Source organism: Micromonospora sp. NPDC049139 (genome assembly GCF_055586845.1).
In genome coordinates this window covers 12,329-56,441 of record NZ_JBVJHK010000029.1, presented here as the reverse complement: position 1 = coordinate 56,441, position 44,113 = coordinate 12,329, and the positions used below count along the sequence as shown (strand labels likewise).

The window sequence follows — 44,113 nt, the reverse complement described above, 5'->3', positions numbered from 1 at the left end:
GCCGACCCCGCCCAGGCCTCCTACTGGATCACCACCGAGGCCCTCGCCGACTGGATCGCCACCCGCGGCTACGCCGCCTGATCCCACCACCACCACCAACGACAAGGGCCGGCCCCGAACGGGGCCGGCCCTCTCGTCGTACGCCCGGTCAGGCCGCGTAGCGGGCGGCCAGGTCGACCGTGCGACGGGCGGCGGCCACCATCGCCCGGTCGGCGAACCGGCCGTCCGGCAGCACCACGGTCCCGGAGTCCCGGGTCTGCGCCTCGGCCACCGCGGCGAGCAGTTCCTCGGCCCGCGCGACCTCCCGCTCCGCCGGCCGGAACGCCTCGGCGATCACCGGTAGCTGGCGCGGGTGGATGGCCGCCCGGCCGAGGAAGCCGAGCCGCCGGCCCACCGCGCAGGAGGCGGCCAGGCCGTCGGCGTCGGCCACGTTCGGGTACACCGACATGGCGGGCGGGGGCAGGGCGGCGGCGCGGGCCGCCACCACGATCCGGCCGCGCGCCCACGCCAGACCGGCCTCGTCGTCGACGCCGAGGTCGGAGCGCAGGTCGGCCTCGCCGAGGCCGATCGAGGCCACGGCGGGAGCGGCGGTGGCGATGGCGTACGCGGCCTCCAGACCGAGGGCCGACTCGACCAACGGGTGCAGCGGGGTGTCCACCCGGGCGGCAAGGGCGGCGACGGCGGTCGCCGACTCCACCTTCGGCAGCCGCAGGCCCGCCAGCCCGGGGCGGCCGACCACCGCGGCCAGGTCGGCGTCGACGTCCGGGCCGGTCAGCTCGTTGACCCGGACCTGGACCGCCACGGGGTGCGACTGCCCGAGGAACTCGGCGACGGCCTGCCGCGCGTACGCCTTGCGGTCGGCGAGCACCGCGTCCTCGAGGTCGAGGATCACCGCGTCGGCGCCGGAGGCGACCGCCTTGGCGAACCGGTCCGGCCGGTCACCCGGCACGTAGAGCCAGGTCAGCAGCATTCAGATCACCCCCTTCTCGCGCAGTGCCGCCAACTCGCCGTCGGTCAGGCCCAGCGACCGGAACACCGCGTCGGTGTCCTGGCCGTGCCGGCGCCCGGCGTGCCGGATGTCCCCCGGCGTCTCCGAGAGCCGGAACGGCACGTTCTGCATCCGTACCTCACCGAGTTCCTCGTCGGGGACCGTGCGGACGGTGCCGAGCGCGGCGTACTGCGGGTCGGCGAGGATGTCGCGTACGTCGTAGACCGGGGCGACGGCCGCCTCGGCGGCCTCGAACGCGGCCACCACCTCGTCCCGGTCGCGCCGCGCGACCCAGGCGCCCACGGCGGCGTCCAGTTCGTCGGCGTGCGCGGCCCGGCCGCTGCCGGTGGCGAACCACGGCTCGTCCACCAGTTCCGGGCGGCCGACCAGCCGCAGCACCCGCTCGGCGATGCTCTGCGCGCTGGTCGACACCGCCACCCAGCGCCCGTCGGCGCAGCGGTACGTGTTGCGCGGCGCGTTGTTGTTGGACCGGTTGCCCAGCCGGGGCTGGACGTAGCCGAGCTGGTCGTACCAGGTGATCTGGGGGCCCAGCATCGCCATGATCGGTTCGATGATGGCGAGGTCCACCACCTGGCCGGCGCCGGTGAGGTCGCGGGCCCGCAGGGCCAGCATGACCGCGTACGCGGCGGCGAGCGCGGTGACCGAGTCGGCCAGCCCGAACGGGGGCAGCGTCGGCGGGCCGTCCGGCTCGCCGGTGGCGGCGGCGAAGCCGCTCATCGCCTCGGCGAGGGTGCCGAAGCCCGGCCGCCGCGCGTACGGGCCGACCTGACCGAAACCGCTGATCCGGGCGATCACCAGCCGGGGGTTGACCTCGTGCAGCTCGGCCGGGCCGAGCCCCCACCGTTCCAGGGTGCCGGGGCGGAAGTTCTCCACCAGCACGTCCGCGTCGGCGAGCAGGCGGCGCAGCAGTTCGGCGCCCCGCGGGTCGGACAGGTTCAGGGTCATCGTGCGCTTGTTGCGTCCGAGCACCTTCCACCACAGCCCGACGCCGTCCTTCGCCGGGCCGTGCCCCCGCGACGGGTCCGGCTTGGCCGGATGCTCCACCTTGACCACGTCGGCGCCGAAGTCGCCGAGGAACGCCGCCGCGAGCGGCCCGGCGAAGAGGGTGGCCAGGTCGACCACCTTCACCCCGTCGAGCGGGCGGGTCCGGTCGGCACCGGCGTCAGCTGGGCTGTTCAAGGCGTCCCTTTCGTCGGATCGACGGCGGCGAGGAAGACGTCGCCGTTGCCGAGCGCCGCCCCGCCCGACGTGGTCCCGGCGGTGAGCCCGGTGACCAGTAGCCGCCCGTCGGCACCGAGGGTCGCGTAGACGTTCTCCTCGCCGAAGGCGTCGGCGGCGTCGTCGCGGGCGGTGCCGTACTGGGCCACCCCGGCCTGGCGGCCCCGCGCGTCCAGCCGCAGGGTCAGCACGTCCGCGCCGCCGACCGGCAGGCCGAGCGCGCTGCCGGTGAAGCCGACCACGGCGACCGCACCGTCGGGCAGCGCCACCACGTCCGCACCCGCGTCCGCGCCCCGCCCGCCGGTCACCGTCCGCCAGCGCTGCCGGCCGGCACCGGTGTACGCCACGGTGAGCACGTCGCTGCCGCCGGCGGTGGCCTCGCCGCCGGTGGAGCCGGTGGCGACCACGAGGCCGTCGGCGCTGATCGCGACGCCGCCGAGCAGGTCGTCGCCGGCGCCGCCCACCGAGGTCACCCACGTGCGGGTGCCGCTGGCGTCGAACCGGGCGAGCCACCCGTCGCTGCCGCCCAGCGCGGTGGTGTCGGGCAGGCCGGCGGAGGTGCCGCCGGCCACGTACACGCCCTCGGCGTCGGCCGTCACCGCGTACGCCTTGTCCTCGCCGGAACCGCCGAACTGCCGGCTCCAGGCGATCCGCCCGTCCGGGGCGATGCGGGCCAGGATCGCGTCCTTGTCCCCGGCGCCGCTCTGCCCGGCGAACGAGCCGCTGGTGTAGCCGGCGACGTAGGCGCCGCCGTCGGGGGCCGCCGCGACGGCGTAGAACCGGTCGGCCTTGGCCGGGTCGCCGGCCTGGGTGAGCCAGGCCCGCTGCCCCGTCCCGGTCAACCTGACGACGAAGCCGTCGTCGGCGGGGCTGCCCGGGTGCGTCCCGCCCAGGTCGCCGCGGGTGTAGCCGGCGGCGACCACCCCGCCGTCGGCGAGCGGCACCACGCCGTGGAGGCGGTCGTTGGCGGCCGTGCCGAACTGCCTCGTCCAGGCCGGGGCCCCGCCGGCCGTGACGCGGCTGACCACGGCGTCCAGCCCGCCGGCGTACGGCTGGCCGGCGACCGGGCCGGAGGCGGCGTACCCGAGGGTGGTGCTGCCGTCGGGGTGGGCGGCCACGCCGCCGGCCCAGTCGGTGCCCGCGCTGCCGTGCGGCGGCCCGGGCAGCCCGGCCGGCGGGGTGACGCTCAGCGTCGCCGCCAGGTGCCTCAGCCCGTCCGCGAAGGCGGGTCGCCAGACGTCCCAGTCGTGCCCCCCGTCGAGCACCCGGAACTCCGCGGGGATCGCGTCGGAGCGGCGCACGGTGTTGTAGAGGGTGGCGGCCTCGTAGTCCAAGTCGTGGGCGGCGTCGGCCGGGTCGGGGTTCGCCCACTCGTCGTCGCCGACCGCGACGTACATCCGCACCGGGGACTCCGCGTCCAGGCCCGGCAGCAGGGCCGGGTAGTTCAGTCGCCGGTAGACCTCGTCGGAGAAGCGCTGCCCGCCGGAGCCGAAGCCGCCGAACTCGCGCGCCGACGAGTCGGCCGGCGGCAGCGGCCGGTACACCGCCGGGCTGAGCACCAGCGCGTGGCCGAACAGGTCCTGGTGGGCCAGGGCGTAGCGCAGCGCACCGGCGCCGCCCATCGAGTAGCCACCGACCAGGCGCGCCCCCCGGTGGGCCGCGGTGCGGTAGGTGGCGTCGACGTGCCGCACCAGATCCCCGGTGAGGGCGGTCTCCACCGGCCGGCCGGGATCGTCCGCGCCGGTGTACCCGGAGTCGACGTACCAGCTGCCGCGGCTGCTCCACGGCGCGTCGGGCAGCACCGCGATCACCGGCGGCACGTCGCCGTCGGCGATCAGCCGGTCCAGGTCGGCCTTGACCCGGGTCCACGCCTGCATGGTGTCGCCCCGCCCGTGCAACAGGTACAGCACCGGGTAGCGGCTCGCCGTCGCCTCGCCGTAGCCGTGCGGCAGGTAGACCGTGTAGTCGATCGGAGCGCCCAGCGCCGCGGACGGCGCCGCGGCGGTGGTCAGCGTGCCCGCCCGGAGACGCTCCGCGCCGGCCGCGCCGGGCACCGCGCCGGCCAGGCCGAACACGAGGAGCACGGCGGCCACGCCGCCGCCGATCCGCCAACGTCTTCTCATCGGGTCACTCCTCGGCGGGAAGGTCGGCGGCGCAGCGGAAGCCGACCTGGTCGGATCGGGTCAGGCCGGCGCCGAGCAGCAGCAGCTTCACCGACACGTCCGGCGGTTGCGGGCCGCCGTCGAGATACCAGTCGGAGCCCTCCGCCCGGTACGCGGCGCCACCCTTGAGGATCACGAAGCGGGTCCGCCCGTCGGAGTGCTCGCTCTCGGTCAGGTTCCACACCAGCGGTTCCCGGCGGTGCAGCAGCCCCGCCTCGGCGGCCACCTGCCACTCGTCCTCGGTGGGCAGCCGCAGCCCGGCCCAGGCCGCGTAGGCCCGGGCGTCGGCGAGGTCGACGCCGGTGACCGGGGCGTCGGCCGGGCCCTGTCCGGCGGTGAACCGCTCGGGGCGCGCCGGCCGGTGGCCGGTGGCGCGCAGGAACTCGGCGTACCGGCCGTGGGTGACCTCGTGGGTGTCGATGGCGAACCGGCCGAGCCGGACGGCGCGGCGCAGCGTGCCGGTGTGGTGCAGCCGGGGCGGCAGCGGCTTCCACTCGTCGACGTACGGGGTCTCGCCGTAGAGTCCGGTCTCCCGCACCCGGTGGCGCACGAGCAACTCCCGTCGTCCGCCGTCGACCGCCACCATGCCGTCGGGCACGTCGCGCCGGGGCGCCCACGGCACGCGCAGCCGCTGCGCCGTCCGGGCCGGGAAGGACGGGTCGCCGACCGCCGCCGGGTGCGACGGCACCGACGCGTCGGCGGTGGCGACGACCGCGGCGACCGCCCCGGCCGGCAGCGGACCACCGACGGCGACCGTGCCGTCCGGCTCGGCGGTGACGGCCAGCTCGGCGCCGGTGACCAGGTCGACGAAGCGCCGGCCGGGACGCGGCGCGGTACGCAGCCACGGCCCGTCGTGGTCGTCGGCCCGGTTCACCACCGTCCACAGCGGCTCGCCGTCGTGCGTCCAGCGGGACGCGTACACCTGACCGGTGCCGGGGTGGTCGGCGAGCGGGACCCAGTCCTCGGCGCGCAGCCACGCGGCGTGGCTGGCCTGCACCCGGCGCATTGCCCGCAGCACGGCCCGGTCCCGGTCGTTCCAGCCCACCCAGACGCCGAACACGCTCTCCCAGACCAGCACGCCGCAGCCGTTGAGCCAGGCGGAGTGCAGCTCGTCGAGGTGGCTGCGGTGCCAGCGGCGGGTGTGGTGCAGCACGTGCCGGCGCTCGAACCACTTGGCGCGCAGCACGCCGGGGACCTCGGAGTCGGCGAACCACTGCGCCCACGACATCGCGTGGTCGGCGATGCGGGCCAGCGGCACGCGGCTCTCGCCTTCGAGGACGATGCCGGGGCGGACGGCGTCCAACTCCCGGCGCAGCTCGTCGGCGCCCTCCTTGAGGGTGTCGAGGAAGACCCCGTCGACGCCGAGCTTGCCGGCCAGCGCGGCGACCTCCTGCGCGTCGGTGCCGGCCTCGCGCCGGGTGCCGGTGTCCCACGGGTTGTAGTCGACGAACACCCGCACCCCGCGCCGCTGGAAGGCGCGCACCACCTCGGGCAGCTCGGGGACGTCGCGGTAGTAGTCGAACTGGTTGCGTTCGTCCAGCCCGATCACCGGGTACGCGTGCCACAGGACGATCCCGTCGAAGCCCCCGAAGTCCCGCTCGGCGGCGTCGAGGAACGCGTCGACGGTGAAGACGCCCCGCTCGTGGTCGTAGAGCGTCTCGTCCCACAGCCAGGCGAGGCAGACGCTGAAGCAGTCGCCGGGGATCTCGTCGTAGTGCGCGCCGGTGTAGCCGAGGCGGGCACGGGCGTCGGCGCGCCAGCGGGTGAGCTGCTCCCGCCAGGCCGGCCAGTCGGCCGGGTCGCCCGGGGCGGCGAAGACCTTCGCCTCGTCCAACGTGGCCAGGTCGGCGTGCCCGCCCAGCGGGACCTCCGTCGGCCGGTCGATGGGGCGCGGCACGTAGGGGTTGAAGCTCACGGGGCACCTCGGTAGGTCGCGGCGTACAGGTCCTCGATGGCGGCCCGGTCGGGCAGCGCGGTGGACGCGCCGGGGCGTTGCGCGCACGCCGCGCCGGCCGCGCAGGCCCAGCGCAGGACGGCGGCGACGGCGTCGGCGTCGCGCGCGGCGCCGCGTTCGGCCCAGCCGACGGCGAGGGCGCCGGTGAAGGCGTCCCCGGCGGCGGTGGTGTCCACCGCCGCGATGCGCGGCGCCGGGATCTCCAGTCGCGAACCGCGCCGGTCGGCGTACGCGGCACCCCGCGCGCCGAGCGTCAGCACCACCCGGGGCACCAGCTCCAGCAGGGCGTCGAGCAGGACGCCCGGCTCGTCGGGGGCCGTCGTGGCGACGACGGCCGCCTCGTGCTCGTTGACGACCAGCACGTCGACCAGCCCGAGCAGGTCCGCCGGCAACGGCGCCGCCGGCGCGGCGTTGAGCACCACCGTGGTGCCCGCAGCGCGGGCCCGGCCGGCGGCCGCCACCACGGTCGGCAGCGGCACCTCCAGCTGGAGCAGCAGCACGTCGGCCGCGCCGATCGCCGCCTCGTCGGCGGCATCCAGGCCGGTCAGCGCGGCGTTCGCGCCGGGGGCGACCACGATGAAGTTCTCCGCCGCCCGGTCGACCCCGATCAGGGCGACCCCCGAGGGGCCGGGGACCGTACGCAGGCCACGCACGTCCACCCCGGCGGCGACCAGGTTGTCCCGCAACTGCTGCCCGAACTCGTCGGCGCCGACCGCGCCCACGAACGCGCAGTGCGCGCCCGCCCGGGCGGCGGCGACGGCCTGGTTGGCGCCCTTGCCGCCGGGCACGGTCCGAAAGTCCTCCCCGAGCACCGTCTCGCCGGGGCGGGGCAGGTGCGGCGCGGTGACCACCAGGTCCAGGTTGGCGCTGCCCACCACGACCACCCGCGCGCTCACGCCGGCCCGCCCTCGGTCGTGGCGACGCCGACGGGCGCCCCGGCGGCACCCGGCGTCGCGAGGGCGACGGTGCGGGCGGCCAGTTCGTCGAAGCCGATGCCGTCGAATCCGGCGATGCTGCTGGCGAGCCGGCCGCGCAGCGGGCCGACCCACCGCTCGGGCAGCCCGGACGCGCCGGTCAGCGCCCCGGTCACCGCGCCGACGGTCGCCCCGGTCGAGTCGGTGTCCCAGCCGCCGCTGACGACCGCGCAGATCGACCGCTCCAGCTCGCCCCGCCCGTACGCGAGGGCGGCGGCGACCAGCGCGGCGTTGTTGCGCACGTGCACCCAGTGCAGGTGGCCGTGCCGGGCGTACAGCTCGTCCACCACCGCCTCCCAGTCGTCCGTGCGCGAGCCGAGGGCGCGCGCCTCCCGGACCGTGGCGGCGAACCGGCTGCGCGGCGGCAGCACCGCCTCGCCGGCGTCGAGCACCTCGTCGACGTCGCCCGCCACCGTGGCGGCGGCGGCCAGGGCCGCGACCCACATCGCCCCGTACACGCCGGCGCGGACGTGGCTGACCGTGGCGTCGCGCCAGGCCAGCTCGGCGGCCAGGTCGGGGCGCCCGGGGTTGACCCAGCCGTACACGTCGGTGCGGATCTGGGCGCCGATCCACTCCCGGAACGGGTTGTGCCGCCGCGCGGTCGCCGGCGGGGCCAGCCCCAGCAGCAGGTTGCGGTAGGCCACCCGTTCGGCGGTGAAGACCCGCCCGCCGGGCAGCCAGTCCAGCCACGCCTGCGCCACGTCGGCGCTGGTGAAGTCCCGCCCGTACGTCTCCAGCACGCGCAGCGCCAGCAGCGCGAAGTTCAGGTCGTCGTCCTCGGGCATCCCGTGGATGTTCTCGGCCAGGCTGGTCGGGGCGCTGCGCCGGTTCCACGGCCAGCGGGCCGCCACGTCGGCGGGCAGCCCCCGGGCGGTGAACCAGTCGCGCAGCGGCCAGCGGCCGGTGGCGACGAGGATCTCCCGGATCCCGTGGCGGGGGATCTTCTCGACCGGCTTGCCGAGCAGGCAGCCGGCCGCCCGGCCGAGCCACGCGCCGTGCACCCGGTCGTACGCGGCCGGGCCGGCGGGCAGCGACCACTCCGCCGGCCAGCTGGCGCGGACGGCGGCCAGCTCCTCGGGCTCGTCGGGGCTGCCGGCTCCCGGCAGCGCGTCGGCCTCGTCGAGCAGCCGCGTGGCGAGGGCCCGCAGCCGGGGTGCCGCGGGCGTGGGCGACGCCCCGCTGACCGGCGGGGTGAGGTCCCCGCCGGCCGCGCGCCACCGCTCGGCGATCGCGCCGACGTCGCGCCCCTCGTCCCGGCTGGCCGCGATCTCGTGCGGCAGCAGGTCCTCGGGCTGCACCCAGGTGATCCTCACCGGCCCGACTCCCCGGGTGCCTGCTCCGGCCCGGCGGGGTCGGCGCCCCGCGCCGGACCGTCGGCGAGGCCGGCGAAGCGCTCGGCCCGGCGGGCGAAGCGCTCCCGGTCGCGCTCGAAGACCTCCGTGGCCACCGCGGCGAGCACCCGGGCGGGCGCGACCAGGTCGGTGCGGGAGGCGGTGGCGACCGCCTCCGACCACTCCGCCGGCACCGCCGCCGCGCCGCCGAGCGCGCCGGCGATCGCCGCCGCCATGGTGGCGGTCGAGTCGGCGTCCCGGCCGTAGTTGACCGCGCCGAGCACCGCGTCGCGGAACTCGCCACCGGCCACCACCAGCATGCCGATCGCCACCGGCAGTTCCTCGATGGCGTGCAGCCGGCTCGGCCGCCGGGCGCCCAGCCCCGGGCTGCGGTACTCCTCCCCCACCGTGTCGAAGGGGGCGACCGCACCGCGCAGCGGGCCGATGGCGGCCCGCCAGTCATTGTGGCCCCGGGCCTCCTTGACCACCGCGTCGATGGCCGCCCGGGTGCCGTCGCGGGCCAGGTCCAGCGCGGCGGCGACCACGTCGTCGACGCCCGCGCCGGGGGTCGCGGCGGCGGCGACCGCGGCGGCGAAGACCGCCGCGGCCTCCCGCCCGTAGCTGTGCTGGTGCGCTCCGGCGATCTCCACCGCCTCGGCGTACGCCCCGGCCGGGTCGCCCGCGTTGACGATGCCGACCGGGGCCATGTACATGGCGGCGCCGCAGTTGACGATGTTGCCCACCCCGCCCTCGCGGGGGTCGGCGTGCGCGTGGTGCAGTCGGGTGACCAACCACCGCTCGGCGGCGGCGAGCCGGTGGAAGGTCACCCCCTCGCGCTCCAGGTCCGGGATGTACACCACCCGCTCGATCAGGTCGGGGACGAGCAGTTCCACCACGTCGTAGGCGTCCAGGTGGTCGCGCTTGGCCGCGTACGCCCGCACCAGCGCGTGGGTCATCAACGTGTCGTCGGTGATGTGCCCGTCGCCCTTGTGGTACGGCGCGAGTGGCCGCGCGGTCGCCCAGTCGGCGTGGTACGGGGGCACAATGCCCTCCACCCAGCCGCCGAAGCGGGCGCGGATCTGCTCCGGAAGTGCCGTCTCGGTCGCCCCGCCGAGGGCGTCACCCACGGCGGCGCCGACGAGACATCCGACCGACTTGTCGAGAAGGAGAGACATGGTTACCTCAGAACCTGCTTGCCACCGTCGACCAGCTGCGTGCCGAGCTGATCCAGGGTGATCTTGTTGGCGAAGTACTGCTGGAGGGCCGGGGTGGCGTACTTGGTCTTCCACTCCGGGTAGCCGTCGGCCTTCTGGAACGGCGCGACGGTCAGGTCGGCGGCGCTGTCGGCGGCCACGTCCCAGCCCTGCTTGCCGCCGGTCAGCTTGACCAGCTCCGCGTTGGCCTGCTTGCCGGTCGGGATCAGCCAGTCGCCCTTGGCGAGAGTGGCCATGTTGGTCGGGTTGAGGAAGAACTCCAGGAACTGCGCGGCCTGCTTCTTGTGCGTGGAGTCCTCACTGACGGACAGCGTCTGCGGGTTCGCCGCGTGGGTGGCGGACAACCCCTTCAGCGGCGGCAGGGTGACCCACTCGAAGCCGGCCGGCGCCTGCTCGACCATCTGCTGACGCAGCGACACCGAGCCGGGCAGCATCGCGTACTTGCCGCCGAAGAAGCCGGGCAGGGTGTCCGCGCCGCTCATCCCGAGCGCCTCCGGCGAGGCCGACTTCGCGGTGTAGATCATGTCGTGGATACGCTTCGGGACCTCCTTCTCGGCGTCGCCCACCTTGACCTCGGTGCGGCCGCCGTCGGTGTGGAAGAACTTCCCGTCGAAGTTGAGTGCCAGGTTCAGCACCCGGTTGGTGGGCGACTTCAGGGCCCAGGCCGCGCCGTACTGACCCGGCTTGGTGAGCTTCTGCGCGTTGGCCTGGAACTCGTCCCAGGTCCAGCCGCCGTCGGCCGGCGGCACCGCGATGCCGGCGGCGTCGAGCAGCTTCTTGTTGGCGATGACGACCTGCGACTCCAGCAGGAACGGCACGCCGGTGATCTTGCCGTCGTAGGTGACGGTGTCCCAGATGCCCTGGTCGATCTGGCCCTTGAGGTCGTCGGAGACGAGCTTGGACAGGTCGGCCAGGTAGCCCTGCTTGCTGAACTCGCCGATCGCGGACGCCTCGTAGTGCACGATGTCGGCCGCGTCGCCGCCCTCGAAGGAGGTGAGCAGCTGGTCGTGGACGGAGTTCCAGTCGCCCTGGACGTACTCGACCTGGATGTCGGGGTGCTCGGCGTTCCACTTGGCGACCAGGTCCTTGTTGGCCTGGAGCGACTCCTTCTGCCAGGCCAGGCTGAGGAAGCGCAGCTTGACCGGGCCGGACGTGGACTCGTCGTCGCCGCCGTCGCCGCACGCGCTGAGCGCGCCGAGGCCGACGACCGCGACCGCGGCGGCCGCGGCGAGTCGACGGAATCTGGTACGGAGCATGGGGGGTTACCTCCTGGGTGGTGGGTGGGGGACGGTGTCAGCCCTTGACCGCGCCGGCGAGCGACCCGGACGAGAGCCGGCGTTGCATGAACGCGAAGAAGATCAGGCTGGGCAGGGTGGCCAGCAGCGAACCGGCCGCGAGGGGGCCCAGGCGGGCGGTGCCCTCGATGCCCACGAAGCGGGCGAGCGCCACCGGCAGGGTGGCCAGCTCCGGGGTCTTGATCAGCACGAGGGCGAAGAAGAACTCGTTCCAGGCCGAGATGAACGAGAACAGCGCGGTGGCGACCAGGCCGGGGGCGAGCAGCGGGAAGACCACCCGCCGCAGGATCTGCACGCGGCTGGCGCCGTCGACGGAGGCGGCCTCCTCCAGTTCCCGGGGGATGTTGCGGACGAAGCCCTGCAGCATCCACAGCGCGAACGGCAGCGCCCAGACCACGTAGATGAGCACCAGCCCGGCGTGTGTGTTGGCCAGCCCGACCTGCCGCAGCACCAGGAAGATCGGGATGATCAGCAGCACGAACGGGAAGAGCTGGGACAGCAGCACCCAGCCGAGGGCCGCGGTGCCGAGCTTCGAGCGGAACCGGGCCAGGGCGTACGACGCGGGCAGCGCGACCAGCACGGTGAGCAGGGCCGAGGCGAGCGAGACCTGGAGGCTGTTCAGCGCGGCCCGGCCCAACTCCTGCTCGGTGAACGCCTGGACGAAGTTCTGCACCGTCGGGTTGGCGGGGATCAGGGTCGGGTGCAGCTGGACCAGCTCCCGGGGCGGCTTGAAGGCCGTCGAGACCAGCCAGACCAGCGGGAACCCGAGGAAGACCAGGTAGCCGGCCAGGGCGACGTACTGCAACGCCCGCCCGGTGCGGCTCGGCTTTCCGAACATCACTGCCCTCCGATCCGGACTGCGGGGCTCGCAAGCTCACTCCTCGCACTGATCACGACTAGTTCGCCTCCCTCAACCGGCGACGGAGATACACGGCGAGCAGCGCCACGATGATCACGACCATCACGTTGCCGAGCGCGGCGGCGTAGCCGTAGTTGCCGTAGCGGAACGCCTCCTCGTAGGCGAAGAGCATCGGCAGCATGGTCTTGCCGCCCGGCCCGCCGGCGGTCAGCACGTAGACCAGGCCGAACGAGTTGAAGTTCCAGATGAAGTCCAGCGAGGTGATGGCCACGATCACCGGGGCCAGCGCGGGCAGCGTGACGTGCCGGAACCTGTGCCAGGTGCTGGCGCCGTCCACCGCGGCGGCCTCGTGCAGCTCGCGGCCGACCCCCTGCAGGCCGGCGAGGAGCACGACGGTGGTCTGCGGCATGCCCGCCCACACCCCGACGATGATCACCGCCGGCAGGGCGGTGCCGAAGTCGCCGAGCCAGTTGGCCCGCAGGCCGTCGGCGCCGACGCGGTGGAAGAACTCGTTCAGCAGGCCCGCGTCCGGGTGGTAGACCAGCTTCCACAGGATGCCGACCACCACCGGTGGCATCGCCCACGGCACCACGGCCAGCACCCGCGCCACGCCCCGGAAGCGCAACCGCTGGTTCAGCAGCAGCGCGAGCCCGAGGGCCAGCAGGAACTGCAGGACGGTCACCCCGAACGCCCAGAGCAGGCCGACCTGGAAGGAGTTCCAGAACAGCTCGTCGCCGAGCAGCTCGCGGTAGTTCGCCAACCCGGTGAAGCTGACCTCCACGTTGCGCCCGGCCCGGGCGTCGGTGAACCCGAGGTAGATGCCGCGTACCAGGGGGAAGACCGACAGCACCAGGATCGGCAGCAGCGACGGGAGCAACAGCAGGTAGATCATGGTCCGGTCGGAGCGGGACCGGCTGTGCCGACGGGCCGCTCCGGCCCGGTCGACGTCCGGCCGCTCGGCCACAGTCGTCAAGACGGCACCTCTTCCGTGGACGGACGGGGGGTGGTCACGGCGGGCCGGCTGGAGGCGCGGACGACGAGGCTGGGCGACACCTGCTCGCGGCGGGGCGGCAGGGCGGGGTCGGCGATCCGCTGGAGCAGCAGTTCGGCCGCCCGTCGACCGCGCTCGGCCGAGCCGAGCGAGACGCTGGACAGTTGGGGGAACATCATCTGGGCCAGCTCGGTGTCGTCCATGCCGATCACCGCCACGTCCTCGGGCACCCGGTGCCCGGCGGCCAGCAGCGCGTGCAGCGCGCCGACCGCGATCAGGTCGTTGGCGCAGACCAGGGCGTCCGGGCGGGTCCGGGCGAGCAGCCGTTCGGTCGCCGCGCGGCCGGCCGCGTACTGGAAGTCGCCGACCTCGACCAGGCGTTCGTCGAGGGGAACGGCGTGCGCGGCGATGGCGGCGCGGAAGCCGGCGTCGCGGGCGGCGCCGGGGACGGTGTCCAGCGGGCCGTTGACGAAGCCGATCCGGCGCCGCCCGCTGGCCACCAGGTGGTCCACGGCCAGCGCGACGCCGCGCCGGGAGTCGGTACGCACGTTGTCGACGGGCGCGTCGGCGCCGAGCTGGCCGATCACCACCACCGGCACCGGGCTCTGCACGAGCGCGGCGAGGTGGTCGTCGGTGACTCGGATCGGCGACAGGATCATGCCGTCGACGTAGCGGTTGGCCAGCCGGCGCAGCAGTGCGGTCTCGTTGGCGATCTGCCCGCCGGTGGCGTGGACCAGCAGCTGCCGCCCGGACGCGGCCACCACCGCCTCGATGGCCCGCATCATCGACACGTAGACCGGGTTGCCGATGTCCTCGACCGCGAGCGCGACCAGTCCGGTGCGCTGGGACTGCAACGACCGGGCGATGGCGTTGGGCACGTACCCGACCTCCGCCGCCGCGGCGCGGACCTTGCGGATGGTCTCCTCGCTGCCGCCGACGCCGTTGAGCACCCGGGAGGCGGAGGCGATGGAGACACCGGCGCGGGCCGCGACGGTGTGGACGGTGGGCCGGCTGTCGGCCGACTCCGGTAAACGTTTACGACCCACGCCCCGGCACCTCCACCTGTTTCCTGTAAACGTTTCCGGGAGTCTGCGCCGCGCGTGGCGAGGAGGTCAAGGGCCCGTTACGAAAACGTTTCCAACAGGAGCGACGCGCTGGTCAGCGCGTCATCGCCGGACTACCCGGGGTGTCCACGGAGCGGGACGAGCTGCGTACGGGTCCACGCGTGGCCGGCGCGTCCGTCAGGACCGGCGTTGGCGCTCCTGGCTCAGCCGCTCGTCGAGTCGGCCCAGCTCGTAGATGGCGTTCAGGTTCGTCGGCAACCGGGTCACGTTGTCGACCAGGGGTTCCCCGGCGGGATCGGGCGTGGGCGCGGGCGCGCCGGCCGGGCCCACCTGCGCGACGGCGGGCCGACGCCGGCGCAGGACGAGCAGCACCGGCACGGCCACGGCGGTCGCCGCCAGGCCGTAGAGAAGCCAACGCACCGCCGGATCCCCGTCGCCGTCCAGCGGCGGGGCAGTGACTGTGGACGCATCGCCCGAGGTGCCGGTCCGCCCGTTCGGGGCGGGCACCGCCGCCTTGCGCTCGCCCGGACCCTCGGCCGTCCGAGCCGAATCGGCGCGGGGGGACGTGGTGGTCGACGTGGACGGGCGCGGCGCGCCCGGCGCCGCCGACGGGCGGGGCGACGCCGGGGCGGTCGAGCCGGACGGGACCGGCGTCGGGGAGGCGCCCGGGGTGATCCCACCCCCTCCGGTGAGCAGGTCGTCCACGATCTGCCCGATACCGCCGAGGAGGTCGCCGACGGGCCCGCCCGAGGCCGACGGCGTGGGCGCGGGAGCGAGCGCCAGGGTCAGGGCGAGTGCGGCCACGCCGGACATGGTTCACCTCGGAAGGGGTCGATGTGTCACGCACGGTACCGCACAGCGGGTGGTCGCCGCGTGACACCCGGCGCGGCGGCCCGGCCGACGACGGGCGGGGGGACGCCGCGCACGGCGTCCCCCCGGGTCGGGGTCGTCAGACCGGCAGACCGCCGACCTGGGTGTTGATCCAGGATCGGATGGACGGCAGGTCGACGTAGATGGACGGGCCGGTGGCGCAGGTGGAGTTGTTGTTGCCGGACCGGCTGGTGGCGCCGATCAGGTTCCACACCCCGTTGATCCGGCGCACCTGCGGGCCGCCCGAGTCGCCGTAGCAGGCGCCCGAGTTGCCGTTGGTGTTGTTGGTGCAGATCTCGTACGGGCCGTTGATGCCGATGCAGCGGCTGTCCGACACGATCGAGGTGTCCAGTTCGTACGCGACGGTCGGGGCGCCGCCGCAGCCGGGGGTCGGGCAGGTCTGACCCCAGCCGATGATCCGGGTGGCGGTGCCGACCGCGCCCGAGGTGCCGGGGATCGGCGCCGGGGCGTAGCCGACCGAGCCGGACAGTTGCAGCAGCTTCACGTCGACGCTCGGGTGGTTGACCGCCCGGGTCACCCCGACCACGGTGCCGCCGCTGTTGCGGTAGATGCTGCCCACCCGCACCGAGGACGGCGTCGAGCAGTGCCGGGCGGTGACCGCCCAGTTGGCCTTGATCAGCGTGCCGGTGCAGCCGGAGACGTACACCATCCACGGGTAGTTCTCGGTGGCCGGCCGGCCGCCGACGACGTACGGCTCGATGTCGTCGCCGTCGTTCCACGAGTACGTGCCGGTGGGCACCGCGGACGCGGCCAGGCCGCCGGCGAACAGCGAGTTCACCCGGGACGCCTCGGTGGCGCTCGGGTACGCGTTGCGGCAGGAGACCGGGGCGCTGCTGCCGGACATCAGGTCGGAACACAGCCCGGTGCGCCGGTCCGGCAGGCCGAGGATGTGGCCCAGCTCGTGGCTGGCGATGCGGGTGCGGTCGTACCCCTGGTTGACGGCGGTCCAGCCCATCCAGATCCGGCCGGAGCCGAGCCCGGTGACCTGCGCCCGCGGCCAGCCGCTGTCGACGTAGATGGTGACGTTGCCCGGTGTGCGGGCCACCAGTTGGACGTTGCTGACCTGGCTGTTCCAAATGGCTGCGGCCTGGTCGAAGTTGGTGCGGAACTCGCCGGCCCGGCTCGCGTCGTAGTAGACGGTCCGGGCGGCGGCGGACGCGCTGGCGTCGGTGGCGACCTGCATTCCGGTTGCGGCCAGGACCGCCGCCAGCACGGCGCCCGCCGTGCGCAGCAGTTGTCGTCGGAACATACACGCACTCCCTGCGGTTGTCCGGCGGCGTGCCACCGCCGGTCATCGATGTACGTGGATGTTAGAACGAGGGTCGTCGATATGGGGCATAACGGAATCGTCATACCGGCGCCCCCGCCCGTGCACCGCAGGCCAGGTCGAGGGGCACCTCCGTCCACCGCCGGCCCGCCGCCCCGGGGACGACGGCGAGCGACACACGGGTGAGCGCCGACGGCGGCGGGCGGGCGGACGCGCCGGTCAGGGCAGCGGGTCGGGAAGCATCGCCAGGGTGGCCGGCAGCTGCGAGTGCAGCGGCGCGGGCAGGGCATCGCGGGTGAACCAGCCGATCCGGTCGAACTTGTGCGGCTCACCGATGGCCACCTCCGCCGGGTCCACCCGGACCGCGAAGAGCACCGCCACCCAGTGCGAGGGCGGGTCGTCGCGCAGCACGTTGCGCACGCCGAGCAGGGAGACCGACCGTGGCGTGGCCGCGTACTCCTCGGTGACCTCGCGGACGACCGCCGCCTCGAAGCTCTCGCCGAACTCCAGTGCCCCGGCGCCGGTGTCCCAGGCCCCCGGCTCGTCCCGGGCACCGGCCGCGCGCCGGGCCAGCAGCAGCCGGCCCGCGCCGTCGTGGCAGACGAAGACGCAGGAGACCTTCGGCGTACGGCCGGTCATCGGTGGTCCCTTCCGAAGAGTCGGGGTGGCAGTCAGCACCTCGGCGGCGGTGGTCCGCGCGTGCCGCACGAAGCGGCCGGCGCGGTGGGCGCCCACCAGCCCCGCGTCGCGCAGCGCCCCCGAGGTGCGCCGACACCGTACCCGGGCTCAGCCCGCACCGGTCGGCCGGTCCCGTGGTCGAGGTCGGCACCGCCCGATCGCGCGGCAGCGCCGCGGACACGAGCTGTTACGCGGGCGTTACCGCACGGCGAAGCTGCTGCCGTGGGGGCGTTCCACCGTGGACCCGACGACCCCGGCGACGAGGCCGGGCACCGACCGGAAACGGAAGAACGGGAGAGGACGATGCGGATCAGGAATGGACTGACGGCCCTGGTCGTGGTGCTCGCCGCACTGTTGGCCGGCGCCGGCACCGGCACGGCGGCGACCACGACGGCGGCGGCGACCGGATCGCCGTACTGCGGGATCACCTGGGGCAGCGCGGAGAAATCGGCCGGCACGCCGAGCAGCGCCCCGCTGGTCGACGTGCGCACCGGGCGGCACGACTGCTTCGACCGGGTGGTGTTCGAGTTCGCCGGCCCGGTCACCGGCTACACGGTCGGCTACGGCGAGACGTGGACCGAGGGCGAGGGCCTGCCGCTGTCGCCGTACACCGCCGGCGACGAGCTGCTGCGGATCTCGCTGCGGGCCCCGGCGCACGACGACGCGCACGTCGGCACCGTGCCCTACCAGGTCGGTGAGCACGCCGCGAACGTGCTGCGCCACCGGACGCTGCGGGATGTGGTCTTCGGCGGCAGCTTCGAGGGCTACACCACCTTCGCGGTCGGCGTGCGGGCCCGCCTGCCGTTCCGGGTGTTCGTGCTGACCGGCCCGGGCACACACAGCCGGATCGTGCTCGACGTGGCACACCAGTGGCAGCAGTGACCGCCGCGGAACCGGGGGTCCGGCGCCGGCCGGGCCCCCGACACCGTCCGTTCCGCCAGGTCGGCGCGGGCCGTCGCGGGGCTACCCTCGGCTCGTGGAGGGCCGCGTGCTGGTCGTCGAGGACGATGCCTCCATCCGGGAGGTCACCGCACTCGGGCTGCGCCGCGCCGGTTTCCGGGTCGACACCGCAGTCGACGGGCGGGAGGCGCTGGCGGCGTGGCGTGCCCGGCCGCCCGACCTGATCGTGCTCGACGTCATGCTGCCCGGCCTGGATGGCATCGAGGTCTGCCGGGAGATCCGGCGCACCAGCGGCGTACCCATCCTGATGCTGACCGCGCGCACCGACACCGTGGACGTCGTCGTCGGCCTCGAGTGCGGCGCCGACGACTACCTGCGCAAGCCGTTCGACCTGCCCGAGCTGGTGGCCCGGGTCCGGTCGGCGCTGCGCCGGGCGGGCGGCCCCGTCGTCGCCGCCGTCATCGAGGTCGCCGGGTTGGAGATCGACCCGGGCGGCTTCGTCGTCCGCAAGGCCGGCCGGGAGGTGGCGCTGACCGCCACCGAGTTCCGCCTGCTGCGCGAACTCGCCCGCCGCCCCGGCCAGGTCTTCACCCGGGAGGTGCTGCTGGAGCGGGTGTGGCAGCACGGCTACCTCGGCGACTCCCGGCTGGTCGACGTGGCGGTGCAGCGGCTGCGCGCCAAGATCGAGGACGATCCCGCGCACCCCCGGCTCCTGCGGACGGTGCGCGGGGCCGGCTACAAGCTGTCGCCGGGCTGAGGGAGGGTGCGCGATGGCCGGACGCGCCGTACCGCCCGGACGCCTGCGCCGCAGGCTGACCATCGCGTTCGTGCTCGTCGCCGGGGTCTCCGCCGGGCTGCTGGCCGGCGGCTCCTGGCTGCTGCTGCGGCAGGCCCGGTTTGACGCGTCGCTGCACCAGGCGGCGGCCGACGCCCGCTACCGGCTCGTCCTGGCCGGGCAGTTCCTGCCGTTGACCGAGGACCGTCGCGGCGAGCTGTTGACCAGCTTCGAGGGCAGCGGCCGGCACGTGGTGCTGGTCGACGACGGGCAGCACCCCTCCCACCCGGCGTACGCGCCGCCGCTGGGGGCGCGGCTGCGGGCCGCCGTCGCGGAGGGGCAGCTCGGGTACGAGCGGTCGTCGCCGCAGGAGCGGCCCCGGCTGCTCGTGGTCGGTGGCCGCATCCCCGGTTCGACGGCCGAGCTGTACGTCGTCACCGTCGAGGACGACATCGCCGCCGACCTGGACCAGCTGCGCACGGCCCTGCTGGCCGGCTGGGTGCTGGTGGTGCTGCTCGCCGCCGGGGTGGGGCACACCCTCGCCCGGCGCACGCTGGAGCCGGTCGGCCGGGCCAGCCGGGCCGCGCGGGCCCTCACCGAGGGGCTGCTCGACACCCGCCTGCCGGTACGCGGGCGCGACGAGTTCAGCGACTGGGCCGCCTCGTTCAACGAGATGGCCGAGGCGCTGGCGGCGAAGATCGAGGCGCTCTCCGCCGCCCAGGCGCGGGAGCGGCGGTTCACCGCCGACGTGGCGCACGAGCTGCGTACCCCCGTGACCGCCCTGGTGGCGGCGGCGTCGCTGCTGCGCGACCACCTGGACCAACTGCCGGGCGACGCGCGGCGCGCGGCGGAGCTGCTGGTCGCCGACGTGGTCCGGCTGCGCCGTCTGGTGGAGGACCTGATGGAGATCTCCCGGCTGGACGCCGGGCGGGAACGGCTCGCCGTCGCCGCCGTCGACCCGGTCGCCCTGCTGCGGGCGATCGTCGCGGCCCGCGGCTGGTCCGACCGGGTGCGGATCGACGGCGCGCCGGTGCCGCTGCGCACCGACCCGCGCCGGCTGGAGCGGGTGCTGGCGAACCTCGTCGCCAACGCGGTCGAGCACGGCGGCGGCGAGCTCCGGGCCGCGGTCGCCGGCGACGGGTCGCGGGTCGTCTTCGAGGTCAGCGACCAGGGCCCGGGCATCCCGACGGAGCACCTGCCGCGCCTGTTCGACCGCTTCCACAAGGTCGACCCGGCCCGCTCCGGCCGGGGCAGCGGGCTGGGCCTGGCCATCGCCCGGGAGAACGCCCACCTGCTCGGCGGGCGGCTGAGCGTGCGCAGCGAGCCGTGGGTGGCCACCCGGTTCCGGCTGGACCTGCCCGCCGAGCCGGCGTCGGACGGTGCGCGGTGAGCCGGCACGCCGCGGTCGCCACCGCCCTCCCGCCCGCCCGCCGAGCCGGCGTCGCGGACGGGCGGTGCGCGGTGACCCGGCGCGCCACGGTCGCCGCGCTGCTCGCCGCCGCGCTGTTGCCCGCCGGCTGCGCCGCGCCCCGGTCCGGCTCGCTCGGCCCCGCGCCCACCGCGCCGCCGCCGGTCGCCACCCCGTCCACGCCGGCGCCGCCGCCCGGCTCGACCGCGGCGCCGCCGACGGCCGGACCGGGCCGCTCCCCCACGCCCGCCGCGACCACCGCCGCCCCGACCCGGCCGCAGACCGTCACCGTCGAGCTGTGGTATGTCCGGGACGGGCGGCTCGCGCCGACCCGGCGCACCCGGCCGGCCACGGTGGCGACGTCCCGGCTGGCGCTGGCCGAACTGGCCGCCGGGCCCACCCCGGCGGAGGCCGCCACCGGGCTGACCACCCTGCTGCCCGCCGGCGGCGAGGTCACCCGCATCGCCGACGGCGTGGCGACGGTCGCGCCCGCCCCGGCGGGCGGCGACGCGCCGAGCCGGCGGCTGCGCGAGGCGCAGGTGGTCTACACGCTCACCCAGTTCCCCACCGTCAAGCGGGTCCGCCTCGCCGCCGGTCCCCCGGTCGGCCGGGCCGACTACGCGGACCTGCTGCCACCCGTCGTGGTCACCGGTCCGACCATCGGCGCTCGGGTCGGCAGCCCGGTCACCGTCACCGGCACCGCCGACGTGTTCGAGGCCACCGTCACGGTCCGGGTGCTCGACGCGGCGGGCCGGACGGTGGCGACCACCTTCACCACGGCCACCTGCGGCACGGGCTGCCGGGGCGACTTCCGGGTCGCCGTCGCCTACCGGGTGCGGCGGGAGCAGCCCGGCACGATCGAGGCGTACGAGGTCTCGGCGGCGGACGGGACGCGCCGGCACGTCGTCGCGGTGCCCGTCACCCTCACGCCCGTCCGATCCTGAGCACCGGGCCGGCGCGTCGGCGCGGGTGACCCCGCCGGTCACGTCCTCCCCCCGGTGCCGGCCACGTCACCGGGTCCCGGCGTCGGCGCCCCGGGCCGTGGCCGTCGCGCCGCTGGCCGCCGTCACGCCGTCGCGGCGCTCACCCGCGCTGCCAGCGGATCTCGCCGCCCACGACGGTGGTCATGACCCGGGTGCGCAGCACCGCGTCCGGCGACTCCAGCCAGGGGTCGGTGTCCACCGCGATGAAGTCGGCCAGCATGCCGGGCGCGAGGACGCCCTTGCGGTCCTCCTCGCCCGCGGCGTGGGCCGCGCCGAGGGTGTGGGCGGCGAGCGCCTCGGCCATGGTGAGCCGCTGCTCGGGCTGCCAGCCGCCCACGGGCGTCCCGTCGGGACGGGTACGGGTCACCGCGGCGTACAGGGCGGCGAAGGGGTTGGGGTGCTCGACCGGGGCGTCCGAGCCGAAGGCCAGGCCGACGCCGGCGTCGAGCATCCCGCGCCAGGCGTAGGAGGCCAGGTCGTGCCCGGCCAGCAGGGTGTCGACGAGGTCGATGTCGCTGGTGCAGTGCACGGGCTGCATCGAGGCGACGACGCCCAGCCGGGCCATCCGGGCCAGGTCGCCGGCCCGCAGGTGCTGGGCGTGCTCGATGCGGTGCCGCAGCCCCGGCGTGCGGCCGACGGCCTCGTAGGCGTCGATGACGAGGTGGTTGGCCTGGTCGCCGATGGCGTGCGTGGCCACGGCGATGCCGTTCTCCGCCGCCCTGGCGAAGAGCTTGACCAGGTCCTCGTACGGCGTGACGGCGATGCCGACGTTGGGGTGCTCGCCGGCGAAGGGCTCGCTCATGTGGCAGGTGTGCGAGCCCAGCGCCCCGTCGCTGAAGATCTTCACGGGCCCGGTGCGGAACCAGTCGTCGCCCTGCCCGGTGCGGCGACCCTCGGCGATCGCCTCCTCCAGGTGGACCGACGGAATGGCCTTGTGTACGCGCAGCTTCAGCTCGCCGGCCTCCCGCAACTCCAGGTAGGCCGCCCGGCAGTCCTCGCCGTCGATGTCGTGCACGCTGGTCAGACCGAGGGCGAGCAGTTCGTCCTGCGCGACGCGGAGTTGCTCGCGCAGATCGCGGGAGACCATGAGGCCCTCCAGCGGACGACAGGCCGTCTCGCGCAGGATGCCGGTGGGTTCCCCGCGCTCGTCCCTGACGATCTCACCGCCCACCGGGTCGGGGGTGTCGGCGTCGATGCCGGCCAGGCGCAGGGCCGCCGAGTTGGCCCACACCGTGTGGCCGTCCGCGTTCGGCAGCACGACCGGCAACTCCGGACAGACCGAGTCCAGGGCGTACCTGTCCGGCTGCCTCGGCGGATCCCATGTGTTGCTGTTCCACCTGCCGCCGAACAGCCAGGCGCCCGGTCGCAGCCGCGCCGCGTGCGCGGCCACCATGGCCAGCGCGTCGTCCAGGGAACGCACGTCGCGCAGGTCCACCGCGTCCAGGCTGTGGGCGTACTGCGCGGTGTGGATGTGCGCGTCGTAGAGACCGGGGAGCACGGCGGCGCCCGCCAGGTCGACCAGCTCCGCGCCGGGTCCCGCGGCGGCGCGCACCTCCGCCTCCGTGCCGACGGCCAGCAGCCGCTCGCCGACCACGGCCATGGCCCGGGCCGTCGGGTTGCCGGCGTCCCCGGTGCGGATGGCGGCGTTGCGGTACACGCGGATGCTCATGTCACCTTCAGGGCTCGAGTGATGGGTGACCACCCACTGTAGGAGCGGCGGAGAGAAGTCGGAAGTCACCGCCCCGGTTGCCCGTGGCCGCCCCCTACGGCGGTGGGCGCGACCTGCGGCCGCGCCCACCGGTGCGTCCGGACAGCGACGGGTCAGCGACGCGGGAGGAAGGCAAACTGCCGCTCACCGTTGGTCGCGGCGGGCAGCGAGAATCCTCCGATTCCCGGCAGCGACAGGAACGGGATCTGGGTCTCCTGGGGAAGCTCCTCGATCTTCCCGGTGCCGACCGCGACGGTGACGGGCACGTCCGCGTCTCCCCCCTGCCCGTAGCCGTAGGCGGTGCCGTCGTCGTCGACCGACAAAAGGCGGACGCTCTCCTGCTCGCCGTCTCCGCCGAAGCAGTAGCTCTTGCCCTTCCCGAAGTCCACGGCGATGGTCCCCGCGACCGCGTAGCGGCCGTTCGGCGACAGCACGGGCTGGTAGGAGGCTCCGTCCAACCCGCCCCCCGGGTCGCATACCACGGACGTCCGCAGCTTTCCGGACTTCAGGTCGTGCACGGCTGCCACCGGGATGCCGCCCTGCTTCGTCAGACCCTTCTCGGCGTTCCAGAGGGAGAAGACGTGCTCGCCGACGACAGCGAACACCCGGCCGTTCTCGTACTTGCTGACGAACTTCAGATCGGCGCCCGGCGGCACGGCGTCGCTGGCCTGCCAGACGCCGGGGACGCCGAAACCGGCCGGACTGAGCGTGACGACCGGGCCGTCCGGGGAGAGCCCGGCCACCGAACCGCTGATGCAGCCCGTCTGCTCGCAGTAGGGCAGTCGCACGCTCTCGTCGTACGTCTTGACGCGGTCCTTCGACAGGTCGATCGCCGCGGCGTGGTCGATGCCTTTCTCCTCCCAGCTGACCAGGAGCCCGTTCCCGCCGTCGACGACCTTCGCCGGGCCGTAGGCATCCATCGGCACGGTGCGGGTGTGGGCGGCCGCGACCTCCGTTCCGGAGGAGTCGGCCGGGTAGGCGACGAGGGAGACCGTGTCCTCGTCCGTGGACCGAGGGGTGTACGCCCAGACGACGACGTACTCACGGCCCTCCTCGTTCGCGACGAGGAGTTGAGGGAGGTACGACGGATCGGGCTTCACGTTCTCGGGAAGGGCCTGCGGCTGCCACTGCTGGCTGCTCCAGCGGGGTGCGCCGGTGGCGGCGTCCCGAGCCTCGACGACGTAACCCTCACCCTTCTTCTGGAGGAAGGCGACCACGCCCGCCTTCGCCGCGGCTCCCACCGTCAGGTTCTCCGCGTTCTCCGGCAGCCAGCCGACGGTCTCCTGCCAGCCCTTGGCGGTGTCGAACCCCTTCGGCGCCTTCACCACGGGCTGCGGAGACGCCCCGGCGCTCGGCGACGAGCCGCCCGGATCTCCGCTGCGCGCCCCGCCGTCGGCACCGTCGCCACAGGCCGTCAGCATCGCGGCCGCCACCATGATGGTGACGGCCCTTCCCATACCCCTCATGTACACCTCCGCAGCGCAGGGAGGCGTTCCTGGTACCGCGCCTCCCGCAAGATCATCCAAATCGCCGGGAGGGGAGCCTGTCAAAACGGACGGGCTCCGACATGAGCATGGTGGCCGTGATCGGCGACCGGTACGAGCAGGTGGAATCCGGCCTCGTCGCCGCGGACAGAGTCCATCATGGCCATGATCACATCCGGGCCGTCGACGTGGTCGCCGCACGCGCCGGGCGCTTCGGCCGGCGGCAGCACGGGCCGGGGCAGGGTCGCGGCCGTCACAGGCCGGCGCAGGGGTTTCCGCCCACCGCGCAGCCCTCTGGCGCCCTCGCCCTCGGGTCGCTGTCGCGGACCTCGAACGTGAACGTCCGCGACTGTCCGGCCTTCACGGGCGGCCCGGTGAAGGTGACGGACCGCCCGTCCTGCCGCCAGTCGGCGCCGCTGGCGTCGGAGACCGTGCCGCCCTCGGCCAGCGTCACGACCACCGTCCAGTCCTTCGCGGCCGCGCCGCCCGAGTTGTCGACCACCACCTCGCCGGTGTAGCCGAAGAGCCGAGTCGACACCGTCTCGTAGCGGGCGGTCACGGCGGGCCCCGATGGTGCGGCGGAGGTGGGCGTACGCGAGGGCCTCGCCGTGGGGGTGCGGCTCGGGCGGGTGGCGTCCGGGGTGGCGGTCCGGGTGGGGCGGGCGGAGGCGGTCGACCGGGGCGAGCCGCTCGGGGTGGTCGTGGCGGTGGGCACCGGCGCGGGCGCCGGTGCGGCGGCGCGGTCCGGCTCGGTCGGCAGCACCGCCCACACCGCCACCCCGGCGGCCAACGCGGCGCCGGCCAGCCCGGCGACCAGCAGCGGTCGGCTACGGCGGCCGGCCGGCGCCGGCTCGTCGTCGAACGCCTCCGTGACCGGCATCTCGGCCGTCATCCCGGCCTCGCCGCGGCGCAGGTCCACCTGCTGGAAGGCCAGCCAGTCGAGGATCGCGGGCAGTCGATTGGTCAGGGCCTGCCGATAGCACTCCTCGCGGCGCTCGCGCTGCTCGTCGGCCCAGACGCCGTGCTCCAGCACCTCGCGGACCGACAGCCGACAGCCCTCGGCGGTGGCGGTGACGGCACAGGTCAGCCGGCTGCGCCGGCCGCCCTCGAGGCACCGCAGCGCGATCAGCTCCGGCTCCTGCCGTTCGGTGACCTCCGCGTCGACGGCGGCGTCGAAGCCGGGCAGCCCCGCCGTGCGCAGCAGCAGCCGGTTCCGCGTCCCCGTCTTCGTCTCGACCTCGGCGAACCACCGGGCGAGTACCTCGCGATCCGTCAGTGCGTGCCACACCCGCTCGGCGGGGTGGAACAGGTCGACCTCCGTGCCGATCTCGCTCACGGCGAGACTCTACGATCCCGGGAGCGGGACCGCCGGGCGGGGCGGCACCGACGGGCGGATCCGACGTCCATCTCGGACGCCCACATCCGCCGATGCGCGGGCCGCGTCGGCGCGGCCCCGGCCTCGCTGCGAGCGGAGGACTCGAACCTCCATCGCCCGTTCCAGAGACGGGTGTGCTGCCGATTGCACCAGCTCGCAAGGGGTTCCGTCCCGCGTCGCGGACCCGGACCGCGCCCGACCAGGATTCGAACCCGGGGCTCTCCGGTTTCGTGGACCGGCGCTCTCTCCGCCCAGCCACGGGACGGGCGACCGGCGCCCACCCCTCCTGGGCGCCGGTCGGCGGTCATCCCTTCACGCAGACGACCTGCTTGAGGTGCGCCACCACCTCGACCAGGTCCTCCTGCTGCGCCATCACCTGGGTGATGTCCTTGTACGCGCCGGGGATCTCGTCGACCACCCCGGCGTCCTTGCGGCACTCCACGCCGGCGGTCTGCGCGGCGAGGTCGGCGGTGCTGAACGTCCGCTTCGCCTGCGCCCGCGACATCCGCCGCCCGGCCCCGTGCGACGCGGAGCAGTACGCGTCCGGGTTCCCCTTGCCCCGCACGATGTACGACCCCGTGCCCATCGACCCGGGGATGATGCCCAGGTCCCCCCGACCGGCCCGGATCGCCCCCTTGCGGGTCACCAGCACGTCGACGCCGTCGTAACTCTCCTCCGCCACGTAGTTGTGGTGGCTCGAGATCGGCTCGTCGTAGCGCACCTGCGGGAACTGCTCCCGCACCACGCCGCAGAGCAGGGCGAGCATGACCGCCCGGTTGCGCCGCGCGTACTCCTGCGCCCACCACAGGTCCCGGCGGTAGGCGTCCATCTCCGGCGTACCGGCGAGGAACACCGCCAGGTCCCGGTCGGGCAGGTCGGTGTTGTGCGGCAGCCGCCGGGCGATGGCGATGTGCCGCTCCGCCAGCTCCTTGCCGATGTTGCGGGAGCCGGAGTGCAGCATCAGCCACACCCGGCCCTCGTCGGCGCCGCCCTGCTCCAGGCACACCTCGATGAAGTGGTTGCCGCCGCCGAGCGTGCCCAGCTGCCGCTGGGCCCGCGTCTCCAGCTGCGCCACCCGCCGGTCGAGGTCGGCGAAGCGGCGCCAGAATTCGTCCCAGCCCGCCTGTTCCAGGCCCCGGATCCGGCGCGGGTCGACCGGCTTCTCCCGCTGGGCGAACCCGACCGGGATGGTGGCCTCGATCGCCGACCGCAGGCCGGCCAGGTCGTCCGGGAGGTCGGCGGCGGTCAGCGAGGTGCGGACCGCGGACATGCCGCAGCCGATGTCGACGCCGACGGCGGCCGGCGAGACGGCCTGCCGCATCGCGATGACGGAGCCGACCGTGGCGCCCTTGCCGAAGTGCACGTCGGGCATGACCGCGACGCCCTCCACCCACGGGAGCGCGCCGATGTTGCGCAGCTGCTGGGCGGCCTGCGGCTCGATGCCGTACGGGTCGGTCCAGACCCGGACCGGCGCGCGGGTGCCCGCGAGCGGGGTGAAACTCATGGTCGTCTCCTCGTGTCGTCGGCTGGTCGGCACCCGTCTCGGCGCGACCGGAAAGGATCGACGACCGCCCGGGAATCGAACCCGGTGGGAGGGGTGTGCACGACCCCCCTCCGCGCCCAGCGCGCGGCCGGCCCGTCGGGCGCGGGGCCCGGCGGGTGGAGCGGTTGGCCGGATTCGAACCGGCGATCTTCACCGTGGCAGGGTGACGCGCTGACCTGACTGCGCCACAACCGCGTGCCTGCGACACCGCTCGGGCGTCGCCGCGTAGGCCGTACGGGGTTCGAACCCGTGACCTCCCGGCTGAGAACCGGGCGAGCTTCCCGTTGCTCCAACGGCCCGTGCCAGGGCGGGGTTGGCGCCCTGCCCTGCCGTCCGGGACCGGGGAATCGAACCCCGTGTCACTCGCGCCCAAGGCGAGCGGGTCAGCCAGCTCCCTCGTCCCGGTGACGGTGTCGTCTTCCCGGTCGACCGTGATGGGCGACCGGGGCGTTGCTTCCACTGTGGAGTTGAGAAGGGTCGATGGCGCCGAAACAGGGCGGAGGGACGTCGGTCCGGGTGGACGAAAAAGCCGCCCGGTCCCCGGTGGGATGGGCGGCTGCGCGTACGCGCTGGCGCTAGTCGCGCCGCCACCCCGACTGCCGGCCCTGCTCGGGACGGCACCGACCTGGGGCACGCTCCCCTGTGGGCAGCGAGGCACCGTCGTGCGGCGTCGGCCACACGGCGTCGGTGCGGGTGCGCTGCGACACGGCGTACTCCCCTGGGTCGTTCGGTTGACCTTGCGCCGATGACGGTAGGCGCGCCGGACGGTGGCCGCAATGGATATTCGGCTACGGGCGCCCGAGCGCACGAGCCGCGCGTCACAGGCACCGGAACACTCCCCTGGCTTCCCTATCACTCCCTATCTGCACTAGACTAGGGACTGATGAGTGAGGGAATGTACTCCGTCGAGCAGGTAGCCGAGCGGCTCGGCCTGCACGTGCGCACCGTGCGCGGCTACATCCGCGCCGGCCGGCTGAGAGCGGTACGGATCGGCAAGCAGTACCGGATCGCCCGCGCCGACCTCGACGCCCTGACCGGGCGGCCGGAGTCGGCCCGCCCCGCCGCCGGCCCGGCCGTGGAGGTGTCGAGCATCGTGCAGATCGACGGCGTCGACCGGGCCGCAGCCGACCGGCTCGGCACGCTCGTCCTGGCCGGGGCGAACACCGGCCACGACCCCGGCCACCCGCTGCGCATCCAGACCGTCCACGACGAGGAGCGACACCGCATGAAGATCGTGATACTCGGCGGCGCCGCCGCCACCGCCGAGGTGCTGCGCCTGCTCGACGCGGTGCTCGACGGCGACAACGGCCTGCTCGCCCGGGAGGTCGGGAATGCCTGACGTGGTGCGGGAGCGGGCCGGCGTGCCGGTGCTGGTGTGCGACCCGGACGGCCCGCCGGTGGCCACGGCGCAGGACGCGCTGGACCTGATCGGTGCGGCCTTCCTCGGCGCCGAGGTGGTGGCCGTGCCCGCGAGTCGGCTGGACGCGTCGTTCTTCTCCCTCGGCACCCGCTTCGCCGGCGAGATCATGCAGAAGTTCGTCAACTACCGGCTGCGCCTGGTCGTCGTCGGCGACATCTCCCGACACCTCGCGGCCAGCGCGGCCCTGCGCGCGCTCGTCCACGAGTCGAACCAGTCCGACCACGTGTGGTTCGTCGCCGACCTCGACGCGCTCGACGAACGGCTGCGGGCCGCGACCCGGCGGACCGGCCCGGCAGCCGGCTGAGCCACCGCACCGCCCCGGTGGCGCCGGCCGAGGATGGGCTACGGTCGACGACCGTGGCCCTGATGCGTGCTGACTTCTACTCCGACGTGCTCCGCGTCAACACCTCGATGACGGTGATCCTGCCGCAGCGGACCTCCTCGCAGATCGGCCTGTCCGGCAGCGCCCCGGACGGCGACCCGCCCGTGCTCTACCTGCTGCACGGCCTCTCCGACGACGACACGATCTGGCTGCGCCGCACGTCCATCGAGCGGTACGTCGCGCCGCTCGGCCTGGCGGTGGTGATGCCCCAGGTCGGGCGCAGCTTCTACAGCGACGAGGAGCACGGCAACCGGTACTGGACCTTCCTCAGCGAGGAGTTGCCGGGGCTGTGTCACGACTTCTTCCGGCTCTCCGCGCGGCGGGAGGACACCTTCGTCGCCGGGCTCTCGATGGGCGGCTACGGGGCGCTGAAGTGGGCGCTGCGCGACCCGGGCCGGTTCGCGGCGGCGGCGAGCCTGTCCGGCGCGCTGGACGTGGCCGGCCGCCGGCACCATCCGGTCCACCCGATCGACACCCAGGTCTGGCACACCGTCTTCGGCGAGCGCACCATCACCGGCAGCGACGACGACATCCTCGCCCTGCTCGACAAGGCGGGCGCCGACCTGCCCGCGCTCTACGTCGCCTGCGGCACGGAGGACTTCCTGTACGAGGACAACCTGACCTTCGTCGCGGCGGCCCGCGAGCGGGGCGTCCCGCTCACCGTGGACTTCTCCCCCGGCGCGCACGACTGGGCGTACTGGGACGCGAAGATCCAGGACGTGCTGGCCTGGCTGCCGCTGCGCGCCGACGGCTGACCGCCGCGCCCGGGCTCCGCTGCCGTTGCTGCCCCTCAGGCGCCGATGATGCCGTCGATGCCGGTCAGGCGCCGACGGTGCCGTCGATGCCCTCGCGCAGGAAGTCGGCGTGGCCGTTGTGCCGCGCGTACTCGTGGATCAGGTGCAGCATCACCAGCCGCAGCGACACGTCCTCGCCCCACCTGGCGTTGTGGCCGGTCACGTCGAGCGACTCCGCCTCCCGCTCGATCCGGCGGGAGTGCGCGACCTCTCGCTGCCAGGCGTCGAACGCCTCCGCCCGGGTGGCGCCGCTGGCGTCGTACGCCGCCTGGAAGTCGCCGGAGTCCGACCAGACCAGCGGGACGTCCTCGCCGTCGATGGTTCGCCGGAACCAGTTGCGCTCCACCTCCGCCATGTGCCGGACGAGGCCGAGCAGGGACAGCGTGGACGGGGGCATCGACTGCCGGCGCAGGTCCTCGTCGGACAGCCCGTCGCACTTCATGGCGAGGGTCGCCCGGTGGTAGTCCAGGAAGGCGCGGAGCATCTCGCGCTCGCCCCCGGTGAGCGGTGGGCCGATGCGTTCGGTGGTCAATGCCGGCTCCCCTCGCCCGACGACGCGCCGCCGTCGGAGTGTCCTGCGGGCCCCGCGCGGCGGCGCCCCTCCCGAGGCGATCATGCCGGACGGGTCCGCCCCGCGCCGCATCGCGTCCCGCCGCGCACCTCGCCGAGACCGGCCCGTGCCCCGCCGCGCTGGCACCCGCCGCACCCGTGGGCCGCTCCGCCGGCTATCCGCTCGGCGCCGAGGTGCGGGCCACCGGCACGTCGAAGTACGTGTCCGGCCAGGGCTCGTCGCGGTAGCGGTAGTGCCACCACTCGCGGTCGTAGTTGACGAAGCCGCCGTCGGTCATCAACTGCCGCAGCAGCCGCCGGTTGCCCCGCGCGGTGCCGGTGATCCCCGGCGAGTCGGTGTGCGCGAGCGGGTCGAAGCAGTCGAAGCCGGTGCCCATGTCGACGCTGTTGTCGCCGAACCGCTGCCCCCGGGGGGCGGTGCAGGAGACCAGCGGCTGGCCCGGGGCGTACGGGGCCTGGGTGGGGGTCGGCACGTCGACCAGGGTCAGGTCGACCGTGCTGCCCCGGCTGTGCGCCGTGGGTGCGCCGATGTAACCCTCGTCGAACAGCTTCGACTTCGCCACCCGGGGATAGAATTCCGCCCTCATCTGCTGCTCGCCGGGCTGTTTCGCCCAGGCGACGAAGTCGTCGGCGGCGCGCCGGGGGCGGTAGCAGTCGTACACCTTCAGGCTTCGGCCCCGGGCGAGCGCGGCGTCCTGCACCCGGCGCAGCGCCTCGGCGGCCCGCCGGGTGAGCAGGCAGAGCGGTTCGGGGTAACCGGCGACCGGCCGACCGACGAAGTTGTGCGCGGTGGCGTACCGGATGTCGGTGCGGATCGTCGGGTCGACGTCGGTGAGGACGACGAAGTCCGGTGGGCGCGGCGTCGCGGTCGCGGTCGCGGTCGGGGCCGCCGACGGCCCCGGCGACGGACCGGGCCGGGTGCAGGCCGGTGCCAGCGCCGCGACCACCACGGCCACGGCGACGGCCCGGGCGGCGACGCCATGGGGCCGCCGGCCGGCCCCGCCCGCCCTGTCCACGCCTCATATCTATCAGGGTGCCGGCCCGTCGGACCCCGGGTCCGGCGACAGGCGTACGCGCGGGAACCGCCAGCCCCTCCCCCACCCGGCCGGAGGACGGCCGGGCGGGGCGGTGGAGACGGTCAGTGGTGGTGGTGCCGGACAGCCCGGCGGATGTCGACCGGCAGGGCGGGCGCGCCGTCGACCGGCGCCGGGTCCTCGGCCGTGGGGGCGATGCCGCCGGCGGCGATCCGGTCGAGCGTGGCCAGGCCGGCGGCGTCGATCGAGCCGAAGACGGTGTAGTTGGGGCGCAGCGCCGAGTCGGACTGCACCAGGAAGAACTGGCTGCCGTTGGTGTCCGGGCCGGCGTTGGCCATGGCGAGGGTGCCCCGGGCGTAGAGCCGGCGCACGCCGGTCGGGTCGGTCGGTGCCGGCGGCAGGTCGGTGGGCAGTTCGTCGAGGTACCGGTAGCCCGGGCCGCCCGAGCCGGTGCCGGACGGGTCACCGCACTGGAGCACCCTCAGCGTCGGGTACGCGGTGAGCCGGTGGCAGGAGGTGCGGTCGTAGAAGCGGTGCCGCACCAGGTGCAGGAAGCTCTGCACGGTACACGGCGCGGCCTTGCGGTCGAGCGTCAGCCCGATGGGCCCCTGGTTGGTCCGCAGCGTCACCCGCACCGTGCCCCGGTCGGGCGTGCGCCTCGGGTCGGGCGGCAGCGGAACCGGCCGGGCGGCGGGCTCCTCCGGTGTCTCGGTGTAGGCGCACGGTCCCGGCGTGACCCGGGGACCGGCGGCGGAGCCGGCCGGGGACCCGGCGGGCGCGGCGACCGCGGCGGCACCGCCACCGGTCACCAGCGCGCCCGCCACCAGGGCCACCCCGGCGAGGCGGGTCAGCGCGCGGGCCGGACGGCGGGGCGCCGCGATCGACGGCGGGACGGGGTGCGGTCGGAATTCGCTCGGCACGTGGATCCTCCCTGGACGTGTGGCACCAGAAAGACCGGAGTCTATGGATCCCGTCGTCGGTTGTCGATCCGCTCCGCACCCGCGGCGACCTGCGGCAGGTGGGTGGCCACAAGTGCCTGCTGGCTGCGGCGACACGCCCTGCCCGCGCCGGTGCCGCCGGCCCGCGCACAGGGCCCGGCGCGGCCCCCGGCCAATGGCCGCCTCGCCGCCCGGCCCGCGGTCACGGTGTCCGGCGTCGCCCCGCCCGACGCCAGAGCAGCGCCACCGCCGCCAGCCCGAGCGCGGCCACCGCGAGCGCGACCGCGGGCCACCGTCCCAGCAGCCCGTCCTCCAGCGGGCCGCTGGCCGCAGCCGGACGAGGTTCGCCGGTGGCGGCGAGCGCGGGCGGCGTGGCGGCCGCCGAGGCGGCCAGCTCTCCCGGCTCGACGAGCCGGCCGACGGCGGAGTCCCGGGGCAGCGAGAAGCCCCAGTCGAGCAGCGCGGCGCCCTGCTCCCAGCCCCGCGCGGGCCGCGGTTCGGCGCCGAGCAGCGTGACGACCAGCCGGCGGCCGCCCCGGTGGGCCGCCCCGACGTAGGTGTGCCGGGCCAGGTCGGTGAAGCCGGTCTTGCCGCCGAGCGCCCCGGGGTAGCGGTAGATGAGCTGGTTCTCGTTCTGGATCTCGAAGCCCTTGGTCCGCTGCGCCGGCTGGGCGGGAATGCGGTGGGTCTCGGTCAGCGCGTACCGGCGGAAGGTGGGGTCGGCGAAGCAGGCCCGGGCGATGAGCGCCAGGTCGTACGCGCTGGTGAACTGGCCCTTCCCGTCGAGGCCGGACGGGGTGACCGCGTGGGTCTGCAGGGCGCCGAGCCGGTGCGCCTCCTCGTTCATCGCCCGTACGCCGCCGGCCTTCCCGTCCGGGCCGCCGCCGAGGCGGGCCAGCAGGTTGGCCGCCTCGTTGCCGGACTGCAGCAGCAGCCCGAGCCAGACGGTCTCGATCCGGTAGCGCCCGCCGGCGACGAGCCCGACGGCGGAGGAGCCCGGCTCGATGTCCATGTCGCCGTCGGTGACGGTGACGACCTGCTTCGGGTCGAGCCGGGGCAGCATGGTGGCCGCCAGCAGCAGCTTCTGCACGCTGGCGGGGGTGCCGTACTCGTGCGGGCCGCAGCCGCCCAGCACCTGGCCGGTGTCCAGGTCGGCGACCAGCCACGAGGTCGCGGTGACCGCCGGCGGTCGCGGCACCCCCGCGGGGACGACCAGGCCGGCGGTGGCCAGCGCCGGCCCGCCCACGGCCCGCTCCTCGGGCACGGCCGGCGGCGGCGACGGGCGCGGCGGCCGGGACACCGCCGGCGCGGGCGCTTTCGGGCACGGCGCCGGCGGCACCGCGCCGGACACGCCCGTCGCGGCGACGGTACGAGCGGTCGGGGCGGCCGCCACCGGGGCGGGCGCGCCGGCGGCGAGGAGGACGGCGGTCGCCGTGGTCACCAGCAGCCGAACCTTCATGCCCCGCACCCTAGTCGGCACGATCCGGGGCGCGGGCCGGCTTCCCGATGCTCCGGCGTTCGACGTGGCGGCGGAGAACGGAGGGGTCCGCCGGCGCGGGCGACCCGGGCGGCCCGGATTCCGGGACCATCGGCCCTTCCGCCGGGCGAGCCCGGCGCGGAGGCTGGTAACCGAAAGCGGTAGCGGATCTTCCGGTTTGCGCGGCGGTCGCCGCCGAACGGACTGCCCCGCCCCGCGCGCCGGCGCGCCAACCCACCCGGAAGGACGCACGATGGAAGGCCACTCGCTGACCCGCCTCGCCGACGAACAGCTCGCCGCCGCCCGGGAGGCCGACAGTGGACGCAGCGCCCACAACCTGCACCGCGGCCGGGACCGCCGGCTGCGGCAGACCCTGCTCGCGCTGCGGGGCGGCCGCTCGCTCGACGAGCACGACAGTCCGGGCGAGGCGACGCTGCAGGTGCTCCGGGGGCAGGTACGCCTGGTGGCGGGCGACGAGTCCTGGGAGGGCCACGCCGGCGACCTGGTGGTCGTCCCGCCGCGGCGGCACGCGCTGCACGCCGTGACGGACGCCGCCGTCCTGCTCACCGTGACGCCACGCCCGTGACCGCCGTCTCCGCCCGCCGTCGCCGCCCGGCCGGGCGGCCCACCGCGAACGCCACCGGCCGCGCGCGGGCCGGGGGCCGGTCACCCGGCTGGCTGCCGCCGCAGCACGGCGCCTGGGCGATGCTGCTGCTGCCGTTCCTGGCGGCGGTGACCGTCACCGGCCCGCACCCGCTGCACCTGCCGCTGCTCGGGGCGGTGCTCGCCGCCTACCCGCTGTCGTACTTCGGGTTGCAGGCGGTCAAGACCGGCCGGTTCCGGCGGGTACGCCCGCAGCTTGCCGCGTACGGCGTCGCCACCGTGCTGTGCGCCGCGCCGGTGCTGGCGGCCCGGCCGGCGATCCTCGCGTACGCGCCGCTCTTTGGCGTCCTGGCCGCCGTCAACGCCGGCTACGCACGCCGGCGCCGGGACCGGGCGCTCGTCAACGATCTCGCCTTCGTGGCGCAGTGCGGGCTGCTCGGGTTCGTCGTCGCCACGGTTGCCGGAGTGCCGCCGGCCCGGGTGGCCGGCGCGACGGTGGTGGCGCTCGGTTACCTCGTCGGCACGATCCTGTACGTCAAGACGATGATCCGGGAGCGGGACAGCGGTCGGTACCGGTGGGCGTCCTGGGCGTACCACGGCGTCGCCGCGCTCGCCGCGGCGCTCTGGGCGCCGACGCCGGTCGCCCTGGTCTTCGCGGCGCTGCTGGCCCGGGCCGTCGCGCTGCCCGGGCGGCGGCTGACGCCGAAGCGGGTGGGGCTGGTCGAGACGGCGTACACCCTGCTGGTGCTGGTGGCGGTGACCTTCTGAACCGGGTACCGGGCCGGTTGGTCGTGCGGCGGCAGGGCGACAGCCTCCGCGAGCCCCGCACGACCGCCCGGGTGGGTACATTCGACCCCGATGGACATCGACGGTGCGGTCAGACGCTTCCTCTTCCTCCTGGGTAGTTCACGCCCCGGTGGCAACACCGAACTCCTGGCCCGACGCGCGGCAGCCGCGCTGCCGGCCGGTGTCGAGCAGCGCTGGCTCCGCCTGGCCGACCATCCGCTGGCGCCGTTCCACGACATCCGACACGGCCAGTTCCCTCCCCCGCCGTCCGGCAACGAGGCGCTGCTGCTGACGGAGACCCTTGCCGCGACCGACCTGGTGATCGCCTCACCGGTCTACTGGTACAGCGTCAGCGCCCCCACCAAGCTCTACCTCGACCACTGGTCGACCTGGCTGCGGCTGCCCGGTGTCGATTTCCGGCCCCGCATGCGCGGCCGCACGATGTGGGCGATCAGCGCCCTCAGCGACGAGGACCCGGCCAAGGCGGACCCGATGGTGAACAGCCTCTGGATGAGCGCCGACTACCTCGGCATGCGATGGGGCGGTGCGCTGCTCGGCCACGCCGACCGCCCCGGCGACGTGCTCGGCGACGCGGCCGCCCTCCGCGCCGCGGACGCCTTCTTCGCCTCGACGGCGCCCGGCGACGCACGGGACGGGCGACGTCCTCGCACTGCCGTTGCGTGACTCCACGATGGACGCCGCGTGGATGTCCACGATGATCCATCACATCGCCGACCTGGACGCGGCGGCCCGCGAGCTGCGCCGAGGCGACCGGCCCGGTCGTCGACCACCTCGACCTGCTGGTGCTGCGCTGAGTCAGGCCGGCAGGGTCGGGTCGCGGTGCCGCAGGTAGTCGTACAGCGCCGCCGAGGCGCGCAGCCGCCGCAGGCTCCGCCGGTGCAGCTCCTGCTCCCGCCGGGCCAGCTCCGCGTGGACCCGTTGGGCGCTGCCGGTCGTACGCATCTCGTCGAGCACGGCCGCGATGATGTCGAACGGGTACGCGCCCCGGCGCAGCAGCGCGACGACCTGCGCGGCACGCAGTTCGGCCTGGTCGTACACCCGGTAGCCGGTGCCGCGCTCGCGGACCGGCCGGACCAGGCCGCGTTGTTCCCACAGCCGTAGCTGGGAGGTGCGGACCCCGACCAGGTCGGCGACCGCGCCGATGCGCACCCCGCGCCGCGGCGCCGGCAGGGTCGCCGGCGGGCTGGTCACCACGGTCTCGAACGCGCCGAGCACCCGCCGGATGTCCGCCCGCTCGCGGTCCAGCTCGGCGTGGCCCCCGTCGAGCGCCGCCAGCGCCGCCGCCAGGTCGCCCCGGTGCACGGCGGCCATGATCTCCCGGGTACGCGCCCAGCCGTGGCCCTCGGCCATCCGGCGGGCCACGGCCAGCGCCCGGAGGTGGTCGGCGGTGAAGATGCGGTAGCCGGCGGGGGTGCGTTCGACCGGTGGCAGCACGCCCAGGTCGACGTAGTTGCGGACCTGCTGGACGGAGATCCCGGCGGTCGCGGCGAGGTCCACGGCCCGCAGCCGGCCACTGCCCTTCCGCGCGGTCACCACCGGGCCACCGTACCGCCCACCCACCGGCCGGAATTCCGTGCCCGCCCGGCGATCGACGCCGCCTGGGGGGTGTACGGAAGGGCCCCTTCCCGTCCCAAGACAGGAAGGGGCCCCGCACACCGGGCCGTCGGGCTCAGCGCGTGAGCCGGTACAGCTCCCCGCCCCGGGCGTAGTACATGACACCCGACGCGTCCATCGTCCACACGTCGCTGATGCCGGTGGCCAGCTTCTGGACCGAGAGCGTCGCGGGGTCCACGCAGGCGACGGTGGTCCGGAAGTTGCCGCACACCGCGCCGTCCGGCGCGATCGCCAGGTGGTCGCTGCGCCAGACGTGGGAGACGTTCCAGTCGAAGGGCTCCACCTCGACGGTCCGGACCACGCTCCGGCTCACCGGGTCGAACTCGAAGAGCGTGCCGGAGGTCGACCCCCAGATCCGGCCGTCCGGCGCCACGATCAGACGGGTGATCGCCTTGGCGCCCGGGATGGCGGTGCCCTCCCAGACCTTCGTCGCGGTCGCCGGGTCCCAGAGGAAGAGCTTCGCCTCCGTCTGGGTCGGCGCGATGCCGAGCCCACCCCAGATGCCGGTGCCACCCAGGATCAGGTTGCCGACGGTGGCCAGGGCGGTGACGCTCTGCTCCGGTACGACGTTGCGGTGCACCTCCTTCGCCCCGGTGGCCGGGTCGACGAGCGTCAGCGCCCCGCCGAGCTGGCCGTACTCGGGGATGGTGCCGAAGGCGATCCGGTTGCCGACCCCCGTGATGGCGAACGGCCGGTCCTGGTGTTCGGTGCGGAGCGTCGCGAACTGCCGCGGGTTGGTGCCCCGCACGACGGGCTTGGTCGGGTCGAGTTCGAGCAGGTTCGCGCCCGGGTACACGCCGGCGTAGATCTTGCCCTGGTAGGAGAGCAGGCCCTCGGCCTGCCCGAGCGCCCCGGCGTTCTCGCTGAAGGCGCCGGTCGCCGGGTCGAAGGAGGTGATGCCGCCGCTCGGGTAGGCGCTGGACCAGATCTTGCCGTCCGGGCCGGCCTCCACCGTCTGCAGCTGGGCGGGCAGACCCTTGACCCCGGCGGAGACGACCTTCTTGGCGCCGGTCTGCGGGTTGTAGTAGGACAGGTTGCCGCTCAGGCTGATGGTGACGAGCGTCCTGCCGGGCCACGCCGGGTCGTCCAGGTGCGCCCAGCCGAATCCCCGGGCGGTGCCGAACCCGGTGAAGCCGGTCGGGGTGAGCGTCCGGGTGTCGAGGTTGTAGGCCATCAGTCGGCCGGCCGACGAGCCGAAGTAGACGTTCTTCTTCGCGTCCGGCGGGGAGAAGTTGAGGCCCGCGGCGGTACCGAGTTCGCCGATCCACCGGCCGGCCTTCAGGTCGTGGACGAGCACCTGGTTGCTGTTGGCGAGCCGGGCGAAGAGCGTCTGCTGGTGGACGTCGAGGTCGTAGACGAACTGCTCGCTGCGGTACTGCTCGGGCAGCGGGATCTCCCGCCGCTCACCGGAGTCGACGTCGACCTCGACGAGCCGGGCCACCGTGCCCAGGCCGACGTAGATCTTGCCGTTGGCGACGCCGATGCTGCGCGCGTACTGCTCGCCCGGCCAGATCTGCCCGTAGTCGCGGACGGCACCCGTGCGGTGGTCGAACGAGTAGACCTTGCCGGTGGGGAAGGTGCCGACGAAGACCCGCTCCCCGTCGTTGGCCAGGCGCCACGTCGTCGTCTCCCCCGGCACCGGCGAGCCGAGGTCCTCCACGTGGTCCGCGCCGGGCCGGTAGCGGAACAGCTTGCTGTCGGCTCCGATGTACGCGGTGCCGTCCGGGGTGACGGTGCCGCCCCACGAACCGCCGGCGCCGGGCAGCGGCAGGGTCCGGACCACGGTCGCGGTGCGGGTGTCGATGACGTTGAGCGCGCCGGTGGTCCCGCGCGCCACGGCGTACGCGTAGTCGCCCGCGGACGTGGAGCCGAAGGTCGCACCGTAGATGGCCAGGTTGTGGTGCGGCACGCCGACCAGGGTCTCGGTCGGCGTGGCGGCCACGGCCGGGGTACCCGACACGGCGGTGGCGGCGACGAGGGTCGCCACGATGGCGACCGACGCCAGGCGGCGACGCTGCTGGAGAGGCATAGGCATCCCTTCTTCAATTTCGGCCATCACCGTAAATCTCGCCACATCGAAGGTCAACCACGGATCGCAGCGAGTTCGTGCATCGCAGCAGACCTCGCCGGCGGGCTTCCACTCAGAACGACGGTTACGGCCCGTCCGTTATCCATCGGCGCCGGGTTGACGTGCCGCGTCCCACGTGGACCGCACCCTCCGGACGCCAGCGCCAACCCCGCTTACACGTTATTTGAGACTTCCCCTACCTCTCTGGGCGCGAGAGGCAGGCCAACGCGGCAGAACCCTCCACATGGACGTTAATGAGACGATCGAAGGAAGCCGTCCCCCGAAGACACGACCCGGGCGGAACCCCGCCCACGATCTCGCGAAGGGTTCGCATGCAGCAGCCAGCACGGTCCGCCGCCGACAGCCACGACATGATCGAGGTACGCGGAGCGCGGGAGAACAACCTCGCGGCCGTCTCCGTCGACATCCCCAAACGCCGGCTGACCGTCTTCACCGGCGTCTCCGGGTCGGGGAAGTCATCCCTGGTCTTCGGGACCATCGCCGCCGAGTCGCAACGCCTGATCAACGAGACCTACAGTGCCTTCCTCCAGTCGTTCATGCCGAGCCTGAGCCGGCCCGACGTCGACTCGCTGCGCAACCTGACCCCGGCCATCGTGGTCGACCAGGAGCGGATGGGCGCCAACTCCCGCTCCACGGTCGGCACCGCCACCGACGCGTACGCGATGCTGCGGATCGTGTTCAGCCGGCTCGGCACCCCGCACGTCGGCGGCGCCGGGGCGTTCAGCTTCAACCTGGCCGAGGGGATGTGCCCGACCTGCGAGGGCCTCGGCCGGGTCTCCGACCTCGACGTCAACGAGATGGTCGACGTCGAGCGCTCCCTCAACGACGGCGCGGTCACGGTGCCCAACTTCGCCGTCGACTCCTGGTACTGGCAGACCATCGTCAACTCCGGCCTGTTCGACCCCGACGTCAAGCTCCAGGACTACACGCCCCAGCAGTGGGAGGACTTCCTCCACAAGCCGGCCACCAAGATCAAGGTGGGCAGCAACAACTGGACGTACGAGGGCCTGGCGGTCAAGGTCCGCCGGCTCTACCTGGCCAAGGACCGCGAGTCGATGCAGCCGCACATCCGCGCGTTCGTCGACCGGGCGGTCACCTTCACCACCTGCGCCGCCTGCCGGGGCGCCCGGCTCAACGAGGCGGCGCTCTCCTCCCGCATCGCCGGGCGCAACATCGCCGAATGCTCGGCGATGCAGATCAGCGACCTGGCCGGGTTCGTCCGCGGCATCGACGACCCGTCGGTCGCCCCGCTGGTCGGCAACCTGCGTGAGCTGCTCGACTCGCTGGTGGAGATCGGCCTCGGCTACCTCAGCCTCGACCGCGAATCCGCCACCCTCTCCGGCGGCGAGGCGCAGCGGGTGAAGATGGTCCGGCACCTCGGCTCCAGCCTCTCCGACGTCACGTACGTCTTCGACGAGCCGACCGTGGGCCTGCACCCGCACGACATCGCCCGGATGAACGGCCTCCTGCTGCGCCTGCGCGACAAGGGCAACACGGTGCTGGTCGTCGAGCACAAGCCGGAGACCATCGCGATCGCCGACCACGTGGTCGACCTCGGTCCGGGGGCGGGCGCCGCCGGCGGGCGGGTCTGCTACACCGGGGACGTGCCGGGCCTGCGCCGCTCCGACACCCTCACCGGCCGCCACCTCGACCACCGGGTCCGCCTCCGCGAGCACGTACGCCATCCCTCCGGCCACCTGTCGATCCGCGGCGCCGACCTGCACAACCTGCGGGACGTCAGCGTCGACATCCCGCTCGGGGTACTGACGGTGGTCACCGGCGTGGCTGGCTCCGGCAAGAGCTCACTGATCCACGGCTCGCTGCACCGCCGCGACGGCGTGGTGGTCGTCGACCAGACCTCGATCCGGGGTTCCCGGCGCAGCAACCCGGCCACCTACACGGGCCTGCTGGACCCGATCCGGACGGCCTTCGCCAAGGCCAACGGGGTCAAGGCGGCCCTGTTCAGCGCCAACTCCGAGGGCGCCTGTCCCACCTGCAAGGGCATCGGCCTGGTCTACACCGACCTGGCGATGATGGCCGGCGTCGCCTCCGTCTGCGAGCAGTGCGACGGACGACGCTTCACCGACGAGGTGCTCACCTACCGGCTGCGCGGGAAGAACATCAGCGAGGTGCTCGCCATGTCGGCCACGGAGGCCCGGGACTTCTTCCCCAGCGGCCCGGCCCGGGTGATCCTCGACCGGCTGGTCGACGTCGGGCTCAGCTACCTCACCCTGGGGCAGCCGCTCAACACCCTCTCCGGCGGCGAGCGGCAGCGGCTCAAGCTGGCCATCCACATGGCCGACAGCGCGAGCACCTACGTACTGGACGAGCCGACCACCGGCCTGCACCTCGCCGACGTGGACCAGTTGCTCGCGCTGCTGGACCGGCTCGTCGACGCCGGCAACACGGTCATCGTCATCGAGCACCACCAGGCGGTCATGGCGCACGCCGACTGGCTGATCGACCTCGGGCCCGGGGCGGGGCACGACGGCGGCCGGATCGTGTTCACCGGCACCCCGGCCGATCTGGTCGCCCACGGCGACACCCTGACCGCCCGCCATCTGCGCGAGTACGTCGACCGCTGAGAAAGCGGCGCGCCCTGGTCCCGGTGCCGCAGATCCGGGACCAGGGCAGCCACGCGGCACGGAACGCTCAGCGGCCGGGCACCGGGACGGCCCGGGCGGACGGGGCCGCCAGCCGGCGCACCCAGCGCCGCAGCGGCGACACCGAGGCGGCGACAGGGGTGAACAGCCCGACGGTGATCAGCAGGGTGTCGAGGAAGAGCGTGGCGAGCACGACGAGCACGGCCAGCGACGCGACCGTGCGGGCGATCGTCGGCACCCGGCGCGCGGCCGCGCGGTGCACACCGTGGTAGCGGACAAGGGTGCGGGGTGGGGCCATGGTGCTGGTACCTGCCTCAAGTTCGGACGAGGTGCCCCTCATACCCAACGTGAGCTGTACAAACCTCGCCGATGACACGAACCACAACCAGGTGGCCGGGCCACGCGTGCCACGATCGCGCCGGATCAGGCGAGGCGGCGCAGCCAGCGACGCTGCCAGGGGGTCTCCACGGCCCGTGGGCGGTAGGCGGCGCGTACCCAGTCCACGGCCCGCTCCGGCGGCAGCCCGTCCAGGATCGCCAACCCGGCCAGCGCCGTGCCCGTGCGTCCGGTGCCGCCCTTGCAGGCCACCTCCACCCGCTCGCCATCGCGGGCCCGACGCAGCGCCTCCGTCAACGCGTCGACCGCGTCCGCCCGGTCCACCGGGACCCAGAAGTCCGGCCACCGGATCCGCCGGTGCGGCCACGCCGGCACCGGCCCAGGTGCCAGCAACAGCGCGAAGTCGGCGGGCGAGGCCACGTCGGCGACGCGGCGCCCGCGCACGGCCGCCCCACTCGGCAGTACGACCACACCCGGCTGGTCACGCCACTCCCGCTGCACATCCACCGGCCCATTCTGCCTCCACCGCGCCCATTCCCCCGCCCCGCCTCGCAGCACGCGAGGTCGTGGCGGCGTCGACCCGCAGGGGTCCGCCACCGTCGCCCGCAGGGGTCCGCCACCGTCGCCCCACGGGGACGGATGCGGTCACGAGACAGCACCGCCCCCGGGCCGGATCGGCACGGGGGCGGCGCTGGGCGTCGGTGTGCAGGTCGCCTCTCGGCGCGTGGCGCGACGCGGCTCCAGCCGAACGGTATTCCGCGAAGGCAATTCAGGTGAGGCCCGGGGACACTGGGCACACCGACACCTCATTGAACCAGCCGGCGGCCGTCGGTGTTCCCGCACCAGCCGCCTTTTCCCGGCCGGCCGACTGTCGGCTGGTGGAGATGTGCCGCTGGCCGGCACCCGTCACGGGCGCCGGCCAGCGATCCCCCTTGTGGTGAGTGAATGTCTGTGTCAGCTGTTCCAGTGTTCGGCGACGAGGTCGGCGGCCTGCTGCTCCCACTGGGCGTAGTGGTCGGGGTACGCCGACACCTGCACGGTCTGCGCGGCCTCGGTCAGCGGCATGTCCTGCCACCCGTCGACCTGCTTCAGACCCTTCAGGAACGCCGTGGTCGAGTACTCGGGGTCGGTGATCTGCTCCACCGTGCCCCAACCGCTCGACGGGCGCTGCTGGAACAGGCCCAGCGAGTCGTGGTCGTTGCGGTCACCCAGATGACCCAGGTTCTCCAGCTTCGACTCCTGCAACGCCGTCGCGATCGACACCACCGCGGCCCGCTCGTCCATCCCGGCCTTCTTCGTCGCCGCAATGATCGCCTTCACGTTACCGACCTGCTCGTCCGACAGGTCGATGCGCGACTGCGCACCCTGCACACCATGCGGAACCAGCTTCGCCATGTCCACCGCCGGCTTGTCGGCCTGCACGGCGACGGCGGTGACCGGCGTCGCCGCCACGGGGTTGGTGTCGGCGTGGTTCAGCGGACCAGCAGCCAGACCACCAGCAACAGCCAGACCAGCAACACCAAGAACGCTCTTACGCAGGATCGTGTTCATCAGGATGCTCCATTCGGGGGTTGGCACCACACGCCGAAGGGGGGTTCAGCGGGGCACAAGCACCGTCCGGCGCTCAAGAAATCGGGGAATCCGGCGCGTCACGCGCCGGGAAGAATCAGACCGGCCATCTGGAGACCGGGAGCGGCCCGCGTCGCGGGGCGAGGGGGTCGCCCTCCACCGGCCGGGACCATGTGTAACGACCGGCGGCCCACCAACATTCCGGGGCCCGCACGCCAGCCCGCCGGGGGGCGGGGGGTCTTGCTCGGCCGTACGCAGGGTGTAACGACCCCGGCCCGGCCACGATTCCGCCCCCACGATGCCCCCGGTCACACCCCGAACCGGACCCACGGGACACTGCCACCCGGCCCCTGTCGAGCTGCCCTCACAGATGGGGCACAGCATGCCGCCGCAGGCGACCGAGCCTGCTGTGACGGGGGTGGTCCCACAGACGGGGCAGCTCGACAGCGCCCACAGCACCCCATCCACCCTTTGTCACGACCGGTCCCACACAAACGGGGCAGCTTCCCGGACCGCAGCAGCCGACCCACCCACCGCGCGACAAGCGGTCCCACAGATGGGGCAGCTCGACAGGGCGCACGTCACCCGACCCGCCCGGACCTGCCGACAGCGGGGCGACCGGTCGCCACCCCGCAGGCCGGACAACCACGTCAACCCCACTGCCGACACGAGGCCGCACAACCGACATCCAGGCATGGACGGCGCGCGACCACCGACGGGGTGTGGGGCGGGCGGGGGCCCCCCGGGCGGGCGACATCACAGCCACGCTCCGCGCCGCCGGGGGCCACCACCCC

Annotated in this window: 40 protein-coding genes, 5 tRNA genes and 1 pseudogene; 13 read left to right on the top strand and 33 right to left on the bottom strand. The window is 74.4% G+C overall.

The genetic code is table 11. The features are described 5' to 3' along the window. Positions 1 to 81 (top strand): annotated as a pseudogene (locus ACZ6Q9_RS31465) (C39 family peptidase); the annotation flags it as partial. A 67-nt stretch (positions 82 to 148) separates the two neighbouring features. Here the strand turns inward: ACZ6Q9_RS31465 and ACZ6Q9_RS31460 are convergent. The 14 genes from ACZ6Q9_RS31460 to ACZ6Q9_RS31395 form a co-directional block, all read right to left on the bottom strand. Further along, positions 149 to 970: an HpcH/HpaI aldolase/citrate lyase family protein gene (locus ACZ6Q9_RS31460; RefSeq protein ID WP_393270739.1), complete on the bottom strand. Its 822-nt coding sequence runs from the start codon at positions 968 to 970 to the stop codon at positions 149 to 151. Next, complete coding sequence (locus ACZ6Q9_RS31455) at positions 971 to 2,188, bottom strand: CaiB/BaiF CoA transferase family protein (protein WP_393460383.1); 1,218 nt, start codon at positions 2,186 to 2,188, stop codon at positions 971 to 973. Further along, a complete protein-coding gene (locus tag ACZ6Q9_RS31450) occupies positions 2,185 to 4,350 on the bottom strand; it encodes an alpha/beta hydrolase-fold protein (RefSeq protein ID WP_396831051.1) in 2,166 nt (721 codons plus the stop codon). Before ACZ6Q9_RS31450 ends, ACZ6Q9_RS31455 begins: the two co-directional genes overlap by 4 nt. 4 nt (positions 4,351 to 4,354) lie before the next feature. Further along, a complete protein-coding gene (locus tag ACZ6Q9_RS31445) occupies positions 4,355 to 6,304 on the bottom strand; it encodes an SUMF1/EgtB/PvdO family nonheme iron enzyme (protein ID WP_396831050.1) in 1,950 nt (649 codons plus the stop codon). Continuing rightward, positions 6,301 to 7,239 carry a PfkB family carbohydrate kinase gene (locus tag ACZ6Q9_RS31440; RefSeq protein ID WP_396831049.1) on the bottom strand — a complete coding sequence of 313 codons (939 nt, stop codon included), beginning with the start codon at positions 7,237 to 7,239 and terminating at the stop codon, positions 6,301 to 6,303. Before ACZ6Q9_RS31440 ends, ACZ6Q9_RS31445 begins: the two co-directional genes overlap by 4 nt. Next, on the bottom strand, positions 7,236 to 8,630 hold the full coding sequence (locus ACZ6Q9_RS31435; RefSeq protein WP_396831047.1) for an ADP-ribosylglycohydrolase family protein: 1,395 nt from the start codon (positions 8,628 to 8,630) through the stop codon (positions 7,236 to 7,238). The genes ACZ6Q9_RS31440 and ACZ6Q9_RS31435 overlap by 4 nt, the downstream gene beginning before the upstream one ends. Next, on the bottom strand, positions 8,627 to 9,823 hold the full coding sequence (locus tag ACZ6Q9_RS31430; RefSeq protein ID WP_396831045.1) for an ADP-ribosylglycohydrolase family protein: 1,197 nt from the start codon (positions 9,821 to 9,823) through the stop codon (positions 8,627 to 8,629). Before ACZ6Q9_RS31430 ends, ACZ6Q9_RS31435 begins: the two co-directional genes overlap by 4 nt. A 2-nt stretch (positions 9,824 to 9,825) precedes the next feature. Next, a complete protein-coding gene (locus ACZ6Q9_RS31425) occupies positions 9,826 to 11,118 on the bottom strand; it encodes an ABC transporter substrate-binding protein (protein ID WP_393270757.1) in 1,293 nt (430 codons plus the stop codon). A gap of 37 nt (positions 11,119 to 11,155) precedes the next feature. Beyond that, positions 11,156 to 11,995, bottom strand: coding sequence for a carbohydrate ABC transporter permease (locus ACZ6Q9_RS31420; RefSeq protein WP_357463140.1), 840 nt, complete (start codon positions 11,993 to 11,995; stop codon positions 11,156 to 11,158). Positions 11,996 to 12,053: 58 nt separating this feature from the next. Beyond that, a complete protein-coding gene (locus tag ACZ6Q9_RS31415) occupies positions 12,054 to 12,980 on the bottom strand; it encodes a carbohydrate ABC transporter permease (protein WP_396831053.1) in 927 nt (308 codons plus the stop codon). Between the two features lie 5 nt (positions 12,981 to 12,985). After that, entirely contained in the window at positions 12,986 to 14,053 is a 1,068-nt protein-coding gene (locus ACZ6Q9_RS31410) for a LacI family DNA-binding transcriptional regulator (protein WP_396831044.1), read from the bottom strand. A gap of 195 nt (positions 14,054 to 14,248) precedes the next feature. Further along, on the bottom strand, positions 14,249 to 14,875 hold the full coding sequence (locus tag ACZ6Q9_RS31405; protein ID WP_396831043.1) for a hypothetical protein: 627 nt from the start codon (positions 14,873 to 14,875) through the stop codon (positions 14,249 to 14,251). A gap of 145 nt (positions 14,876 to 15,020) precedes the next feature. Beyond that, on the bottom strand, positions 15,021 to 16,145 hold the full coding sequence (locus tag ACZ6Q9_RS31400) for a snapalysin family zinc-dependent metalloprotease (protein ID WP_396831052.1): 1,125 nt from the start codon (positions 16,143 to 16,145) through the stop codon (positions 15,021 to 15,023). 303 nt (positions 16,146 to 16,448) lie between these two features. Then, a complete protein-coding gene (locus ACZ6Q9_RS31395) occupies positions 16,449 to 16,868 on the bottom strand; it encodes an NUDIX domain-containing protein (RefSeq protein WP_357463128.1) in 420 nt (139 codons plus the stop codon). 342 nt (positions 16,869 to 17,210) lie between these two features. Between ACZ6Q9_RS31395 and ACZ6Q9_RS31390 the strand changes: the two genes are divergently transcribed. The 4 genes from ACZ6Q9_RS31390 (at position 17,211) to ACZ6Q9_RS31375 (ending at position 20,934) form a co-directional block, all read left to right on the top strand. Further along, positions 17,211 to 17,789, top strand: a complete 579-nt coding sequence (locus tag ACZ6Q9_RS31390) for an AMIN-like domain-containing (lipo)protein (protein WP_393460398.1) — start codon at positions 17,211 to 17,213, stop codon at positions 17,787 to 17,789. Positions 17,790 to 17,883: 94 nt separating this feature from the next. Then, positions 17,884 to 18,564, top strand: coding sequence for a response regulator (locus ACZ6Q9_RS31385; protein ID WP_393460401.1), 681 nt, complete (start codon positions 17,884 to 17,886; stop codon positions 18,562 to 18,564). A 13-nt stretch (positions 18,565 to 18,577) separates the two neighbouring features. Beyond that, the gene (locus ACZ6Q9_RS31380; protein ID WP_393460404.1) at positions 18,578 to 19,972 is read left to right on the top strand and encodes an ATP-binding protein; all 1,395 of its coding nucleotides are present in this window, start codon (positions 18,578 to 18,580) and stop codon (positions 19,970 to 19,972) included. After that, the gene (locus tag ACZ6Q9_RS31375; RefSeq protein WP_393460407.1) at positions 19,969 to 20,934 is read left to right on the top strand and encodes a Gmad2 immunoglobulin-like domain-containing protein; all 966 of its coding nucleotides are present in this window, start codon (positions 19,969 to 19,971) and stop codon (positions 20,932 to 20,934) included. Before ACZ6Q9_RS31380 ends, ACZ6Q9_RS31375 begins: the two co-directional genes overlap by 4 nt. 139 nt (positions 20,935 to 21,073) lie before the next feature. Here ACZ6Q9_RS31375 and ACZ6Q9_RS31370 read toward each other — a convergent pair whose 3' ends face one another. From ACZ6Q9_RS31370 to ACZ6Q9_RS31325, 10 genes are all read right to left on the bottom strand, one after another. After that, positions 21,074 to 22,642 (bottom strand): amidohydrolase, encoded by a 1,569-nt coding sequence (locus ACZ6Q9_RS31370; protein ID WP_393460410.1) that lies wholly within the window; start codon positions 22,640 to 22,642, stop codon positions 21,074 to 21,076. 152 nt (positions 22,643 to 22,794) lie between these two features. Then, entirely contained in the window at positions 22,795 to 24,147 is a 1,353-nt protein-coding gene (locus ACZ6Q9_RS31365; RefSeq protein WP_396831041.1) for a hypothetical protein, read from the bottom strand. Between the two features lie 80 nt (positions 24,148 to 24,227). Continuing rightward, on the bottom strand, positions 24,228 to 24,395 hold the full coding sequence (locus ACZ6Q9_RS31360; RefSeq protein ID WP_396831040.1) for a hypothetical protein: 168 nt from the start codon (positions 24,393 to 24,395) through the stop codon (positions 24,228 to 24,230). Positions 24,396 to 24,418: 23 nt separating this feature from the next. Continuing rightward, positions 24,419 to 25,501, bottom strand: coding sequence for an SRPBCC domain-containing protein (locus ACZ6Q9_RS31355; protein WP_393460419.1), 1,083 nt, complete (start codon positions 25,499 to 25,501; stop codon positions 24,419 to 24,421). Positions 25,502 to 25,627: 126 nt separating this feature from the next. Further along, positions 25,628 to 25,699 (bottom strand) — tRNA-Gln (locus ACZ6Q9_RS31350). Between the two features lie 32 nt (positions 25,700 to 25,731). Further along, positions 25,732 to 25,809, bottom strand: a tRNA-Arg gene (locus tag ACZ6Q9_RS31345). 35 nt (positions 25,810 to 25,844) lie between these two features. Next, the gene (locus ACZ6Q9_RS31340) at positions 25,845 to 27,044 is read right to left on the bottom strand and encodes an RtcB family protein (RefSeq protein WP_393460422.1); all 1,200 of its coding nucleotides are present in this window, start codon (positions 27,042 to 27,044) and stop codon (positions 25,845 to 25,847) included. A gap of 156 nt (positions 27,045 to 27,200) precedes the next feature. Further along, positions 27,201 to 27,278, bottom strand: a tRNA-Gly gene (locus tag ACZ6Q9_RS31335). 31 nt (positions 27,279 to 27,309) lie between these two features. Continuing rightward, positions 27,310 to 27,382, bottom strand: a tRNA-Glu gene (locus ACZ6Q9_RS31330). 33 nt (positions 27,383 to 27,415) lie between these two features. Then, positions 27,416 to 27,488, bottom strand: a tRNA-Pro gene (locus tag ACZ6Q9_RS31325). 478 nt (positions 27,489 to 27,966) lie between these two features. Here ACZ6Q9_RS31325 and ACZ6Q9_RS31320 point away from each other — a divergent pair. The 3 genes from ACZ6Q9_RS31320 to ACZ6Q9_RS31310 are packed head-to-tail and all read left to right on the top strand — an operon-like array spanning position 27,967 to position 29,640. After that, the gene (locus ACZ6Q9_RS31320; RefSeq protein ID WP_393460425.1) at positions 27,967 to 28,422 is read left to right on the top strand and encodes a helix-turn-helix domain-containing protein; all 456 of its coding nucleotides are present in this window, start codon (positions 27,967 to 27,969) and stop codon (positions 28,420 to 28,422) included. Further along, positions 28,415 to 28,807, top strand: a complete 393-nt coding sequence (locus ACZ6Q9_RS31315) for a DUF4180 domain-containing protein (protein ID WP_393460428.1) — start codon at positions 28,415 to 28,417, stop codon at positions 28,805 to 28,807. Before ACZ6Q9_RS31320 ends, ACZ6Q9_RS31315 begins: the two co-directional genes overlap by 8 nt. 53 nt (positions 28,808 to 28,860) lie before the next feature. Continuing rightward, a complete protein-coding gene (locus tag ACZ6Q9_RS31310; RefSeq protein ID WP_396831036.1) occupies positions 28,861 to 29,640 on the top strand; it encodes an alpha/beta hydrolase in 780 nt (259 codons plus the stop codon). Between the two features lie 64 nt (positions 29,641 to 29,704). Here the strand turns inward: ACZ6Q9_RS31310 and ACZ6Q9_RS31305 are convergent, their stop codons facing one another. From ACZ6Q9_RS31305 to ACZ6Q9_RS31290, 4 genes are all read right to left on the bottom strand, one after another. Next, positions 29,705 to 30,211, bottom strand: coding sequence for a DinB family protein (locus ACZ6Q9_RS31305; protein ID WP_393460434.1), 507 nt, complete (start codon positions 30,209 to 30,211; stop codon positions 29,705 to 29,707). A gap of 193 nt (positions 30,212 to 30,404) precedes the next feature. Then, positions 30,405 to 31,265 carry a M15 family metallopeptidase gene (locus tag ACZ6Q9_RS31300; protein ID WP_396831035.1) on the bottom strand — a complete coding sequence of 287 codons (861 nt, stop codon included), beginning with the start codon at positions 31,263 to 31,265 and terminating at the stop codon, positions 30,405 to 30,407. Between the two features lie 122 nt (positions 31,266 to 31,387). Beyond that, positions 31,388 to 32,203, bottom strand: coding sequence for a peptidylprolyl isomerase (locus ACZ6Q9_RS31295; RefSeq protein ID WP_396831033.1), 816 nt, complete (start codon positions 32,201 to 32,203; stop codon positions 31,388 to 31,390). A 220-nt stretch (positions 32,204 to 32,423) separates the two neighbouring features. Beyond that, a complete protein-coding gene (locus ACZ6Q9_RS31290; protein WP_396831032.1) occupies positions 32,424 to 33,680 on the bottom strand; it encodes a D-alanyl-D-alanine carboxypeptidase family protein in 1,257 nt (418 codons plus the stop codon). 271 nt (positions 33,681 to 33,951) lie between these two features. Between ACZ6Q9_RS31290 and ACZ6Q9_RS31285 the strand changes: the two genes are divergently transcribed. The 4 genes from ACZ6Q9_RS31285 (at position 33,952) to ACZ6Q9_RS31270 (ending at position 35,940) form a co-directional block, all read left to right on the top strand. Next, positions 33,952 to 34,284 carry a cupin domain-containing protein gene (locus ACZ6Q9_RS31285; RefSeq protein WP_350712288.1) on the top strand — a complete coding sequence of 111 codons (333 nt, stop codon included), beginning with the start codon at positions 33,952 to 33,954 and terminating at the stop codon, positions 34,282 to 34,284. Then, positions 34,281 to 35,069 (top strand): YwiC-like family protein, encoded by a 789-nt coding sequence (locus tag ACZ6Q9_RS31280; RefSeq protein ID WP_396831030.1) that lies wholly within the window; start codon positions 34,281 to 34,283, stop codon positions 35,067 to 35,069. The genes ACZ6Q9_RS31285 and ACZ6Q9_RS31280 overlap by 4 nt, the downstream gene beginning before the upstream one ends. A 90-nt stretch (positions 35,070 to 35,159) precedes the next feature. Continuing rightward, entirely contained in the window at positions 35,160 to 35,771 is a 612-nt protein-coding gene (locus ACZ6Q9_RS31275) for a flavodoxin family protein (protein ID WP_396831029.1), read from the top strand. 7 nt (positions 35,772 to 35,778) lie between these two features. Beyond that, positions 35,779 to 35,940, top strand: coding sequence for a hypothetical protein (locus ACZ6Q9_RS31270; RefSeq protein WP_396831027.1), 162 nt, complete (start codon positions 35,779 to 35,781; stop codon positions 35,938 to 35,940). On the opposite strand, the gene ACZ6Q9_RS31265 is transcribed toward ACZ6Q9_RS31270, so the two are convergent. Then, positions 35,904 to 36,644, bottom strand: coding sequence for a MerR family transcriptional regulator (locus ACZ6Q9_RS31265; RefSeq protein ID WP_350712284.1), 741 nt, complete (start codon positions 36,642 to 36,644; stop codon positions 35,904 to 35,906). The two genes, ACZ6Q9_RS31270 and ACZ6Q9_RS31265, sit on opposite strands and share 37 nt — an antisense overlap. A gap of 133 nt (positions 36,645 to 36,777) precedes the next feature. After that, entirely contained in the window at positions 36,778 to 38,751 is a 1,974-nt protein-coding gene (locus tag ACZ6Q9_RS31260; RefSeq protein ID WP_396831024.1) for a hypothetical protein, read from the bottom strand. Positions 38,752 to 39,122: 371 nt separating this feature from the next. On the opposite strand from ACZ6Q9_RS31260, the gene ACZ6Q9_RS31255 reads away from it, so the two are divergent. Next, positions 39,123 to 41,396, top strand: a complete 2,274-nt coding sequence (locus tag ACZ6Q9_RS31255) for an ATP-binding cassette domain-containing protein (protein ID WP_396831023.1) — start codon at positions 39,123 to 39,125, stop codon at positions 41,394 to 41,396. Positions 41,397 to 41,463: 67 nt separating this feature from the next. Here the strand turns inward: ACZ6Q9_RS31255 and ACZ6Q9_RS31250 are convergent, their stop codons facing one another. The 3 genes from ACZ6Q9_RS31250 to ACZ6Q9_RS31240 all read right to left on the bottom strand — a co-directional run bounded on the left by ACZ6Q9_RS31250 (position 41,464) and on the right by ACZ6Q9_RS31240 (position 43,301). Then, positions 41,464 to 41,712: a hypothetical protein gene (locus ACZ6Q9_RS31250; protein WP_393270819.1), complete on the bottom strand. Its 249-nt coding sequence runs from the start codon at positions 41,710 to 41,712 to the stop codon at positions 41,464 to 41,466. A 125-nt stretch (positions 41,713 to 41,837) separates the two neighbouring features. Next, complete coding sequence (locus ACZ6Q9_RS31245) at positions 41,838 to 42,257, bottom strand: protein-tyrosine phosphatase family protein (RefSeq protein WP_393270821.1); 420 nt, start codon at positions 42,255 to 42,257, stop codon at positions 41,838 to 41,840. A 447-nt stretch (positions 42,258 to 42,704) separates the two neighbouring features. Then, the gene (locus tag ACZ6Q9_RS31240; protein ID WP_396831020.1) at positions 42,705 to 43,301 is read right to left on the bottom strand and encodes a hypothetical protein; all 597 of its coding nucleotides are present in this window, start codon (positions 43,299 to 43,301) and stop codon (positions 42,705 to 42,707) included. Between the last annotated feature and the right edge of the window lie 812 nt (positions 43,302 to 44,113).

Bases quoted from the DNA above. Each gene is read 5' to 3' on its own strand.
- ACZ6Q9_RS31420 (WP_357463140.1), bottom strand. From the start codon at position 11,995: ATGTTCGGAAAGCCGAGCCGCACCGGGCGGGCGTTGCAGTACGTCGCC.
- ACZ6Q9_RS31365 (WP_396831041.1), bottom strand. From the start codon at position 24,147: ATGAGGGGTATGGGAAGGGCCGTCACCATCATGGTGGCGGCCGCGATG.
- ACZ6Q9_RS31460 (WP_393270739.1), bottom strand. From the start codon at position 970: ATGCTGCTGACCTGGCTCTACGTGCCGGGTGACCGGCCGGACCGGTTC.
- ACZ6Q9_RS31425 (WP_393270757.1), bottom strand. From the start codon at position 11,118: ATGCTCCGTACCAGATTCCGTCGACTCGCCGCGGCCGCCGCGGTCGCG.
- ACZ6Q9_RS31320 (WP_393460425.1), top strand. From the start codon at position 27,967: ATGAGTGAGGGAATGTACTCCGTCGAGCAGGTAGCCGAGCGGCTCGGC.
- ACZ6Q9_RS31260 (WP_396831024.1), bottom strand. From the start codon at position 38,751: ATGCCTCTCCAGCAGCGTCGCCGCCTGGCGTCGGTCGCCATCGTGGCG.
- ACZ6Q9_RS31315 (WP_393460428.1), top strand. From the start codon at position 28,415: ATGCCTGACGTGGTGCGGGAGCGGGCCGGCGTGCCGGTGCTGGTGTGC.
- ACZ6Q9_RS31450 (WP_396831051.1), bottom strand. From the start codon at position 4,350: ATGAGAAGACGTTGGCGGATCGGCGGCGGCGTGGCCGCCGTGCTCCTC.
- ACZ6Q9_RS31255 (WP_396831023.1), top strand. From the start codon at position 39,123: ATGCAGCAGCCAGCACGGTCCGCCGCCGACAGCCACGACATGATCGAG.
- ACZ6Q9_RS31390 (WP_393460398.1), top strand. From the start codon at position 17,211: ATGCGGATCAGGAATGGACTGACGGCCCTGGTCGTGGTGCTCGCCGCA.
- ACZ6Q9_RS31290 (WP_396831032.1), bottom strand. From the start codon at position 33,680: ATGAAGGTTCGGCTGCTGGTGACCACGGCGACCGCCGTCCTCCTCGCC.
- ACZ6Q9_RS31395 (WP_357463128.1), bottom strand. From the start codon at position 16,868: ATGACCGGCCGTACGCCGAAGGTCTCCTGCGTCTTCGTCTGCCACGAC.
- ACZ6Q9_RS31270 (WP_396831027.1), top strand. From the start codon at position 35,779: ATGGACGCCGCGTGGATGTCCACGATGATCCATCACATCGCCGACCTG.
- ACZ6Q9_RS31370 (WP_393460410.1), bottom strand. From the start codon at position 22,642: ATGAGCATCCGCGTGTACCGCAACGCCGCCATCCGCACCGGGGACGCC.
- ACZ6Q9_RS31285 (WP_350712288.1), top strand. From the start codon at position 33,952: ATGGAAGGCCACTCGCTGACCCGCCTCGCCGACGAACAGCTCGCCGCC.
- ACZ6Q9_RS31430 (WP_396831045.1), bottom strand. From the start codon at position 9,823: ATGTCTCTCCTTCTCGACAAGTCGGTCGGATGTCTCGTCGGCGCCGCC.
- ACZ6Q9_RS31400 (WP_396831052.1), bottom strand. From the start codon at position 16,145: ATGCAGGTCGCCACCGACGCCAGCGCGTCCGCCGCCGCCCGGACCGTC.
- ACZ6Q9_RS31250 (WP_393270819.1), bottom strand. From the start codon at position 41,712: ATGGCCCCACCCCGCACCCTTGTCCGCTACCACGGTGTGCACCGCGCG.
- ACZ6Q9_RS31340 (WP_393460422.1), bottom strand. From the start codon at position 27,044: ATGAGTTTCACCCCGCTCGCGGGCACCCGCGCGCCGGTCCGGGTCTGG.
- ACZ6Q9_RS31380 (WP_393460404.1), top strand. From the start codon at position 18,578: ATGGCCGGACGCGCCGTACCGCCCGGACGCCTGCGCCGCAGGCTGACC.
- ACZ6Q9_RS31240 (WP_396831020.1), bottom strand. From the start codon at position 43,301: ATGAACACGATCCTGCGTAAGAGCGTTCTTGGTGTTGCTGGTCTGGCT.
- ACZ6Q9_RS31275 (WP_396831029.1), top strand. From the start codon at position 35,160: ATGGACATCGACGGTGCGGTCAGACGCTTCCTCTTCCTCCTGGGTAGT.